The sequence below is a fragment of the Streptomyces sp. AHA2 genome, from assembly GCF_036857595.1.
Taxonomy (GTDB): Bacteria; Actinomycetota; Actinomycetes; order Streptomycetales; family Streptomycetaceae; genus Streptomyces.
The window spans coordinates 1-57,671 of sequence record NZ_JAUQWJ010000017.1 but is presented as its reverse complement, the minus strand read 5'-3'; the positions used below and the strand labels follow the sequence as shown (position 1 = coordinate 57,671).

Annotated in this window: 42 protein-coding genes (1 of these 42 running past the window's edge); 12 read left to right on the top strand and 30 right to left on the bottom strand. The window is 73.9% G+C overall.

Annotated elements, in window-relative coordinates:
- The 6 genes from Q5694_RS27085 to Q5694_RS27060 all read right to left on the bottom strand — a co-directional run.
- Positions 1–8,360: the beginning of a non-ribosomal peptide synthetase gene (locus Q5694_RS27085; protein ID WP_333936001.1), read on the bottom strand. The gene continues 10,294 nt to the left of window position 1, outside the view; only the first 8,360 of its 18,654 coding nucleotides appear in the window; it begins with the start codon at positions 8,358–8,360; its stop codon lies beyond the left edge, outside the window.
- A 270-nt stretch (positions 8,361–8,630) separates the two neighbouring features.
- Positions 8,631–9,986: a serine hydrolase domain-containing protein gene (locus Q5694_RS27080; protein ID WP_333936000.1), complete on the bottom strand. Its 1,356-nt coding sequence runs from the start codon at positions 9,984–9,986 to the stop codon at positions 8,631–8,633.
- A gap of 90 nt (positions 9,987–10,076) precedes the next feature.
- Positions 10,077–11,201, bottom strand: coding sequence for a cytochrome P450 (locus Q5694_RS27075; RefSeq protein WP_333935999.1), 1,125 nt, complete (start codon positions 11,199–11,201; stop codon positions 10,077–10,079).
- A 917-nt stretch (positions 11,202–12,118) separates the two neighbouring features.
- On the bottom strand, positions 12,119–12,478 hold the full coding sequence (locus Q5694_RS27070; protein WP_333935998.1) for a DUF805 domain-containing protein: 360 nt from the start codon (positions 12,476–12,478) through the stop codon (positions 12,119–12,121).
- A 592-nt stretch (positions 12,479–13,070) separates the two neighbouring features.
- Positions 13,071–14,096, bottom strand: a complete 1,026-nt coding sequence (locus tag Q5694_RS27065; protein WP_333936048.1) for a DUF6745 domain-containing protein — start codon at positions 14,094–14,096, stop codon at positions 13,071–13,073.
- Positions 14,097–14,221: 125 nt separating this feature from the next.
- On the bottom strand, positions 14,222–14,548 hold the full coding sequence (locus Q5694_RS27060) for a hypothetical protein (protein ID WP_333935997.1): 327 nt from the start codon (positions 14,546–14,548) through the stop codon (positions 14,222–14,224).
- Positions 14,549–14,716: 168 nt separating this feature from the next.
- Between Q5694_RS27060 and Q5694_RS27055 the strand changes: the two genes are divergently transcribed.
- The 5 genes from Q5694_RS27055 to Q5694_RS27035 all read left to right on the top strand — a co-directional run bounded on the left by Q5694_RS27055 (position 14,717) and on the right by Q5694_RS27035 (position 20,026).
- The gene (locus Q5694_RS27055) at positions 14,717–15,676 is read left to right on the top strand and encodes an STM4015 family protein (protein ID WP_333935996.1); all 960 of its coding nucleotides are present in this window, start codon (positions 14,717–14,719) and stop codon (positions 15,674–15,676) included.
- Positions 15,673–16,884 carry an STM4014 family protein gene (locus tag Q5694_RS27050; RefSeq protein WP_333935995.1) on the top strand — a complete coding sequence of 404 codons (1,212 nt, stop codon included), beginning with the start codon at positions 15,673–15,675 and terminating at the stop codon, positions 16,882–16,884. The genes Q5694_RS27055 and Q5694_RS27050 overlap by 4 nt, the downstream gene beginning before the upstream one ends.
- 65 nt (positions 16,885–16,949) lie before the next feature.
- On the top strand, positions 16,950–17,765 hold the full coding sequence (locus tag Q5694_RS27045) for an STM4013/SEN3800 family hydrolase (protein ID WP_333936047.1): 816 nt from the start codon (positions 16,950–16,952) through the stop codon (positions 17,763–17,765).
- Positions 17,762–19,105 (top strand): STM4012 family radical SAM protein, encoded by a 1,344-nt coding sequence (locus Q5694_RS27040; protein WP_333935994.1) that lies wholly within the window; start codon positions 17,762–17,764, stop codon positions 19,103–19,105. Before Q5694_RS27045 ends, Q5694_RS27040 begins: the two co-directional genes overlap by 4 nt.
- A 9-nt stretch (positions 19,106–19,114) precedes the next feature.
- The gene (locus Q5694_RS27035; protein ID WP_333935993.1) at positions 19,115–20,026 is read left to right on the top strand and encodes an STM4011 family radical SAM protein; all 912 of its coding nucleotides are present in this window, start codon (positions 19,115–19,117) and stop codon (positions 20,024–20,026) included.
- Positions 20,027–20,089: 63 nt separating this feature from the next.
- Here the strand turns inward: Q5694_RS27035 and Q5694_RS27030 are convergent, their stop codons facing one another.
- The gene (locus tag Q5694_RS27030; protein ID WP_333935992.1) at positions 20,090–20,374 is read right to left on the bottom strand and encodes a hypothetical protein; all 285 of its coding nucleotides are present in this window, start codon (positions 20,372–20,374) and stop codon (positions 20,090–20,092) included.
- A gap of 211 nt (positions 20,375–20,585) precedes the next feature.
- Here Q5694_RS27030 and Q5694_RS27025 point away from each other — a divergent pair, with 211 nt between their 5' ends.
- On the top strand, positions 20,586–20,858 hold the full coding sequence (locus Q5694_RS27025) for a hypothetical protein (protein ID WP_333935991.1): 273 nt from the start codon (positions 20,586–20,588) through the stop codon (positions 20,856–20,858).
- Positions 20,859–20,879: 21 nt separating this feature from the next.
- A complete protein-coding gene (locus Q5694_RS27020) occupies positions 20,880–21,116 on the top strand; it encodes a hypothetical protein (protein ID WP_333935990.1) in 237 nt (78 codons plus the stop codon).
- 313 nt (positions 21,117–21,429) lie between these two features.
- On the opposite strand, the gene Q5694_RS27015 is transcribed toward Q5694_RS27020, so the two are convergent.
- The 5 genes from Q5694_RS27015 to Q5694_RS26995 form a co-directional block, all read right to left on the bottom strand.
- Complete coding sequence (locus tag Q5694_RS27015; RefSeq protein ID WP_333936046.1) at positions 21,430–22,416, bottom strand: magnesium and cobalt transport protein CorA; 987 nt, start codon at positions 22,414–22,416, stop codon at positions 21,430–21,432.
- An 85-nt stretch (positions 22,417–22,501) separates the two neighbouring features.
- A complete protein-coding gene (locus Q5694_RS27010) occupies positions 22,502–22,804 on the bottom strand; it encodes a hypothetical protein (protein ID WP_333935988.1) in 303 nt (100 codons plus the stop codon).
- Between the two features lie 105 nt (positions 22,805–22,909).
- The gene (locus Q5694_RS27005) at positions 22,910–23,359 is read right to left on the bottom strand and encodes an ATP-binding protein (RefSeq protein ID WP_333935987.1); all 450 of its coding nucleotides are present in this window, start codon (positions 23,357–23,359) and stop codon (positions 22,910–22,912) included.
- A gap of 131 nt (positions 23,360–23,490) precedes the next feature.
- On the bottom strand, positions 23,491–23,925 hold the full coding sequence (locus Q5694_RS27000) for a response regulator (protein WP_333935986.1): 435 nt from the start codon (positions 23,923–23,925) through the stop codon (positions 23,491–23,493).
- Between the two features lie 3 nt (positions 23,926–23,928).
- Positions 23,929–24,297, bottom strand: a complete 369-nt coding sequence (locus Q5694_RS26995; RefSeq protein WP_333935985.1) for a hypothetical protein — start codon at positions 24,295–24,297, stop codon at positions 23,929–23,931.
- Between the two features lie 119 nt (positions 24,298–24,416).
- Here Q5694_RS26995 and Q5694_RS26990 point away from each other — a divergent pair, with 119 nt between their 5' ends.
- Together Q5694_RS26990 and Q5694_RS26985 are read left to right on the top strand one after the other, a co-directional pair.
- Entirely contained in the window at positions 24,417–26,003 is a 1,587-nt protein-coding gene (locus Q5694_RS26990; RefSeq protein ID WP_333935984.1) for a sensor histidine kinase, read from the top strand.
- The gene (locus Q5694_RS26985) at positions 26,000–27,208 is read left to right on the top strand and encodes a PP2C family protein-serine/threonine phosphatase (RefSeq protein ID WP_333935983.1); all 1,209 of its coding nucleotides are present in this window, start codon (positions 26,000–26,002) and stop codon (positions 27,206–27,208) included. The genes Q5694_RS26990 and Q5694_RS26985 overlap by 4 nt, the downstream gene beginning before the upstream one ends.
- A gap of 126 nt (positions 27,209–27,334) precedes the next feature.
- On the opposite strand, the gene Q5694_RS26980 is transcribed toward Q5694_RS26985, so the two are convergent.
- Positions 27,335–27,748 carry an SRPBCC family protein gene (locus Q5694_RS26980; RefSeq protein ID WP_333935982.1) on the bottom strand — a complete coding sequence of 138 codons (414 nt, stop codon included), beginning with the start codon at positions 27,746–27,748 and terminating at the stop codon, positions 27,335–27,337.
- Positions 27,749–27,834: 86 nt separating this feature from the next.
- Complete coding sequence (locus Q5694_RS26975) at positions 27,835–28,593, bottom strand: DeoR/GlpR family DNA-binding transcription regulator (RefSeq protein ID WP_333935981.1); 759 nt, start codon at positions 28,591–28,593, stop codon at positions 27,835–27,837.
- A gap of 48 nt (positions 28,594–28,641) precedes the next feature.
- On the opposite strand from Q5694_RS26975, the gene Q5694_RS26970 reads away from it, so the two are divergent.
- Positions 28,642–29,025 carry a DUF4406 domain-containing protein gene (locus tag Q5694_RS26970; protein WP_333935980.1) on the top strand — a complete coding sequence of 128 codons (384 nt, stop codon included), beginning with the start codon at positions 28,642–28,644 and terminating at the stop codon, positions 29,023–29,025.
- On the top strand, positions 29,022–29,684 hold the full coding sequence (locus tag Q5694_RS26965) for an NUDIX domain-containing protein (protein WP_333935979.1): 663 nt from the start codon (positions 29,022–29,024) through the stop codon (positions 29,682–29,684). Before Q5694_RS26970 ends, Q5694_RS26965 begins: the two co-directional genes overlap by 4 nt.
- Before the next feature lie 99 nt (positions 29,685–29,783).
- Here Q5694_RS26965 and Q5694_RS26960 read toward each other — a convergent pair whose 3' ends face one another.
- The 3 genes from Q5694_RS26960 to Q5694_RS26950 all read right to left on the bottom strand — a co-directional run bounded on the left by Q5694_RS26960 (position 29,784) and on the right by Q5694_RS26950 (position 32,207).
- Positions 29,784–30,749, bottom strand: coding sequence for a GNAT family N-acetyltransferase (locus tag Q5694_RS26960; RefSeq protein ID WP_333935978.1), 966 nt, complete (start codon positions 30,747–30,749; stop codon positions 29,784–29,786).
- Positions 30,750–30,929: 180 nt separating this feature from the next.
- Positions 30,930–31,262 carry a DUF6616 family protein gene (locus Q5694_RS26955; protein ID WP_333935977.1) on the bottom strand — a complete coding sequence of 111 codons (333 nt, stop codon included), beginning with the start codon at positions 31,260–31,262 and terminating at the stop codon, positions 30,930–30,932.
- A 63-nt stretch (positions 31,263–31,325) separates the two neighbouring features.
- On the bottom strand, positions 31,326–32,207 hold the full coding sequence (locus Q5694_RS26950; protein WP_333935976.1) for an SDR family oxidoreductase: 882 nt from the start codon (positions 32,205–32,207) through the stop codon (positions 31,326–31,328).
- 111 nt (positions 32,208–32,318) lie between these two features.
- On the opposite strand from Q5694_RS26950, the gene Q5694_RS26945 reads away from it, so the two are divergent.
- Complete coding sequence (locus tag Q5694_RS26945; RefSeq protein WP_333935975.1) at positions 32,319–32,993, top strand: TetR/AcrR family transcriptional regulator; 675 nt, start codon at positions 32,319–32,321, stop codon at positions 32,991–32,993.
- A 175-nt stretch (positions 32,994–33,168) separates the two neighbouring features.
- On the opposite strand, the gene Q5694_RS26940 is transcribed toward Q5694_RS26945, so the two are convergent.
- The 13 genes from Q5694_RS26940 to Q5694_RS26880 form a co-directional block, all read right to left on the bottom strand.
- A complete protein-coding gene (locus Q5694_RS26940; RefSeq protein WP_333935974.1) occupies positions 33,169–33,900 on the bottom strand; it encodes a 4'-phosphopantetheinyl transferase family protein in 732 nt (243 codons plus the stop codon).
- A 9-nt stretch (positions 33,901–33,909) separates the two neighbouring features.
- Complete coding sequence (locus tag Q5694_RS26935) at positions 33,910–35,163, bottom strand: MFS transporter (protein ID WP_333935973.1); 1,254 nt, start codon at positions 35,161–35,163, stop codon at positions 33,910–33,912.
- 61 nt (positions 35,164–35,224) lie between these two features.
- Entirely contained in the window at positions 35,225–35,473 is a 249-nt protein-coding gene (locus Q5694_RS26930; protein WP_333935972.1) for a hypothetical protein, read from the bottom strand.
- Between the two features lie 335 nt (positions 35,474–35,808).
- The gene (locus Q5694_RS26925) at positions 35,809–37,101 is read right to left on the bottom strand and encodes a glutamate synthase-related protein (RefSeq protein ID WP_333935971.1); all 1,293 of its coding nucleotides are present in this window, start codon (positions 37,099–37,101) and stop codon (positions 35,809–35,811) included.
- Positions 37,098–39,530 carry an amino acid--tRNA ligase-related protein gene (locus Q5694_RS26920; protein ID WP_333935970.1) on the bottom strand — a complete coding sequence of 811 codons (2,433 nt, stop codon included), beginning with the start codon at positions 39,528–39,530 and terminating at the stop codon, positions 37,098–37,100. The genes Q5694_RS26925 and Q5694_RS26920 overlap by 4 nt, the downstream gene beginning before the upstream one ends.
- Positions 39,527–39,949: a cobalamin B12-binding domain-containing protein gene (locus Q5694_RS26915; RefSeq protein WP_333935969.1), complete on the bottom strand. Its 423-nt coding sequence runs from the start codon at positions 39,947–39,949 to the stop codon at positions 39,527–39,529. Before Q5694_RS26915 ends, Q5694_RS26920 begins: the two co-directional genes overlap by 4 nt.
- A gap of 178 nt (positions 39,950–40,127) precedes the next feature.
- A complete protein-coding gene (locus Q5694_RS26910) occupies positions 40,128–40,334 on the bottom strand; it encodes an MbtH family protein (RefSeq protein WP_333935968.1) in 207 nt (68 codons plus the stop codon).
- Positions 40,331–47,443, bottom strand: a complete 7,113-nt coding sequence (locus Q5694_RS26905; RefSeq protein ID WP_333935967.1) for an amino acid adenylation domain-containing protein — start codon at positions 47,441–47,443, stop codon at positions 40,331–40,333. Before Q5694_RS26905 ends, Q5694_RS26910 begins: the two co-directional genes overlap by 4 nt.
- Positions 47,444–47,768: 325 nt before the next feature.
- Positions 47,769–53,105: a condensation domain-containing protein gene (locus Q5694_RS26900; RefSeq protein ID WP_443040949.1), complete on the bottom strand. Its 5,337-nt coding sequence runs from the start codon at positions 53,103–53,105 to the stop codon at positions 47,769–47,771.
- An 11-nt stretch (positions 53,106–53,116) separates the two neighbouring features.
- Positions 53,117–55,057 (bottom strand): non-ribosomal peptide synthetase, encoded by a 1,941-nt coding sequence (locus Q5694_RS26895; RefSeq protein WP_333935965.1) that lies wholly within the window; start codon positions 55,055–55,057, stop codon positions 53,117–53,119.
- On the bottom strand, positions 55,054–56,100 hold the full coding sequence (locus tag Q5694_RS26890) for a TauD/TfdA family dioxygenase (RefSeq protein WP_333935964.1): 1,047 nt from the start codon (positions 56,098–56,100) through the stop codon (positions 55,054–55,056). The genes Q5694_RS26895 and Q5694_RS26890 overlap by 4 nt, the downstream gene beginning before the upstream one ends.
- 63 nt (positions 56,101–56,163) lie before the next feature.
- On the bottom strand, positions 56,164–56,952 hold the full coding sequence (locus Q5694_RS26885) for a thioesterase II family protein (protein ID WP_333935963.1): 789 nt from the start codon (positions 56,950–56,952) through the stop codon (positions 56,164–56,166).
- An 11-nt stretch (positions 56,953–56,963) separates the two neighbouring features.
- Positions 56,964–57,671, bottom strand: a 708-nt coding sequence (locus Q5694_RS26880) for a phosphopantetheine-binding protein (RefSeq protein WP_333935962.1), incomplete at its 5' end; no start/stop codon positions are given.

The following is a 57,671-nucleotide window of genomic DNA, read 5'->3' as shown; positions in this document are numbered from 1 at the left end:
TCGTGGCCGGCGAACGCCCGGTCCAGGGCGAGCGCGGCGACGTCCCGCTGCCGTACGGCCACGCCCTTGGGTGCACCGGTGGAGCCGGAGGTGAACATGAGGTACTGGACGTTGTCCGGGTGCACGCGCGGCACCGTGGCGGGGTCGGCGGCCGGGCCGTCGGTGTCCGAGTCCGGGCGCAGGACGCGTCCTTCGGGGAGGAGACCGGCGGCCGTGGTGTGCCACTCGGCGTCCGTGAGCAGCAGTGCGGCACCGGCCTCGGCGAGCATGGTGCGCAGCCGTTCCCGGGGGGCGCGGCCGTCGAGCGGGACGTACACGCCGCCGAGGCGGGCGAGGGCGAGCTGGGTGACCACGAGGGCGACCGAGCGGTCCATCAGCACGCCGACGGCGACCTCCGGACGCACCCCGAGCGCGGCCAGCCGGCCGGCCAGGTGCGTCGCCCGGGCGTCGAGGTCGCGGTACGTCAGCCGCTCGGCGCCGGCCAGCAGTGCGACGGCGTCGGGGGTGCGTTCCACCTGCGCGGTGAAGAGGTCGGCAGTGGTCGCGGCGGGGGCACCGGTGGCCGTCTCGTTCCACGTGTGCAGCACCTGCTCGCGGCGGGCGGGCGTCAGCAGGGACAGGCGTGCGGGGGTCTGCCGCGGGGTGGCGGCGAAGCCCTCCAGCAGGACGGTGAGGTACTCGGCCGTCCGCTCGACGGTGGCGGCGTCGAAGAGGTCCGGGTCGTAGCCGAGGCGCAGGGCGAGTTCCGTGCCCGGGTAGGCGACCAGGCTGAGCGGGTAGTTGGTGGTCTCGATCCCGTCCAGACCGGTGAGCCGGAGGCCGTGCGCGGCGGCGAGGCCGTCGTCGACCGGGTAGTTCTCGAACACGACGATGCTGTCGAACAGGGCGGCCCGTTCGGGCAGTTCGGTGTAGGCCGTCATGCGGTGCAGCGGCACGTGGTCGTGGCGCCGGTCCTCGCTCTGCTCCTGCTGGAGCCGGGCCAGCCAGGTGAGCAGCGGTTCGTCGCGCGGCACGGTCACGCGGGTGGGCAGGGTGGCGATGAACAGGCCGGTGATGGCGTCGGCCCCGGGCAGCTCGGGCGGCCGGCCGGAGACGGTGGTGCCGAAGACCACCTCGTCGCGGCCCGCCTGACGACCCAGCAGCATCGCCCAGGCGCCCTGGACGAGGGTGCTCATCGTGAGGCCCGCCGTCCTGGCCACGTCCTGCAGCGCCTTCGTGGCGGCCTCGGACAGGGCGACGCGGACCGCCGCCGTCGACTCGGCGCGGTGGCTCTCGCGGGGCTCGCGGTCGAAGGGCAGCGCTGTGGTCTCGGCCAGGCCGTTCAGGCGGGTCCGCCAGTGCCGTTCGCCCTCGGCCGCGTCGGCGCGTTCCCGCAGCCAGGCGACGTAGTCACGGAACGGGCGGCGCTCGGGCAACGGCGGCACCTGCGTGCCGCCGGACGCGCCCGCGTGGCAGGTGAACACGTCGGAGAGGACCTGGAACAGGCTCCAGCCGTCCAGGATCAGGTGGTCGAAGGACCACACGACACGCACCGCGCGGTCGGAGACCCGGGCCAGCACCAGCCGCTGGAGCGGGGCGCGGGTCAGGTCGACGCCCCGGGCGCGGTCGCTGTCGAGCAGGTCGCGCAGCCGCTCGTCCTGCTCGGCGGCGGTCAGGCCGCGCCAGTCGGGCAGTTCCACCGGCACGGCTGCCCGGCGCTGCACCACGAGCAGCGGCTCGGGCACGTCCTGCCACACCACCCGCGCACGCAGCACCGGGGTGCGGTCCGTGACCTCCTGCCAGGCGTCCGCCAGCACCTGCGGATCGGGCACGCCGTCCAGGACGAACGTCAGCTGCTGGAAGTACACCCCGCGGTCGTCCTGGGAGAGCCGGTGGAAGAGCATGCCGGCCTGAGTGGGCGTGAGGGGGTGGACGTCCTCGACGCCGGCGGGGTCCTCCCCCGTGATGCGGTCGACGTGGCTCTGGTCGAGCCGGGCCAGCGGGAAGTCCGAGGGGGTGCGTCCGGCGGCGCCGGGGCGGGCCGCGTACCGGGCGAGACCGGCCAGCGCGTCGGCGTAGCGTTCCGCGAGGCCGGCGACGGTCTCCGGCCGGTGCAACCGGTCGGAGTAGAACCAGGTGAACTCGAGGCTGTCGCCGTCCAGCCGTCCCACGACCTCCAGGGGGTGCGGCCGCGTCGACGCGGGATCGGCGTCCAGCTCCAGCGGGCGGACGAGCCCTCGGTACAGGCCCTCGGAGGTGTCGGACAGGCCGAACCGGCCGAGGTAGTTGAAGCTGATCTGCGCGCTGGTCGCGGGCAGGGGTGCGCCGCCCCGGCCCGGCAGGGTCAGGGAGCCGTGGCCGATGCCGTGCCGGGGCACGGCGCGCAGGTGTTCCTTGACCTGCTTGAGCACGCTGTCCCAGCCCGCCTCGGACGGCACGGCCAGGGCGACGGGGTGGCGGGTGGTGAACCAGCCGACGGTGCGGCTGGTGTCGACGTCGCCGAACAGGTCCTCGCGGCCGTGTCCTTCGACGTCGACCAGGACGCGTTCGTGCCCGCTCCAGCCGCACAGCACCCGGCCGAGGGCGGCGAGCAGGACGTCGTTGGCCCGGGTGCGGTACGTCTCGGGCAGGGTCCGCAGCAGCAGGTCGGTGTCCTCGGGGCCGATCCGCACCGTCACCGAGCGCTGGGAGGCGTAGGTGTCGGTGCCGTCCCGGTCGGCGGGCAGGGCCGTCCGGGCGCCTTCGGTCTCCCGGATCCAGTACGCCTTCTCCGCGTCGAAGCCTCCGGCGGAGGTGTGCGCGGCCAGGCGTTCGGCCCACTGCCGCAGCGGGGAGGACTTGCCGGGCAGCGCGGCGGCGCCGTCCCGGCCCTCGCGGCGGGCGTCGTAGGCGCGTTCCAGGTCTTCGAGGAGCAGGCGCCAGGAGACGCCGTCCACGACGAGGTGGTGGACGGACAGGTGCAGCACGGGGGGCCGTCCGTGGCCCCGGTCGTGCAGGACGGCCCGCAGCAGCGGACCGTGGGCCAGGTCGTACGGCCCGAGGTGCGGGGTGTCGGTGTCCGGGCCGGTGTGGCGGATGAGGCGGCAGCGCGCGGCCGGGCCGTCGATCAGCCACCGTACGCCCGTGCCGTCGGCGAGGAAGCGGGAGCGCAGCGCGTCGTGGTGGGAGACCACGTCGTCGAGGGCGGCCTGGAGCGCGCTCTCCTGGACGTCGGCGGGCAGTTCCAGCGAGAGCGTCTGGGCGAAGTGCCCGGCCCGTTCGGCGGCGCTGTCGAAGAGCCAGTGCTGGATGGGCGTCAGCGGCGCGGCCCCGGTGGCCTCGACGGGGGCGGACGGGACGGCTCTGCGCCGGCTGCCCGTCTCGTCGGCGCGGCGGGCCAGGGCGGCGAGCGTCTGGTGCTGGTAGACGTCCCGTGAGGTGATCGACAGGCCCGCCTGCCGGGCCTGCGCCACGACCTGGATGCCGAGGATGGAGTCGCCGCCCAGCGCGAAGAAGTTGTCGTCCGCTCCGACCCGCTCCACGTGCAGGACGCCGGCCCAGATGGCGGCGAGCGTGCGTTCGGTGGGGGTGCGGGGCGCGACGTGGCGGGTGGCGTGGGCGGCGGGCGCCGGATCGGGGAGCCGGCCGCGGTCCAGTTTGCCGTTGGGGTTGAGCGGCAGGGCGGGCAGCACCACGACGGCCGAGGGGACCATGTAGTCGGGCAGGGTGCGCCCGAGTTCGCGGCGTACGGTCTCGGGCTCCACCTCGGCGCCGGGAGCGGGGACGACGTAGCCGGCCAGGCGGCGGTGGCCGTCACCGTCGCGGACGGTGGCGGCCGCCTCGGCGACGCCCGCACAAGCGCGCAGGGCCTCCTCCACCTCGCCCAGTTCGATGCGGAAGCCACGCACCTTGACCTGCTGGTCGATGCGGCCGAGGTACTCGAGCCGGCCGTCGGCGCTCCAGCGCACCAGGTCGCCCGTGCGGTACATGCGGTCCCCGGGCGCGCCGAACGGGTCGGCGACGAAGCGGGCGGCGGTCAGGCCGGGGCGGTGCAGGTAACCGCGTGCGAGTCCGCCGCCGCCCAGGTACAGCTCGCCGGTGACGCCCGGCGGCTGGGGGCGCAGCAGGCGGTCCAGTACGTAGGCGCGGGTGCGGGCGACGGGACGGCCGATGGGAGGGGCCTGCTCGGGGACGGTGCCGCCGGCGAACCAGGCGGTGGCGTAGACGGTGGCCTCGGTGGGGCCGTAGATGTTCGCCACCTCGGCCGCGGGCATGGCGTCCTTGATGTCCCGGACGGTCCGGGCGGGCAGGGCCTCGCCGGCCAGGACGACGGTGTCCGCCTGCAGGGTGCCGTCGCCGCCGAGCACCCGGGACAGCGCGGACGGTACGCCGCTGAGCAGCCCGGCCCGGCGCGGGCCGGAGCCGGCGGTGGGGGCGGGGAGGTCGGCGAGGGCGGTGAGGTCGGCGACCACTTCGACGCTGCCGCCGGCCAGCAGGGGGCACAGCAGCTCGAAGACGGACACGTCGAAGTTGAGGGAGGTCGAGGCGATGACGTGGGAGAACCCGCGCGCACCGAACGTGTCTCCGGCCCAGGCGGCCAGCGCGGCCACGCTGCGGTGGGGGACGACCACGCCCTTCGGCCGCCCGGTGGAGCCGGAGGTGTAGATGACGTAGGCGGGGTGGGAAGGGTGGAGCGGTGCCGTCCGGTCGGCGTCGCCCAGATCGGCGGCGTCGGCGTCGGTCGGGGCCGGGGTGTCACCGTCGGTCGGGATGGGGCCGTCGGCGTCGAAGGGCGCGATGTCCTCCAGGAGCAGCGGCGCGCAGTCCCCGGGGAGCGCGTGCGCCGTTTCCCGGGTGGCGAGGACGAGGGCGGGGGCCGCGTCGGCGAGCATGAAGCGGATGCGCTCGGCCGGGTAGGCGGGGTCCACGGGCAGGTACCCGGCGCCCGACTTCAGCACGGCCCACAGCACCGGCAGCAGGTCGGCGGTGCGCGGCAGGCACAGTGCCACCAGGGTCTCCGGTCCGGCGCCCCGCGCCGCGAGCAGCCGGGCGAGACGGTTGGCACGCCGGTTCAGCCCGGCGTAGTCCAGCCGGGTATCGCCGCAGGTCACCGCCGTGCGGTCGGGAGTTCGGGCCACCTGCTCCTCGAAGAGCGCGGGCAGCGTGGCGCCGCCGGCCGGGTCGGCGGCCGACGCGGGCGGGTTCCAGGAGTCGAGGAGCATGCGCCGCTCGTCGTCGGACAGCAGCGGGAGTTCGGCCAGCGTCCGGTGCGGGCCGTCCGCCATGCCTTCGAGCAGATGCCGCAGTTGCCGGGCCATCCGGGCCACGGTCGCCGTCTCGAACAGGTCGGTGTTGTACTCGACCGTCAGCTCCTGGCCGCCGTCGGCGCGCGGTGCGAACTCCAGCACGAGGTCGAAGCGGGCGGCCGGGCGGGGCAGCGGATGGTCCTCGATGCGGACCCCGGCGGCGACCGGCGGCCGGGCGGGCGCCGCCTGCTGGACCACGAGCGCCTGCACCAGCGGGGTGCGGCTGGGGTCTCTGGGCGGGGCCAGTTCCTCGACCACCCGGTCGAAGGGCACGCCGTCGTGGGCGAAGGCGTCCAGCACGGTCGCGCGCATGGTCTGCACGAACCGGTCCACCGTGGCGGTGTCGTCGACCTCGCCGCGCAGTACGACCGTGTTGGCGAAGAAGCCCGTCACATCCTCCAGTTCGCGGCGGTCGCGCCCGTTGGTGACGGTGCCGAACACTACGTCCCGCTGGCCGGAGTAGCGGGCGAACAGCACGGCCGCCGCCGCGGCGAGCACCGTGAAGACGGTGGTGTCCCGGCCCGCGGCCAGCTGCCGCAGCCGGTCCACGAGGTGGCGCGGCAGGTCCTGGCGGTGTGCCGCGCCCGCGGTGGTGCGCACCGCGGGACGCGGCCGGTCGGTGGGCAGGTCGAGTTGCTGGAGACCGGCGAGGTGACGTCTCCAGTAGGCGAGGTCGTCCGCGTGGGCGCCGGCGGTGTGCCGCTCGCGCTCCCACAGGGCGAAGTCGGGGTACTGCACGTCCTGCCGGGGCAGGCCGTCGGGTTCGCCTGCGGCCTCGGCGCGGTAGAGCGCCGCGAGATCCCGGGTGAGGACGCCGACCGACCAGCCGTCGGTGACGATGTGGTGCTGCGCCAGCAGCAGTACGTGGTCCTCGGGTCCCCGGCGGACGAGCAGCGCCCGCGTCAGGGGCCCGGTCGTCAGGTCGTGGGGCCGGCACAGTTCCTCGGTCAGCAGGCGCTCGACGGCCTGGTCCCGCCGGTCCTCGGGAACGTGCCCGGCGTCGGCGGTGCGCAGCGGCAGGTCCGGCTCGGGGGCGACGAGTTGGACACCCTGTCCGTCGACGGTGGCGAAGGTGGTGCGCAGGGAGTCGTGGCGGGCCGCGAGCCGGTACAGGACCCGTTGCAGGGCGGACGTGTCGAGGGGGCCGCACAGCCGCAGGGCCACGCCGGTGTTGTACTCGGTGCCGCCGTCGGCGAGGTCGTCGAGGAACCACAGGCGCCGCTGCGCGCCGGACAGCGGGACGGGCTGCGCCCGCGGGGCGGAGGGGATCGGCTCCGGCGGGGCGGTGGCGGACGGCCCGGCGGTCAGCGGTGCGAGCGCGGCGACGGTCCGCGCGGTGAACACGTCGCGCAGGGAGAGCCGCACGCCGAGGGCCTCCCGGACGCGGGTCAGCGTGCGGGCCGCGAGGATCGAGTCGCCGCCGAGGTCGAAGAAGTCGTCGCTCACGCCGACGGTTCCGACGCCGAGGACGTCGGCCCAGATCGCGGCCAGGGTGCGTTCCTCGTCGGTGCGCGGTTCGACGTGCTGCTCGGCGGCCACGCCACCGGGGGCGGGCAGCGCCCGCAGGTCGATCTTGTGCTGCGGGGTGAGGGGCAGCGCGTCCAGCACGACGACGGCCGAGGGCACCATGTGGGCCGGCAGGGCGGCGGTGAGAGCGGCCCGCAGCCGCGCCGGCTCGGGCCTGCGCGCGGGGTCGGCGGGGGTGACGTAGCCGATGAGGCGGCCGCGGGCGGGTTCCTCGTCGCGGACCACGACGACGGCCTCGCGCACCTCCGGGTCGCGGATCAGTGCTGCTTCGATCTCGCCGGGCTCGATGCGGAAGCCGCGGACCTTGACCTGCCGGTCCACCCGGCCGAGGAACTCCAGCTCGCCGTCGGCGCGTCGGCGTACCCGGTCGCCGGTGCGGTAGAGCCGGGCACCGGGCGGCCCGGAGGGGTGGGGGACGAACCGCGCCGCGGTCAGACCGGGGCGGCCCAGGTAGCCGCGGGCCAGGCCGTCGCCGCCCACGAACAGCTCGCCCTCGCTGCCGGCGGGCACCGGGCGCAGCGCCGCGTCCAGGACGTGGGCCTCGGTGCCGGGCAGCGGGCCGCCGATGGTGGGTGTCCCGGTGCCGGCGGCCAGTGGTCCGGTCCAGGTGGCGACGATGGTGGCCTCGGTCGGCCCGTAGGAGTTGATCATGCGACGGCCGGGTGCCCACCGGTCGACGAGCGTGGCCGGGCACGCCTCGGCGCCGACGATCAGGGTGCGCAGCGAGGGCAGGCCGCCGATGTCCGCCGGGTCGGGCAGCGTGGCGAGGGCGGCCGGCGGTATGAGGGCATGGCTGATGCGGTGTTCGTCCAGGACGGCTGCCAGTTCGTCGCCGAGCCAGGGTCCGTGCGGCGGGACCACCAGCAGGGCGCCGGACAGCACCGAGATGAACAGCTCCAGCACGGAGGCGTCGAAGCTGGGCGAGGAGAACTGCAGCACCCGGTCGCCGGGACCGACGGCGTAGCGTTCGGCGGCCGCGGCGGAGAAACCGGCGATGCCGCGGTGGGTGACGGTGACGCCCTTGGGAGTACCGGTGGAGCCCGAGGTGAAGATGACGTAGGCCGCGTGGTCGGGGAGCGTCCGGCGCGCGGGGAGGACCTCGTGCCGGTACTCCCCGCCGCCGTCGTCTTCGTCGTCCAGCAGTGCACGGACCCCGTCGGGGTCGTCCAGGACGACGGCGGGCGCGGCGTCGGCGAGCATCAGCGCCCGCCGCTCGGCCGGGTAGCCGGGGTCCACGGGGAGGAAGGCGGCACCGGTGAGAGCCACGGCCAGCTCTGCGGCGATCAGTTCCATGGAGCGGGGCAGGACCAGCGCCACCGTCCGCTCCGGCCCGGCGCCGCGCGCGGCGAGGTGGGCGGCGAGCCGCCCGGCCCGCCGGGCGAGCTCTCCGTACGACCAGGTGCGCCGGCCGTCGGTGACCGCCGGGGCGTCCGGGTCGCGCGTCACCCGTCCGGTGAACAGCTCACCGAGCGGCACGTGCCGGGCGACGTCGCCGGCGGGGGCCGGGGGGACGGTGCCGGCCGCCGCGGGGGCGGGCGGGGCGGGGCGCTGGGCGTGCAGGTCCGTCATCGGGGTGCAGTCCTTCGGGCGGGGGCGGCGCGCGGACACGCCACGCCGTTCGGGCGGCCCGTGGGCACACCGGAGCGGAGCGGGGTCCTCGCGTACGGAGCGGGTGCGGGGCGCGGCCGGGCCGTGCCGGCGCCGCGCGGTCGAACGGCGCCGTCCGCAGCTGCGGTGGGACGGAGCGGTTCGGCGCGGTCGGGCGACGCGGGCAGGCGCGCGGTCGGACGCCGCGTGGGCGGCGTCGCGCGGTCGGTCGAAGCCTGCGCGGCGGCGCTGTCAGCCGGTGCCGGTGCGGCGCGCGGTGCGTCCCGAGATCTGCAGGCGGTCGATGATCCCGGTGACGGGGTCGCGGTGGAAACGACCGCCCGGTTCGACCCGGTCCGTGGCCGGGTCCACCAGGTCGCAGGACAGGTCCGGGTAGCACACCAGCGGCAGGGGGCAGTCGCCGTCGACGGACAGGGTCGGCTTGCCGTCCCCGTCGAGTTTGACCGTGTACTCGGTGCCCCCGTTGCGGTACGTTCCGGCGCAGTCCGGGAGCGCCACGGGGAGGCCGTGACGGGCGCCCACGGCCGCGGCGGTGGGCACGCGGATGCCGGCGATCCGGGCGAGTTCCGCGGCGATGTCGCGCCACAGGCCGGTGGCGGCGCCGGCGTTGCCGGTGAAGGCGACGACGACACCGCTGTCGGGGTCCGCCCGCAGGTGGCAGGAGGTGCCCTGGGCGTTGCCGTCATGGCCGTACCACACCCGGTCGTCCTGCCGGAAGAGCGCGAGGCCCAGCCCCCAGCCGTCTGCCAGTGCACCGGGGTCGGCGGCCGGTTCGGGGTGCCGCATCCGGTCGGCGACGGCGGCCGGCAAGGCGGCGGACCTGCCGATCACGGCCCTGCCCAGGGCGACGAGGTCCTCGGCGCTCGCCAGCAGGGCTCCGGCCGGGGCCTCCACCGGGGCGAGGTTCTGGTGGGCCGGGCGTACCAGGCCCGTGGCCGTGTTGAGGGCGTGGCCGCTGGCGACCGGCCGCGCGGGGGCGGTGTCGCCGAGGAAGGCGGGCACGATGCCCAGGGGTTCCAGGACCAGCGCTGTCACCGCTTCCTGCCAGGTCATGCCCGTCACTTCGGACAGGATGCGGCCGGCGGCGACGTAGCCGGCGTTGGAGTACGAGAAGCCGGTGCCCGGTCTGAACAGGGTGTTGCGGGCGGTGCAGACCGCGGAGAGGTACCGGGAAGCGGTGGTGCCGACGGCGCTGTCCGAGTCGGGTCCGGTGGGCAGACCGGCGGTGTGACTCAGCAGGTGACGCACCGTCACGTCGGGTATCCCGGTCGCCAGGTCGGGCAGCACGTCGCCGACGGGGTCGTCCAGGTCCAGGTCTCCGTCGTCGGCGAGGATCAGGACCGCCGCGGCCGTGGCGGCCTTGGTGACGGAACCGAGGGGGACGGCCGTCTCCGCGGTGAACGGGGCGTTCGCCACGGCGTCGGCCGTGCCGGTGTGCACGCTGAGGACACGGGTGCCCGTGTGAACGGCCAACTGGGCCCCGGGCACGCGGTGTAAGCGTGCGAGGGAGTCGAGATGGCTGCGCAGTTCCTGGTGCGAGGGGATCGACGGCCTGTCTAGGGCCGGAGCGGCGGTCGAGTACGGCATGGGGAGGTGACTCCTGGTGAGAGCGGGTGCGGGGAGGGGGACGCGGCCGGCCCGCGGGTGAGCGGTGCGGGACGTGCGCGTCGACGTGCCCTACGGCCTGGTGACGGAGATCGGCAGGTGGCGCACGCCGACGATGACGGCCGGGTTCTGGTACACGACGTCGTCGTACGAGGGCACCGCGATGGAGGAGAAACGTTCCATCATCATCTGCAGGGCGATGCGGGCTTCCAGCCGGGCCAGAGGGGCACCGAAGCAGAAGTGGATGCCGTGACCGAAGGTCAGATGGGGATTGGGGTCCCGGGCCGGGTCGAAGACGTTCGGCGAGGTGAAGCGGGAGGGGTCACGGTTGGCGGCCCCCAGGTGCACCATCAGCAGGGTGTCGGCCGGGATCTCGTGGCCGCCGAGGACCACCGGCCGGGTGGTGCGCCGGCCCAGCTCGGGAAAGGGCGGCAGCCAGCGCAGGACCTCCTCCACGGCGTCCGGCACCCCGTCCGGGTTCTGGCGCAGCGCGGTGAGCGTGCCGGGGTGGCGGTCGAAGGCGACCAGGGCGTTGCCGAGCAGGGCGGTGGTGGTGATGTGGCCGGCCACCAGCAGCAGGGCGACGAACCCCACGATCTCCTGGTCCTCCAGCCGCGTTCCGTCGACCTCGGCGGTGAGGAGTCTGCTGGTCAGATCGTCGCCGGGATGGGCACGGCGGTGCCGGATGTGGTCCAGTACGTAGCCGTTCATCTCGCGCACGGTGGGGGCGATGGCCTCCAGCGCCCGTTCCAGGTCGGCCATGTCGAGGCTGTCGCCGAGCTGGTCGCCGCCGAAGAGGGTCGCGGCCCACTCCTGGAACAGCCGGTGGTCCTCGGCGGGGATACCGAGGAGTTCGGCTATCACGATGATCGGCAACGGGTAGGCGAGGGTGTCGACCAGGTCGAAGCGGTCCCGGTCGGCGACGCCGTCGAACAGCCGCGCGCAGATGGCCTCGATGCGCGGTGCGAGTCCGTGGACCACGCGCGGGGTGAAGGCCTGGCTCACCAGGGTGCGCAGCTTGCGGTGCTCCGGCGGGTCCATGCCGACGAAGTTGCCCTGCGTGAAGGCCGCGAAGTCCTCCTGGGTGGGGGCTATCGGCGTCATGTCGGAGGAGAACGTCGCCGGGTCGGACAGGACCGACGAGACGCCCTGGTGGTCCACGACGTGCCACTGCCGCCGCTCCTCGTCGTACGTCACGGGGCCGGCACCGTGTAAGGACCACCATCGCCCGGGTAACTCGTCAAGTGGCGATTCGGCACCGGTCAGTTGTGTGCTTGTCACCGTTTCTCCTTGGATGAGAGCGCGCGGGCCCGGCGGTGGGCCACCGACGGGTGCGCCGTGGCCGGCCGCGGGCAGCGGCGGCCGTTCGGGTGCGGGCATCGGTGCGGCACCGTGGGGTGCCTGCCGCTCGGCGTCACGTGGCCGGTGCGCGGCTCGGCCGGATCGGCCGGGTCGACCAGGTCGCCCGACTGGAGGCGACCGGCAGATCCGCCGCTCGCGGTGTGCCCGGCCGGGGCGTCAGTGGACCTGAGGACAGAACAGGGGCGGCGGGGCGGCGGTTCCGAGCGGGCCGGACGCCCGCCGAGCAGCGGAAAGGCCCGAACGTGCGCAGCCTGGCAACACGCGCCCAGGGCACCTAGCAGACACCACCACGTCCCCCCAGTTACTTCTCCCACGCAGTGAGCCTGCGCAGAACTCCTCTGTCCCTCGATTCACGTGCCAAGAACGCGCTTCGACACGATCCGTCCGGGCCGAGTGCGCTCACAGTTTTCACGTTGGGTCACAGGATGGCAACCCCCCGAAATCGAAGGGGAGATGGCCGTTCAGCACCCACCAATGAGGGCGTGTATCCCGGCGATTCACACTCAAACCAGGGGCGGGGAGAAAAAGTCGGGCCGCGCCGCGACACCCGGGACCACCCCCACCGACGTGGCGACTCCGCCCACGCGGCCTTCGGCCCCTCGATTCGGCCGAATCAGGGGTTGACGGCACCCCAAACGCCGCTGACGGGAAGCGGCCGGAAGGAATGGTTCTGTCAACTCGCGTCAACGAGGGCGACACAGCGAACCGAGGCCGCCCGGAAGGCGGGCGGCCTCGGTGTGTGCCTGGATGCGTCAGGCGTGGGAACCGGCGAACTTCGGGTTGTGGCCGTACTTGTTGCTGCCGGCCTCGCCCTCGAGGCACAGGAAGACCAGCATGACGATCGCGCCGACGAGCGGAATGAAGCCGATCAGGATCCACCAGCCGCTGCGGTTGGTGTCGTGCAGCCGGCGGACCGTGACGCCCAGGCTCGGCAGCAGGAGGCCGAGGGCCAGCACGAGGCTGAGGATCTGCGTCCCGAAGACCACGCCGTCGATGACCGCGGCCACGATGGCGAAGAGGGCGTAGAAGAGCGCGAACATCCAGTACTCCTTGCGGCGCGCGCGCCCGCTGAACACCGCGTACTTCTTCACGACCTCGATGAACCAGTTCATTGCGTCCCCCCAGGGATCGATTGCGAAAGCCGCACCACTCGGATTCGGCCAGACGCAGACCGTACGGAGGTGACGGGGTCCCGTCAAAGCCGTTTCACGTGCACCGACGCGGCGAGGCGCCCAGGACTCCCCGGACCCGCCGGAGGAGGTGAGAGGCCAGCGTTTCCGGACACATCCCACCAAGATCACCGGTGCCGCGGCGGACGGGTCACCGAACAGCGGCGCGGAGTTCCCTCGCCGACACCCGGCGGCGTCCGAAACGTATGTGATCCGTTGCCTCTTCTACACTCTCCCGAAGCCGAAACGATCTCCGAACGTTGCCTCGTCCCGCATTCTCACTGAGCAATCCTCGGCGGCCACACGCCTCATGACGAGGACGCGGACGAGGACGCGGACGCGGACGCGGTCGAGGTCGCGGTCGCGCAGAAGCTCGTACTCGTGGTGGAGTCCGTGCCGTTCGGTCGTGGGAGGTCGAGTGATCACGGTGGCTCCGGCGACTACTCCTTCTGGCCCGAACCGCCTGCGAGTGAGGCCCGCTGCGCTGTACCCGGAGCGACCGGTCCTCACCGACTCGGGCAGCGCGGGGCTTCCCTCAGGTCTCCCGCAACGGCGCGTAGGTCTCCGCCCCGAGACCGAACGTCCAGGCGACCCCCGCCCTCGCGGTCCTGGTCGCCGGAGGGACGCGGAGCCAGTAGGTGCGTCGGGTGCCGTCCGGTTCCGGGGTCGAGTTGAGCACCTCCACCATCACCACCGGCTCGTCGTCGGGCAGGTCGATCCGCCACAGCGTGCCCGTCTCGTCCCGGTGCACCGGACGGGCGCCGGAGTCCGCGAGGTAGCGGTCGTAGCCGTAGTACTCCAGCATCACGCGCCGCAACTCGGCGTTCTCCTCGTCGCGGATGCGCCCCGGGGTCAGGGAGGGCAGCTCGGCGAGGAAGGCGGCGGGCACCGGCATGCCCCGCCACGCGTGCAGGGCGAAGCCGTCGGGGTAGGCCAGCGCGGGCCCGTCGCCCCGGTCGAGCCGGCCCGCCTCGTCCCGGTGCAGCGCCACGGGGCGTTCCGACAGCACGGCGACACGGGTGAACGGCCACCACCAGCCCGCGCTGCGGCACACCTCGGCCAGCGCGCCGAGCGGGCCGTCGTCGGAGGGGAACGCGGCCAGCCACGGGGCGTCGTGCTGCCCCAGCACCGCGTCCACGAGCAACAGCCGTACCTCGGCGGCCTCCGCACCGGTGCCCCGGCCGACCAGGTCCTCCAGCACGCCGGCCCGGATCCGGTCCACCAGTGCCCGGGTGGACTCCCACAAGCGTGCGCCGGTCGAGGCCCAGTGCGCGGACCAGCCCGCGGCTCCCAACTCGGTGCGCGCCCGCAGCCGTTCCCGCGCCCACGGCACGCTGCGGACCTCCTCGCGCACACTGGGTCCCCGATCGGCGAGCTGCCGTATGAGCGTCACGGCCGCACGCGGGGAGTCCACCCACACCACCGTCTCCGGTTCGGCCAGGCCGGCCAGCCGGTAGGCACGCCGGACACCCGCCTCAGCGGCGGCGCGGTCGGCGGGAACGGTCGCCATGGCCCGGGCGCGCCACACGTCAGGTCCCTCCGCCCCCTCCTGCGGTCTCATCACCGCGTCGGCTCGGGTTCCCGGTCCCGTCCGGCCGGTCGGCTCACCCGGCCCGTTCACGCCCGTCCGGCCGGCCCTCTGCGTCGTCGACATGTGACTCTCCCCCAACTCCTGTCGCTGCACGGTCAGTCGGCGACGATCCGCACGGATCCCGGCACGTACTCCCGTTGTCTGATCACCCGGTACCAGCCCGTGGGCAGCGCGATCGCCGCGTGCTCCTCGTGGACGACCCGGCCGCCCTGCGGCAGGTGCAGCAGCAGCGGACCGTACGGCCCGGGCTCACGCACCAACTCCCCCGGCCCCACGACCGCGTGGGCGTGCCCGGTCACCTCGCCCAGCGCCAGCACCAGCCGCCCGCGCCCGTCCCGTCGCTCCCTGGGCGCGTGCGCCACGTGCTCGGGCACCGCCTCCCGAGGCACGGGCACGATCAGCACGTCTCCCTGCCGGTACATACCTGTCCCCTCACCGCCGGGTGCACCGCGCACCGGCCTCGTGACCACGACCGTAGGGGCCGCCACTGACAGCGCCCCGAAAGCCGCCCCGCCGTGCCCCGCTGTCAGTGGCGGTTGGTAGAACTGCGGCACCACGGATCGCACACCCTTTCCTCCAGGAGCAGCCGCATGACCATCGGTGACCACCTGCACGAGCTGTACCGGCTGCCCGCGCACGCCTTCCCCGGTCCCGGCACCCCGTCCGGCCGGCTGCCCGAGCCGGACTCCGTCGCCTGGCGGATCTCCGCGGACGTGTACGACTCCGACGAGAGCTGGACGGCGGCCTTCACCCGCTTCTGTGAGACCGTCGACACCACCCGGGTGCGCGCCCTGATCGTCGGTGCCTGGGAGGAGGCCTACGACTCGGACCCCTCCGACGTCATCGAGGCCCTGCTCGCCGCCCGCGACCGGCTGCCCGCCCTGCGCGCGCTGTTCCTGGGCGACATGGTGATGGAGGAGTGCGAGATCTCCTGGATCAACCAGACCGATGTCGCGCCGCTGCTGACCGGTTTCCCCGCCCTGGAGGAGCTCGGCGTGCGCGGCGGTTCGGGCCTCGGCTTCACGGCCGTGCAGCACTCCGCGCTGCGCCGCCTCGTCGTGGAGACCGGCGGCCTGCCCGCCGGGGTGGTGCGGGGCATCGGCGCCAGCGACCTGCCCGCGCTGGAGCACCTCGACCTGTGGCTGGGCACGCCCGACTACGGCGGTGACAGCGAGGCCGCCGACCTGGAGCCGATCCTGTCCGGTGCCCGGCTGCCGCGCCTGCGCCATCTGGCCCTGCGCAACAGCGAGATGCAGGACGCGGTCGCCGCGGCCGTCGCCGCCGCCCCCGTCGTGGCCCGCCTGGAGGTCCTGGACCTGTCCATGGGGGTGCTGACGGACGAGGGCGCGGGGGCGTTGCTGAGCGGCCAGCCGTTGACCCACCTGAAGAAGCTCGATCTGCACCACCACTACCTGAGCAAGGCTTTCGTGGAGCGGGTGCGGCAGGTGCTGGAGCCGGCCGGCGTGGAGGTGGACCTCGACCGCGAGGACGCGGAGGAGGAGACCGAGGACGACGGCACGGTCTGGCGCTACGTCTCCGTCGGCGAGTGAGCACGAACGGTACGGCCCGCGCGGCCGGTGTGCGCTTCGCGGTGGTCGGCAACCCAGGCAACCGCCGCGTGACGCTGTTCGCCGACGCGGTGCGCGCGGCGGGTCTGCCCGGCCCGCGTGTGGTGCCGTGGACGGAGGTCCTGCACCGGGGCGGCGCGGACTTCGCGCCCGGCGAGGTCGTCCGCGTCGACTCCCCCGGCGAGCAGCCCGAAGTGGACCGCATGCTGCGGGGCGACCTGGAGCCCACCCGGGTGGAGGGATCGGCGCGCTGGTACGCCGGGTTCACCTCCGGGCTGCGCGGGCTGCGCGGCGGTGTCCGGCTGGACGATCCGGACGAGCTGTCCGTGCTGTTCGACAAGCGCCGCTGCCACGCCGTTCTGAACGCCGCGGGTGTCCCCGTGCCCTTCTCCCCCACCTCCGGACCGGACGGCGCCGCGGTACGCGGCTGGGACGACGTGCGGACGCTGATGCGCACGCACCGGATGTCCCGGCTGTTCGTCAAGCCCGCCCACGGGTCGTCGGCCTCCGGGGTCCTCGCCGTGGAGGCGGGCGGCGGCCGGATCAGGGCGACCACGTCGGTCGAGGTGACCGCGCAGGGCCGGCTGCACAACTCCCTCAGGCTGCGCCGCTACGAGGACGAGCGGGACATCGCGGCCGTCGTCGACGCCCTCGCCCCGGACGGCCTGCACCTCGAACGGTGGGTGCCGAAGGCGTCCCAGCAGGGCCGTGCCACCGACTTCCGGGTGGTCGTGGTGGCCGGCCGGGCCACACACGCCGTGGCGCGCACCAGCCGCTCACCCCTGACCAACCTCCATCTCGGCGGCCGGCGCGGCGACCTCGGCGCCGCCCGTGCGGCCGTCGTGGCGGCGGGCGGCCTCTGGAGGGACGTCCTGGAGGTGTGCGAGCGGGCGGCCGCGTGTTTCCCGCGCACCCTGTGCGTCGGCGTGGACCTGCTGCCGGCCATCGGCTGGCGCCGGATGTTCGTCGGCGAGGTCAACGCCTTCGGCGATCTGCTGCCCGGCCTCACCGGCCTGCCCGGCAGCGGCGCGGAGGGCCTGGACACCTACGGCGCACAGGTCGCGGCGGTCCTGCGCGGCCCCGCCCACCCCGACGTCCGGTGGCCGGGACCGGAGGCGCTCACCTCTCCGCGCGGCCGGCCGGCCGGCGAGCGGCCCGGTGCCCCGCGCGCGCCCGCCGCGCCGGCGTGACACAGCCCGGCCCCGCCGGCCGCCGCACCCGTACAGAACAGGAACACCGCATGACCGAGCCCGACATGAACGACGTCGTCGGCGACCACGACATCCTCCTCGTCACCCTCGACACCCTGCGTCACGACGTGGCCGAGGAGCTGGCGGCCGCCGGCCGCATCCCCCACCTCGCGCGTCATCTGCCGGGCGGCCGCTGGGAGAGGCGCCACGCGCCGGGCAGTTTCACCTACGCCTCGCACCAGGCGATCTTCGCCGGCTTCCTGCCCACCCCGGCCGCGCCCGGACCGCACCCCCGGCTGTTCGCCGCGAGCTTCGCCGGCAGCGAGACCACCGCCGACGGGACCTTCGTCTACGACACGCCCGACCTCGTCAGCGGGCTCGCGAAGGCCGGGTACCACACGGTGTGCATCGGCGGTGTGGGCTTCTTCAACAAGCAGGGCCCGCTCGGTTCGGTGCTGCCGGGCCTGTTCCGGGAATCCCACTGGGAGCCGGAGTTCGGCGTCACCTCGCCCCACTCCTTCGAGAACCAGGTCGAGCGAGCCGAGCAGGTCGTCGCCCGGCTCCCCGCGGACCAGCGGCTGTTCCTCTTCGTCAACGTTTCCGCGCTGCACCAGCCGAACTGGTTCCACCTGCCCGGTGCCACCCGCGAGGCCGGTGACACCCGCGCCACCCACGCCGCCGCCCTGGAGTACGTCGACCGGCACATCGGACGGCTGTTCGCCGCCGCGCGTTCCCGGCGCCGCTGCTTCGCGATCGTCTGCTCCGACCACGGCACCGCCTACGGCGACGACGGCTACACCGGCCACCGCCTCGGCCACGAGTGCGTATGGACCGTGCCGTACGCCCACTTCTTCCTCGACCCCGCCGAGGCCGCGCGATGACCACCGCCCACCCGACCGGCCCCTACCAGCACTACGTCTACGCCTATCCCCACAAGACCGCCTACCGGCCACTGCCCGAACGGCCGTCCCTGGCATCCCTGTGGGCGACGGAGGACAGAAGTGCCCTCTCGCTCTACCTGCACATCCCGTTCTGCGAGGTGCGCTGCGGGTTCTGCAACCTCTTCACCCGCATCGGCGCCCCCGACGGCCTGACCGGCGCGTACCTGGACGCCCTGGAGCGGCAGGCGACGGCCGTGCGCGACGCTCTCGGCGACGGCGACGGCGACGGCACGCGGTTCGCCACGGCCGCATTCGGCGGCGGCACCCCCACCTTCCTCACCGCCCGGGAACTCGAGCGGCTGTGCGACATCGCCGAGGACCGCATGGGCGCCGACCTGCGCGGGGTGCCGCTGTCGGTGGAGGCCTCGCCCGCCACGGCCACCGCCGACCGCCTGGCCGTCCTGGCCGAACGCGGCGCCACCCGGCTGAGCCTGGGCGTGCAGAGCTTCGTCGACTCCGAGGCCCGGGCCGCCGTCCGCCCGCAGCGCCGCGCCGACGTGGAAGCAGCCCTCGGCCGCATCCGCGACGCCGCCGTACCGGTCCTCAACATCGACCTCATCTACGGCATCGACGGCCAGACCGAGCGGACCTGGCTGCGTTCGCTGGACGCCGCTCTCGCGTGGCGCCCGGAGGAGCTGTATCTGTACCCGCTCTACGTCCGCCCCCTGACCGGCCTCGACCGCCACCGCCCGGACCCCGGCCCCGACCCGGCGTGGGACGAGCAGCGACTGCGGCTGTACCGGGCGGGCCGCGACCACCTGCTGGCTCAGGGGTACGTCCAGCAGTCGATGCGGATGTTCCGCCGGGCCGACGCCCCACCGCAGGGCGCCGACGACTACGCCTGCCAGACCGACGGCATGATCGGCCTCGGCTGCGGAGCCCGCTCGTACACCTCCGGCCTGCACTACTCGTTCGACTACGCCGTCGGCATGCACGAGATCCGCGGGATCATCGACGACTACGTCGCCACCACCGACTTCTCACGCGCGGCGGTCGGCTACCGCATCGACACGCACGAGGCACGCCGCCGCCACCTGCTGCAGTCGCTCCTCCAGGCCGACGGCCTGGACACCGCCGACTACCGCGACCGCTTCGGCTCCACACCCGCCGACGACTTCGGCACGGAGCTCGACGCCCTCACGCGACACGGCTGGCTGGCCGACCCCACCGCCACGCGCCTGCGGCTGACGCCCGAGGGCTTGGCTCACTCCGACGCCATCGGTCCGCGCCTGTTCTCCCCGGCCGTGCGCGCCGCCATGGCCGCCTACGAGAGGAAGTGACGTCCGGCCATGGACCTCACCGTCCTCTACCGCGGCCCCCTCGCCTCCTGCGACTACGACTGTCCCTACTGCCCGTTCGCCAAGCGGCGCGACTCCCCGGCCCTGCTCCGCGCCGACCGGGCGGCCCTGCACCGCTTCGCCGCGTGGGCCGCCGCACAGACCGATGACCGCCTCTCCCTGTTGTTCACCCCGTGGGGCGAGGGACTCGTGCGCTCCTGGTACCGGCACACCCTCGCCGAGCTGTCCCACCTGCCGCACGTGAGCCGCGTCGCCATCCAGACCAACCTCAGCTGCCGCACCGACTGGCTCGACACCGCCGACCGCGACACCCTCGCCCTGTGGTGCACCTACCACCCGGGCCAGACGCCCTACGACCGCTTTCTCACCAAGTGCCACGACCTCGCCCGGCGCGGCGTCCGCTACAGCGTGGGCGTGGTGGGCCTGCCCGAGCACCTCCCGGCAGCCCGCCGGCTGCGCGCCGATCTGCCGGACCACGTGTACCTGTGGGTCAACGCGGCCGAGGGACACACCTACGAGGACGCCGAGGCCGAGGACTGGACGGCGCTGGACGCGCTGTTCCCCTACAGCCGCACCCCGCACACCAGCGCCGGACTGCCCTGCCGCACCGGCGAGTCCGTGATCTCGGTCGACGGGGACGGCACCGTGCGCCGCTGCCACTTCGTCCGCGCCGAACTCGGCAACCTGTACGACGGCTCCTACCGGGCCGCGCTGCGCCCCCGCCCCTGCCCGCTGCCGGTCTGCGACTGCCACATCGGCTATGTCCACCTGGAGACCCTGCCGCTGTACGACGTCTTCGCCGGCGGGGTTTTGGAACGCATCCCGGCCGCCGTTCCGCCGGGCCGGAGAACCACCCTCCCCCTCGTGCTCACCCCCACGCCGCGACCGCCGGATCAGGGCTGAGCCCGGGCCTCATCGACCACGGGAGCGCCAGCCCCTGACAACGCCGCTCGGCCGGCGCGGCTCTCAGGCGTTCGGGGTTTCGTCGTCCTCCTCGGGCAGGTAGTAGGTCTGCCTCAGATAGGCGGCCATGTCCTGCAGCGCCTGGACGTATCCGGCTGTATAGCGCGCATCGGCGTCCGTGCGTGCGGCTTCCGCCCTCGCCCACCGGTCCAGGTGCATGGCGATGTGCAGGTGGTTCCTGTAGAGCCGGCCGTCGCGGCCGTCGAGAGCCGCTCGCGCCCGTTGCTCGTCCCAGTCCTCGAGCCCACCGGTGTCGAAGTCCAGCAGTTCCCGGTCGGGAGGCTGCATGGGCGTCCCTCCTCACTTCGTTCCGTGGCCTGGGACTGCGGGTGTCCCGTCTGCGGCGCCGGGAATCCGTCGCGCAGGCGGAGCGAATGTCGGGTCGTCGGGATTTCGAGGGCTTCGCACGAGGTACTCGCGCAGGAACACACATCCCTCGCCGATCACGGCCGGCCCCGGCCACGGGATGCGAGGCTCCGCTGCGACCTGGGGAGAGGCCATGACCAGTCACGACGACCGCGAGTCCTCCCCCGCCGGCGGCATGCGCGCCGGACAGGAGGACCGGGCCGCCCGAAGCGACGCCGGCTGGCCCCGACGCACCGAGGACCCGGCCGGCGTTCCGGAGGAAGGCGCCGACGCCGTGGAGGACGAGGCCGCCGTGCGCAGGGCCGTCGACGATGACGCGAGCACGGAGGTCTTCACCGGACAGGACACCGAGGACCGCGGGGCCCTCGCGCCCGAGTTCCGGGAGCCGTCGCACGGGAACGAGTGAGGACACGAGAAGGAGGACGACATGGCGGTATGCGAGGTATGCGGGAACGACTACGCCCTGTCCTTCGAGGTGCACACGGCCGGTGACGGGGTGCACACCTTCGACAGCATCGAGTGCGCCGCCCACCGGCTGGCCCCCATCTGCGACAACTGCCAGTGCAGGGTCCTCGGGCACGGGCACCAGGTCGACGGGCGCTTCTTCTGCTGCGCCCACTGTGCCCGGGCGCACGGGTACGAGGCCCTCACGGACAGCGCCTAGCGGGATTCGCGCGGCGGCCGGAGGCGAGCCGAAAGGGAAGGCCCCGGCCGTCCGCCGGCCGGGGCTGACCCCACGAGGGGCGTGATCGTGGAGGGCGGTCGCCTACGCGGCGAAAGGCTCTGCGGGGCTTCAGCCGAACGATCGTCCCTGCAGGCGGTGGATGAGGCCCGGGGACACTGTCCCCTCCACGCTCACGTCCTGTTCAACCGCGCCACCCCGGCGAGCATTCCCGGTGCGTCAGGGAATCCCGGTGTGCCCGCCGAGGCGCTCCCGGGGACCGCGGCCGGCTCGCGAAGGCGGCTCCCGGCCTCGGTCACAGCCAGCCGTTGCGGCGGAAGGCCCGGTAGAGCAGTCCCGCCCCCAGGGCCATGACGGTGAGCGCGCAGGGGTAGCCGTAGCGCCAGTCCAGTTCGGGCATGTGGGCGAAGTTCATGCCGTAGAGCCCTGCGATCATGGTGGGGACGGCCAGGATGGCCGCCCATGCGCTGATGCGGCGCATGTCGTCGTTCTGCCAGGTGCCCACTTTGGCGAGATGGGCGTCCAGAACGGAGGCGAGCAGGTCGTCCAGGGCGCGGACCTCCGTGTCGGTGCGGGTGAGGTGGTCGGTCACGTCGCGGAAGTACGGCAGCACCTGCCGCGGCCAGTCGTCCCGCGCGCTGGTGAGGGGTTGCAGGACGGGGACGAGTGGCTGGATGGCGTCGCGGAACTCCACCACTTCCCGTTTCAGGGAGTAGATCCGCTCGGTGAGGTCGTCCCGGGCGGGCGAGAAGACGCACCGCTCCAGCTCGGTCAGATCCGTCCGGACCTGCGCGGCGGCCTCGGCGTAGGCGTCGACGATGACGTCGGCCACGGTGTGCAGGACGGCGACCGGTCCGAGCCGTGCCATGTCCGGTTGCTCGTGGAGACGGCGCGCGGCTTCCACCGTGGGGTCGTTCACGCCGTGCCGTACGGTCAGCGCGAACGACGGACCGAGGAAGATCATCACCTCTCCGGTCTCCACGTCCGCGGTCTCCTCGACGAACCACAGCGTCTTCATCGCGACGGCCAGCACGTCGCCGTAGCGTTCCTGCTTCGGCCGTTGATGCGCCTGCACGGCGTCCTCGATGGCCAGGGGATGCAGGTCGAGGTATTTTCCGAGCCGCTGGAGCTCCTCCTGGCTGGGTCCGTCCACGCGGATCCAGGCGAACTCGTCGGGCTTCAGGGCCGTCAGACGTTCCAGGGTGAGGTCGCACGCGTCCGCCTGCCCGCAGTCGATCTGCTCGCACCGACCGGTTCGCTCCTGATAGATCACGCAGTCCATGTGCGTACGGATGCTTCCGCTGCCGCGATCCATGCCTGGCAGCGCGAGGAAGCGCCGTCATCCCCTTGCCGCCCCGCCTGGCCCGCTACTCCGTGCTGCGGGACAGCAGGGAGTGGTGTGCGGTGGGTGCGGATGCGGGAGGACCCGAGAACTGCAGTGGGTGCAGGCGGTTCCAGTACCGGTGCAGCGTCTGCGCCGGGGAGTCGGCCGGGGGCGTGGTGTGATCGCGGAAGACCTGGTGCAGTTCCTCGACCCGGTCTCCGGCGGGCACCTCAGCGAGGGCGTGCGGCCGGCGTTCGCGGGAGCTCCACCAGCGTGCGCCGAGTGCGGCTCCGGCGGCTGCCGCAGCGGTGATGATCAGGGCCTCGCGAGACGGTACGGCCTGCATGACACTCCCCATTCCCCGGACCAGGCACAGCACTTGCCTATGGGGGTGTCCCGCGCGGGGCGGTTCATGCCCGCGCGGCGTGTCCCGGGGCTGCGGTGGGGGAACTCAGCGCCCGCTCACGTCGTCGGTGAGGGCGATGCGGGCGGTGATGCGTTTGCCCGCCTGGACGCGTTCGGCTTCGAAGCCGTGCGCGACCGCCATGACGATCTCCAAGCCGTGCTGGCCGACGCGCCCGGCGTCCGCCGCCCGTGCCACCGGCAGCACCGGGTCGGAGTCCCACACCGACACCACGATCATGTCGCCGTCGATCCGCAGATCCAGCCGCGCCGGCCCCGGGGCGTACTTCCCGGCGTTGGTGACCAGCTCGCTGACCACCAGCTGCGTGACGTCCGTCGCACGCTGTGAGACGGGCAGGCCGTGGGCGGTCCTCACCTGGACGAGGAAGTCGACGGCGCGGTGGCGTGCGTGTGCGATACGCATGCCGTCACCGACGAGATCGACCGAGACATGAGGGGGCTGCTCGCCGACGCGCGCAGCTATGCCGTCACCCAACATCTGGACCCATTACGTTGCCTCTCGCTCCCCCCTCGCGCCGCCGCGCGTGACCCCGACTTCTTCCGCCGTCCTGCCGTGCCGCCGACTGCTCACGTCGCCGGGACGGCAGCGCCCGCCGCTTCCGGGCGGTTCTACTGCTTCGGCGGTTTCACGGCGATGTCGAGGTAGAAGGCGTCGATGCTGCGGACCGCCGCCTCGAACTCCTCGAGGTTCACCGGCTTGGTGACGTAGGCGTTGGCGTGCTGGTGGTACGCGCCGGTGACGTCGTCCGGCGCGGCGGACGTGGTGAGCACGACCACCGGGATGGTGCGCAGTTCGGCGTCCTCCTTGACCACGGCGAGGAACTCGCGGCCGTTCATGCGCGGCATGTTGAGGTCGAGCACGATGAGGTCGGGGCGCTCGTTCGCGGGGTCGCGCAGGTAGTCCAGGGCCGCGATGCCGTCGGGGACCTGGGTGATGTTGCGGGTGCCGCGCTCGGAGAGTGCGTCCTGGATGAGCATCGCGTCGGCGACGTCGTCCTCGACCAGCAGCACGTCGTAGGGGCGGGTTGCGGCGGCAGCGGCCATGGGTCACAGACTCCGTGGAGTGGGAGGGGTGGTGGAAAGGGGTGGGTTGCCGGTGATGAGCCCGGGCCAGCGTCGCCGGGCCCCCTGGCGGCTCATGCTCACGGCCTGGCCGATCTCGGGATAACCGGCTCCGCTCGCGGCGGCGGCACGGGCCGCTTGGTCCTCGAGCAGACGCACGGCCTCTTTGACTCCGGTGATCACCCGCAGACGGGCGAGCGCACGGCGGCGGGCGTCGTCGCTCACGTCGCCGGATTGAGCCGGTGGCTGGAGGCCGTACTGCGCGAGGCGCCGGGTGATGTCCTCCATCACCGCGCTCACCAGCGCAGCCGTCTCACCGCCGGGCGGAGGGGGCGAGTCGGGCGGAGCAGGCATGGGGCCACCCTAAGGCGTTGATCCATCCCGAGACAACGTGTGTTGTCACGGCCGGTACAGTGGGCCTGCCGTGTCCCAGGCCGCGTACCCGGCCCGCCGAGGGGGAGCAACAAACCGCTATGAACAGCGCAGAGTCCGTGACCGAGGGAGCGTTTTCGGGCTGGACCACTCGGCGATGGCTGCGTGCGGGGGTGGCCTCGACGCTGGCCGTCCTGGCCGTGCTCGGGTCACTGGGCGGCTGGGCGATGTGGCGCACTTCACAGCTCACCGACGAACTCGTCGACCGCCGCTCCCCCGCCCTCATCGAGGCCATGCGGCTGGAGGCGGCCCTGGTCAACCAGGAGACCGGGATCCGGGGGTACGGCTTGTCCGGCCGCTCGGACTTCCTGTCGCCGTATCGGCAGGGCGCGGTCGACGAGCAGGCCTCCCTGCGGCGTCTGCGGCCCCTGATCAAGGACGACGCATCGGCCCGGGAGGACCTGGCCGAGGTCGAGAGGCTGTCCCGCCGCTGGCAGGAGCGCATGGCCCGCCCCGTCTCGTCCGCGTCCCCCGAGAGTGCCGTGCGGCTCGCCACCTCCCGGGCCGAGGAGGGCAAGACCACGTTCGACTCGCTGCGGCGGACCATGACCGCCCAGCAGGCTCGCCTCCAGGCCGAGCGGACGGCGACGAACCGTCAGTTGCGGCAGGCCGAGACCCTGCGGAACTGGATGTTCGCGGTCATCGCTCTGGTGATCCTGCTGGTGGCGGCGCTCATCTTCGAAGGTCTGCGCCGCGGCGTCACGGGTCCGCTCACCCGGCTCAGCGCCTCGGCCCGGGACGTCGCTCGAGGCCGCTTCGACCGCACCCTGAGCGTGACCGGCCCCTCCGACCTGCGTCAGCTGGCCTGCGACGTGGAGTCGATGCGCCGGCGCCTGGTGGAGGAGCTGCAGTTCAGTGAGGATTCCCGCCGCCTGCTCGACGAACAGGCCGAGGACCTGAAGCGGTCCAACACCGAACTGGAGCAGTTCGCCTACGTCGCCTCCCACGACCTGCAGGAACCCCTGCGGAAGGTGTCCAGCTTCACCCAGCTGCTGCAGCGGCGCTACGGCGGCCAGCTGGACGCGAAGGCCGATCAGTACATCGCCTTCGCCGTCGACGGCGCCAACCGGATGCAGAGCCTCATCAACGACCTCCTGGCCTTCTCCCGGGTGGGCCGGGTACTGAACGACCACCAGAGGGTCGACCTGGAGACGGTGATGGCCGGCGTCCTCGACGACCTCGGTGTGGCCATCGAGGAGACCGGCGCCGAGATCACCCACGACTCCCTGCCCACCGTCGTCGGCGACGCCAGCCAGATGGGGATGCTCTGGCAGAACCTGCTCTCGAACGCGATCAAGTTCCGCAGCCCCGGACAGCCGCCGCGGATCCACGTCAGCGCCGCGAACGCCGGCGAGCACTGGGAGTTCGCGGTCAGCGACAACGGCATCGGCATCGCGCCGGAGTTCCGCGAGAAGGTCTTCGTGCTGTTCCAGCGCCTGCACACCAAGGACGCCTACCCGGGCACCGGCATCGGCCTGGCCATGTGCAAGAAGGTCGTGGAGTTCCACGGCGGCGGCATCACGATCGACCCGGAGTACACCTCGGGCACCCGCGTCGTCTTCACCCTCCCCGTGGCCGCGTCCGACGCCGGCGCCGACTCCGACGCGGAGAGAAAGGCGCAGCCGTGAGCACCCCCTCCGCACGGCAGGCCGAACAGTTCCGCATCCTCCTGGTCGAGGACGACGACGGCGACGCCCTCCTCGTGGAGGAACTCCTCTACGACACCGACCTGCCGCACACCCTCGCGCGCTGCCGGACCGCCGCCGACGCCCGTACGGCACTCGCCGCACACCCCGTGGACTGCGTGCTGCTCGACCTCCACCTCCCGGACGCCTCCGGGGTGCAGACGGTCCAGGCGATCCAGTCGGAGGCCGAGGCCGCCATCATCGTCCTGACCGGCCTGGACGAACCCCGTGCCGGAGTCGACGCCCTCGCCGCAGGCGCACAGGACTACCTCGTCAAGGGCAAGGTCGAGCCCGACCTGATGCAGCGTGCCGTCCGCTACGCCGTCCAGCGAAAGCAGGCGGAACGCGCCAACGCGGCCCTCCAGATCGGCCGCCTGCGGGCCGAGGAGAACGCCCGCCTGGAACGCGGCCTGCTGCCCGAGCCGCTTCTGACGTCGACCGCCGTGACCGCCGCGAGCCGCTACTACCCCGGACGGGCGCAGGCACTGCTGGGCGGCGACTTCCTCGACGTCGTCCAGACCGGCGACGGGCAGGTGCACGCCGTCATCGGAGACGTCAGCGGTCACGGCCCCGATGCGGCCGCCCTCGGCGTCTGCCTGCGCATCGCCTGGCGTTCACTGATCCTCGGCGGCCACCGGGACCAGGGCCTGCTCCACCTGCTGGAACAGATCCACATCGCCGAGCGCGCCGACAGCAACCTGTTCACCACGTGCACCCTGATCACCCTGGACGCCGACGCCGCCCGGCTCACCCTGCACCTGGCCGGCCACCACGCGCCCCTCCTGATCACCCCCGACGGCACCACGGAGATCGAGGCCGCCCACGGAATGGCCCTGGGCATCGCCCCCGGTCTCGGCAAATGGCCCGCCACCACCCTGACCCTGCCGGCGCAGGGTGCGCTGATCGCCTACACCGACGGCCTCATCGAGGGTTTCACCGACACCGCCGGTCGCCTCGGCGTCGAGGGCCTGCTGCGCATCATGGACTCCCTGCGGGCGTCCGACCCGGGAGCCCACCTCGACCAGCTCATCGCCCGGACCCGCACACTCAATGCCGACCGGCACACCGACGATCTGGCCATCCTGCGACTGGACTGGAACACCGGAAGCGGCGGGCACACGGCCGACGAGTGGCGGACCGCGCCCTAGGCATCGTCCGGCGCTCCGGGGGCGCGGCCGTCCCGGTCGCCTGATCGTGTCCGCCGGCAGGGGGCTCGCCGCCGCTGTCACACCCCTTGTTGTGCGGTGCGTCCGCGACCTGCCGGCCGGACGGTGTCAGCGATCGGCCGCCTCGGCAGCACTCTTGATGCCGCGCAGGGCTTCCTCGAGGCCGTGATCCACCTGGGCTCCCTCGGTGCTGTCCGTGTGCAGCCGGACGGTCAGGCGTGACGTGGCGGCGTCGTCACCCGGATCGATCTGCAGCCGGCCGTGATAGTCGTGCTCTCCCGGAGCGCCCCACTCGAGTGTCCTCCCGTCCTCGATGACGTGGATCCAGGCCTCGCTGGTGACGTCCTGCTCGGGGGCGTCCGGCGGGTCGATGTGAGCCGTGACGGTGACCTGGTCACCGCCGTGGGGCCGCGCCGAGGTCAGGCGCGGCAGATAGGCGGGCAGGTTCTGCACGTCGGCCAGGTAGGAGAAGAGCCGGTCCGGTGCGACCGTGACCGTGATCGTGTCGTTGTAGTCACCCATGCATGCGGGGTTCCTCCGCACCCGTGGCGTGAAACGGAGCCGGGCTCCCCACCGCCCGCCGGATGCGGCGAACGGAGCATCCTGTCTCAGCCGGCGGCCAGGATCCGCACCCCGAGCTTCCTCAGTTGCTCCACGACCGGGTCCTCGGTGTCCGCGTCGGTGATGAGTCCGCTGACCTTCTCCCAGGGCAGGACGCGGTACGGGGAGGCCGTGCCGATCTTCTCCGACGAGGCCAGGATGCAGGTGTCGGCGGCCCGCGCCGACAGGGCGCGCTTCATCGCGGCTTCCTCGGCGTCCCCGGTGGTCAGGCCCGCCTCGGGGTGGGCGCCGGTGACGCCGAGCAGGCAGAGGTCGGCGGACACGTTCTGGGCGGCCTCGACGGCGGCGGCGCCGCACGTGACCGCCGAATGCTTGAAGACCCGCCCTCCGAGCAGGAACAGCTCCGCACCGGGATGGTCGAGGAGGGCCGCGGCGATCGTCGGGCTGTGGGTGATCACGGTACAGACGAGATCTCTCGGAAGGGCCCGCGCGACGGCGAGGGCCGTGGTGCCTCCGTCGAGGATCAGCGAGCCGTGCGGCCGTACCAGTCCGGCGGCCACCGCTGCGACCTTCCGCTTGCCGTCCGGGGCCACCGTCTGCCGTGCGTCGTAGTCCACCACCGCCGGGGACGCGGGCAGGGCTCCCCCGTACACGCGCTGGCACAGTCCCTCGGCCGCGAGCTCACGCAGATCACGCCGCACGCTGTCCTCGGAGATCCCCAGCTCGGCGGCTACGTCCTTGGCGACGACCTTCCCGGTGCGGGCGAGAAGACCGAGGAGGTGCTCGCGTCGTTCGGCAGCCAGCATGCACATTCCTTCCTGATGTTGCCTGTTTCTGCGTGTAGTCTAGTGGCCATGACCGACAAGCCCATGCTCGTCCTGATCGCGGGCCCGTACCGTTCCGGCACCGACGGCGACCCGCGGGCCATGGCCGCCAACCTGGCGCGCCTGGAAGCCGCCGCCTGGCCCGTCTTCGCGGCCGGCCACCTCCCGGTGATCGGCGAATGGATCGCGCTGCCCGTCCTGCGGTCCGCCGGCGCCGGTCCCACCGATCCACTCGCCGACCAGGTGCTGTATCCGACCGCCGACCGCCTTCTGGCCCATTGCGACGCGGTGCTGCGCCTGCCCGGCGAGTCCACCGGCGCCGACCAGGACGTGGCCACGGCCCGGCGCCGCGGCCTGCCCGTCTACCACGACGTGTCGGAGATCCCTCACCGCACACCGCAGGAGACCTCGTGACGGGCCGCCCGGGCATCGACACGCCCGACCACCGCGGGCGCACCCACCTCGACCGGGCCGGACGCGGCCTCGCCCGCAACCCCGACGTCGTGGTCCGCGACGTCGAACTCACCTCACAGGGCTGGCACGTTCTGCGCCGTACCACCTTCGACTACCGCCGCCGTGACGGGCGGTGGGAGACCCAGCAGCGCGAGACCTACGACCGGGGCAACGGCGCCGTCGTCCTGCCGTACGACCCGGAACGCGGATGCGTCCTGCTCACCCGCCAGTTCCGCTACCCGGCCTACGTCAACGACCACCCCGACGGCATGCTCGTCGAGGCCGCGGCGGGGCTGCTCGACGGGGACGACCCGCACACCGCGATCCGGCGCGAGAGCGCCGAGGAGCTCGGCGTCGTCCTCGGTCCTGTCACCCACGTGCTGGACGCCTACATGAGCCCCGGCTCCGTCACCGAGCGGCTGCACTTCTTCACCGCCCCCTACGGGCCCGCCGACCGCAGCGGCACCGGTGGCGGACTGGAAGAGGACGGCGAGGACATCGAGGTCCTCGAAGTCCCGTTCACCGAGGGACTCGCCATGATCCGGGACGGGCGCATCGTCGACGGCAAGACCATCCTCCTGCTGCACTGGGCGGCCCTGAGCGGGCCCTTCGCCGGCTGAGGGGCAGTGCGTGCGGGACCCCGGCGAGGCGGCTGAAGGAACGCCGTCAGCCTGCGTGGCGTCGGATGTCCCCCGCTCGCCGTCTCCCCGCCGGCACCCTCACGGCGCGGTGCTCGTGCGCAACTGCCAGGTGTCGACGGCCTGGTGGGGCCTCATGCCCATTTTCTCGTACAGGGCGAGCGCTCCGGTCGTGTTCTCGGTGTCCACGCCGAGTCCCACGGTGTCGCGGTTGCGCAGGGCGAACGCGGCGAAGGCGGTGCCCAGCAGGTGGGCGCCGACGCCGTGGCCGCGCGCCCCCTCGATCACGCCCAGTTGCCTCACCCACCCCATCGTCCTGCGGTTGTCGTGAGCGGCCAGTGCGCCCGCGGCGCCGATGCCCTCCACGTGCGCCAGCCACACCAGGGACGGATCGACGTCGCCGGTGGGGGTGGCCAGTCCCTCGCACCACTGCTCGAAGGTCACGGGGTGGTGGCTGAAATGGTGGGTGAAGGCCCTCTCGATGAGCTCGTGGGCGAGCCGCAGGTCTGCTTCGGATGCGCAGGCGCGCACGGACACGCCGGGCCCGGCGGGCGGCGGGGTGGTGCTGCCGGCGGCCACGGGTTTGCTCAGGAGGCTGTACCGGCGTACGGGTCGCCAGTTCCTTTCCCGCAGCAGGACGGGATCCAGGGTGGACCGCTCCCTGAGATACAGGTGACACACCGCCTCGCCCTGGCCGTTGTCGCGGGCGATGGCCGCGGCGCGGGCGCCCACCAGGTCGAGGAGGGCGGCTCCCGCCTGCCGGTGTTCCGGAAGCGAGTAGTGGTCGGCGTCGATGTGCCCGGTCCCGTGGCTGTCGCACACCAGCGCGTAGCCGACCAGCGTCCCGTCGGTGTCGTAGGAGAGCCAGGTGTCGGTCTCCGGCCGGGTGCCCGACAGCGTCATGTCGCGGACGACCTCGCCCACCTCGGTGTCCGGTTCGCCGGTCTCGATCACGTCGATCTTGTTGATCAGTTCGCAGATCTCGGCGGCGTCCTCCGGGGTGGCCGGCCGTATCGTGATGCGGGACTGTGCGGGGCGCTGCTGCATGCCCGTCAGTGTGTTCGGGGGCGGTGGGGGGTGCAACGGCTTTTCAGCCGGCGCTGGTCCGGGGGAGGCTGAGTGCCGAGCCTCAGGACTCCGGGAGCCCCGTCACGTCCCGCCCGGTGCGCACCCCGTGGAGATCCGCGACCCGCGCAGGTGAGCACCGCCCGAGGGTGCGGCACGCGGTCAGGGCAGGGCTGTCATGGCGTGCGCCAGGGCCGCGGGGCCCTCGTCGGCACCGCTGATGCGGACGAGTTCGAAGTAGCCGTCCATCTGCGGGTCGTCCGCGGTGGTGAGCCGACGGGCGTCGTGGCGGGTGGGAGACCGCCAGACGGTGTAGAAGGCCCAGGGGGACTCTTCGAGCAGCGGCTCGGCGCGGCCCATCGCCACGGGTCGGACGCCGACGGCCGTGAGGCTCTCCAGAGTGGCGTCCATGCCGGACAGAAAGGCCGTGCGCTGTTCGGCGGTCAGGTCGCGCCAGGCCTGCCGCGGGCGCCACAGTTCGATGACGTAGTACATCGTGATCTCCGAGGTCGTGTCCGGGGTGGTGCCGGTGTGCGGGTGACCGGTTGACGCGGTGGATCAGCCGAGCACCGCGCTCATCCCCATGGACGCGAGCAGGTGGTCGGTGGGCCTCCGGATGCCGGCATTGATGGCTTCGACGGTCTCGCCGAGGAAGAACCGGTCGACGCTGACGCGGTCGGGTCGCTGTCCGGCCGGCGTCTCCAGCAGGGCGACGACGGCGTCGGCGACCTCACGGGGGTCCGGCGGCTGCGGGGAGGAGAAGGCGGCGGCGACACCCTGCATGAACCCCTGGGTGAGTCCCAGGACTTCGGCGTAGTCCCCGAGCCGGGACGTGTCGGCGCCGACGACCTGCGAGGTGGCGAGGTTGCTGGGGAACGCCCCGGGCTGGACGACCGCGACGTCGATGCCGAGGGTGCGCAGCTCGTAGCGGTAGGCCTGCGCGAGTGCCTCCACGCCGAACTTGGAGGCCGAGTACACGCCCATGCCGGGAGCCGTGATGCGACCGGCTCCGCTGGAGACGAAGACCAGCAGGCCGCTGCGGCGCGCGCGCAGGTGCGGCAGGACCGCTCGGGCGACGCGGTGGGAACCCACCAGGTTCGTGTCGAGCACGTCGAGGAACTGGTCGCTGGTCACGCTCTCGCCGATGCCGGTGACGGCGTAACCGGCGTTGTTGACCACCGCGTCGAGGTGCCCCGTCTGCTCGACGGCGGCATCGACGGCGGACTCCACGGATGCGTCCGAGGTGATGTCCATCGGCACCACCCTGATACGGCCGGGCGCGCCCTGGGCCTCCTTGACCAGCGCCTCTGCGGCGGCGCGGTTGCGTCCCTCGGGATCGCGCATGGTGGCGACCACCGTGTGGCCCTGCTCGGCGAGCACTTCGGCGGTGCGCCGCCCCAGGCCGCTGGACGTGCCGGTGATGAGAACTGTCTGCGGCATGGCCGCCTCCCTTTGATCGTTACCGGTTTTCGGTAAACACATGATTACTCGCGATCCCGAGCCATGTCAACACCTGTATATCGAGTCGATCAACAGGCGTATACTCATGGCATGACCAGCACCGACCAGCCCTCGGAGTCCGCACCCACGTCCCGGCGCCGTCAGCGGGAAGCGACCAGGAGCGCCATCCTCGACGCCGCCCGGCAGGCATGGGCCGAACACGGATACGACGACGTGGGTCTGCGGGACATCGCCGGCCGGGCAGGCGTGACCGCAGCCATGGTCAATCGCTACTTCGGCAGCAAGAAGGAACTGTTCCGGGAGGCTGTGGGAACCCGGGATCCCAGCCCGCCCACCTTGGCCGGCCTGGACCACGCGGACTTCGGGCGGCACCTGGCGGACCTGATCACGAGCGGAGGCCACCGCGCCGCGGCCCCCGACGAGGACGATTACGACCCGATCCTCATCCTGCTGCGCTCGGCGGCCAGCCACGCCGCCCGGCCCGTGCTGCGCGACTACGTCGAGAACACGGTCATCCCGCCGCTCGCCGGATACTTCGGGGACGACGACAGCGCCCGGGAACGCGCCGCCCTGGTGCTGTCGCTGCTGCTCGGCATGACCGCCCTCGGCCGGATGCTCGGGGTCGAGCCACTGGACACGACAGCAGCGCAGGACGGCACCGCACCGGACCGCCGCGGACTGAACGCGGTGCTGGCGGCCATGCTGCAGGCCGCCGCCGACACGACGCCACCGGCTGCCACCCCACCGCCACCCGACCGGCTGTGATCACCGTGACGGCTGCGACTGGCAACTCCGCCTGCACGGCACGTCCGGGACGCCGGGCCGGGGGTGGGCGGCCCACGCGTCGTGCGGGGGGAGAGCCCGACTTCCGCCGAGACGCGCGCGCACCGGTGCCGGGTCGGGGAGCGACCCGGCACCGGTGCGCAGCGCCTCGTGGCGGTCAGGGGGTGCGCAGGGCCACCGCCGCGCAGTGGCCCTGCGGCACCGTGACGTCCGCCAGGGACCAGCCGGGCACGGGGGCCGGTTCGGGGCCGGAGCCGACGTAGTCGGCCGAAGGGTCGGCGGACAAGCCCACGCCGAGCCCTTTCAGGTACGCCTCCTTGCGGGTCCACACCCGGGTGAAGGCCGCCGGCCGCTCCGCGGCGGGGAGCCGGGACAGCTCCGCCGCCTCCCGTGGATGCAGGACGTCGGCGGTCTCCAGGATGGTCGCCGGCGCCACCAGTTCCTCCACGTCCACCCCGACCGGGGCGGTCGCGAACGCCAGGAGACTCAGGCCGGTGCAGTGCGAGAGCGAGAAGTGCAGGGTGTCGCCGGGCAGGACGGGTCTGCCGTGGGGCTCGTCGCAGTGCAGGCACGGCGCCCGTTCGATGACGACCTCGCCCGGCGCGATGCCGAGGTAGAGGCCGAGGAGACGGCGCAGCGCCACGTGTGCGCAGACGTAGGCGTCCCGGTCGGCGGTCCGCACGAACTCGGCCGCTCGCGCGAGCTCCTGGTGGTCCAGGGTCGTCGGCGCCCGCCGCGCGGCGTGTGCGCGGTATTCGCCGGTGTCCACGAGCCAGACCTCCGGGTCCGGGGACGGGCGGGGCGCGCCGTGCGGTCCACCGCCGGGATCGCGGGCGGAGCCGGACAGCCGCCGGGGCAGCAGCAGGCGGGGAACGGTCAGGACGGTCATGGCCCTCCTTCAGGCGGCGGCCGGCACGGGCGTTTCGGCGGCCTTCTGCTCGGGCTCCTGAGCGCGGGCCGGGTGGCGCAGGGCGAGGACGGCAGCCACCGGGGAGACGAAGGCGATCGTGCCGCACAGCAGCCAGGTGGTCTGCACGCCCAGCACGAGCGACAGACTGCTGAAGACGGCGATGGAGATCGGGGCGGTGCCGATGCCGGCGAGCGCGAGCGTGGACATCGCGGCGCCCATCCGCTCCTCGGGGGCCGCCTCCTGGTAGAGGGTGACGATGGCCGGTCCGTTCAGGCCGGACAGCAGGCCGACGGCGGCGGCGACGGCGGTGAGCGACACCACCGACGGCATCAGTGCCATCACCAGGATCCCCGCGGCCAGTCCGGCGCCGGTGACGACCAGGCGGACGTACATCGGGATGCGGTGTGCCAGGACGGCGCCGAGCGCGCTGGACCCCAGGGCGCCCACGCTGAAGGCGGCCAGGACCACGCCCACGGCACCGACGCCCCAGCCCCGCTCGGACACCAGCAGCGGCAGGGCGACCTCCGCCGGCCAGCTGAAGGCCATGTCCAGGGACAGGGAGGCGAGGAACATCCAGCGCAGCCGGGGGTGCCGCGCCAGCAGCCGGAAGCCGTCACCGGAACGCTTCATCAGTGAGGCTCCGGGTTCCGGCTCGGGCCGGCGGAAGCCGTGGGTGACGTGGAGCAGGCAGCCGAGCCAGATCGCGCCCGTCACCGCGCCGGCGGCCAGCGCCAGCCACACCTCCCCCACCGAGACGAGGAACGCGCCGGTGGGGGCGCCGAGGATGGGCGCCACCCGCAGCACCATGGCGTACAGGGAGTTGGCGCGGGCCAGCTGGTCGCCGCGCGCCAGCATGGGCAGCAGGACGCCGGAGGCGGGTCCGGCAAGGCCCAGCAGGACGCCCTCGATCAGGGCGATCGCCACGAGCGGCCACAGGGACTCGGTCGTCGCCGTGATCACCGCGCCCGCCGCCAGCAGCACCACACGGGCCGTGGTCGTGCGCAGGAGCACGAAGCGCGGGCCGAGGGTGTCGGCGACGGCCCCGCCGAAGATGAGCATGAGCGCGCGCGGCACGGTCGCGGCGAGCATCAGCAGGGTGACGGCACCGGTGCCTCCGAGCTGGACGGCCGTCCAGTTCATGGCGATGAGCAGTGCGAAACTGCCGAGCTGGACGGCGGCCTGACCGCCGACGAGGGAGCCGACCCGGCCCCAGGGGACGGGGTGCTGTGCGGTGGTGTCCATGGAGGTACCTGTTCTGTGCGAGGGAGGAGGAGAGGGTGGGTCCGGCGCCCGTGGGGCCGGGTCAGGGGCGGCGGGTGGCCAGGGTGCGGTGTACCGCTCGGTGGGCGGCGTGGGCCGTCTCGGCGTCGCGGGGTGCGCGGCCGTACGTGCGCAGGTCCAGGTGACCCCCGAGGTGGGCGAGTCCGGCTTCGCGCAGGGCGCGGGTGGCGGCCGCGCCGGCGGTCCGGGCGCCGGGACCGGGCCGGACGCTGACACCGGGCGGCGCGTCGGGCGCCGTGAGCCGGAACCGGGCCCGGACGAGCGCTCGCACGGGGCCGGGGCGGGCGGCGCCGTGCGGGCCGGTCCGGCTGAGCCCGGTGTCGTGCGGGCCGGTCCGGCTGAGCCCGGTGTCGTGCGGGCCGGTCCGGCTGAGCCCGGCTCCGTCACGGGACGGCGCCGGGCGCCGGGTGGAGCCGGGATGCCTCCGCGCCCGCCCCTGCCCGGGGCGGGCGCGGTCGGACCCGGGCGCATCGGACCGGCCGCGCGCCACCCGCAAGCGGGCACGCGCCCGTTCACGGCCCTGCCGCATCCCCCGGGCGGCATCCGTGAGACGCCCTGCCCGCGTCCCCCGCGCCGGTTCGGGCGACTCGCCCCGGACGGCGCGGCTCACGGCAGGTCACCGGCCGTCACGGCGGGCGCTCGGCCGGGCTCCGTGATCGATCCCCCGGCGGGGTCCCACAGGTCCTCCGGGGCCAGGTCGGCGATCCGGTACTTGCCCAACGCGCTCACCAGGAGCCGCAGTTCGAGTGCGAGGGCGTCGGCGAGGCGGATCAGGCCCTCCTCCGGGTCCTCGTCCACCGCGAGCAGTGCCGCCCGGCCCAGCCCGACCGCGCCGGCACCCAGGGCGAGGGCGCGCACGGTCCGGCCGCCCTCCCAGATCCTGCCGGTGACCAACAGGTCCCCGACGGGCCGGCCGACGCGCCGCAGGCACTCGGCGAGCGGCAGCCCGACCTGGTCGAGGAAGACCCGCGGGGCCCAGCCGGTACCGCCCTCCGCGCCGTCCACGGTGACGGCGTCGGCGCCGGCCGCCCAGGCCGCCGCGGCGGCGTGCGCGATGTCCCGGCCGGGGTGGAACTTCACCCAGGTGCGCGCGAGGGGGAAGTTGTTCCGCATGAACCGCAGTTGCTGGCGGACGATCTCCTCGGTGAAGGTGCCGGGGGTGGCGCAGCGCAGCCGCCGGCCGGGATCGCCCAGGACGTCCAGCACCGTGAACCGCCCCGCCAGCCGCTCCGCTTCGGCGGCGTCGACCACGGTCATGCCGCCGAGGCCGGGCTTGGCGCCTTGGCCGGTCTTCAGCTCGAAACCGAGCCGGCCGGAGTCGCGCAGAGCCCGGGTACCGGGGTCGCTGTAGAGGAGGTTCCACACCTCGGAGTCGGCGTCCTCGGTGGACTGCTGCACCACCACTCCGCCGGCGCCGTCGGGGACGGTCTCCGCGTAGGCGGCGATGCGTTCCAGCAGTGCCGAGCGCACCCGGCCGGCGTCGCCGCCGCGCCGGTAGCCGTGCACCGGCACCATGTTCTCGCCGATCACCACGGGGATGCCCAGGCGCGCCGCCTGCCGCGTCGCCGCCAGGGCGAGGTCCCCGCTCCCGGCCCGGGTGGAGCCGAACGCCGAGAGGTACAGCGGCAGTCGGGTGGCGAACCCGCCGGTGCGGCCGCTCAGGTCGACGTCCTCGTGGGAGGGTTCCCGGCCGAGGTCGATCAGCTTCTCCAGGCGGCGCGGCATGAACACCGGTGGTGCGATGCGGAGGCGGTCGAGGGCGTCGGGGGACTCGGGGGCCGTGGCCCCGAAGAGGGCGTCGCCGTACTCCTCGGCCGCCGGGAAGACGTCGGCCGTGCCGGTGCGGGCCCGCGCCCGTATCCGGTGTTCCGGGAAGCCGTTCGCGTGCAGGGCGTTCACGGCGCGATCACCCCCGGCAGCTTCGGGTAGGCGCTGACCTGCCACAGGTTGTCGAGCCCGGTCAGGAAGCGGACCAGGCGCTGCAGTCCCATGCCGAAGCCGGCGCTGGGGCGGATGCCCTCGCGGGCCAGCCGGAGGTACCAGGCGTACTTGGCGGGGTTCTCGCCGCTCTCCCGCATCCGCGTCACGATCGTCGCGTAGTCGGACTCGCGCTCGCTGCCGCTGGCCAGCTCTCCGTAGCCGCCGTGGGCGAGCAGGTCGAAGTTGCGCAGCACGCCGGGGCGTTCGGGGTCCTCGCGGTCGTAGAAGCCGCGTGAGCCCTTGGGGTAGTCGTCGACGAAGAAGGGGCGGTCGGCCTCGAGGGACAGCAGCCGCTCGCCGGTCCAGTCGATCTCCGCGTCGGGGCTCTGGGGGTGGCCGGCGGCGACGAGCCGGGCGACGGCCTCGCCGTGGGTGCGGGTGTCGAACTTGCCCGACCGCAGCTCCGCGAAGTCCAGCTCGTCGCGGCCCAGTTCGCGCAGCACGTCGGGGACGGCCGTCCACACGTGCTCGACGACACGGGTGAGCAGTCCGGCGGCGACGTCCTGGGCGTCCTTGCGGGTGCCGTCGGCCAGTTCCACGTCGATCTGGTGGAACTCCACGAGGTGGCGTCCGGTGCCGGCGGTCTCCGGGGGTTCCACCCGCACGTTGGGGGCGACGTAGAACAGGCGCGGGAAGCCCTTGAGGGAGGCCTGCTTGTAGAGGATGGCGCTGGTCATCAGCTTGTAGGGCTGTCCGTAGTAGTCGACGTCGAGTGCCTTGGCGCCCCGGCCGCCGGGGTCGGTGACCGGTCCGACCAGCGGCGGCAGCAGTTCGACGAAGCCCTCGCCGCGCAGGAACTCGCGGGCGGCGTACAGGGCTTCCTGCTGGACGAGCATCGCCGAGCGCAGTCGCGGCGAGGCCAGGTGTTCGCCCAGCGCGGGCGGGGTGGTGGCGTCCATGTCGTCTCCTGGTCGTGGGGTGGGCGGGGTGGCGGGGGTGTGCGCGGGACGGCGGGACGGCGGGGCAGGGGGCGCCGGTGCCGTGTGCGCCGGCGGTGGGCCGGGGCGGTCGTAGCGGTCGGCCAGGGTGTGCAGGGCCCGGAGCAGGCCGGTGGAGTCCATGCGGCCGGGGGCGCCCGCCGCCGCGTACGGCACGGCGGGCATCCGTCCCACGGTGGACCAGCGCAACGTCCCGTCGGGGGCGAGGAAGCTGCGGCTGCGGCCCGCGTTGTCCGGGTGCAGGCAGTAGGGGACGTCGAGCACCCCGCGGGCGAACGCGGCACGCAGCGCACGCCCCGGGTCGTCGGACAGCTCCAGGACGGCCTCCACGAAGGTCCGCGCCTCCCGGTAGATCCCGCCGTCCGACACGCCGGTGTCGTCCCGTCCGGCCAGGGCTGCCGCGGCGGCCGCGGTCTCCAGTGCCCGCACGTTCTCTTCCACCGTCGGGATGCGGTGGGCCTCGGCGGCCGTCTTGACGATCAGGCGCGCGGCACCGGACCGGACGGCGAGGTGGGCCGCGTCCTCCAGGAGCCGGGTGGCGCCGCGCTCGGTACGGGGAAAGACGCCCATGTAGGCGTAGAGGACGACGTGCCGGTCCACGTCGGCGGGGAGGAACTCCTCGGCCAGCCGGCGCAGGGCGCGGACCGCCTCCACGTCCTGTGCCTGGTCGGTCTGCTGGGCGTAGCTGAGCGAGACGCTGCGGATGCCGTGGTGGACGAAGAACAGCCCTTCGAGGAGGCTGAGGGCGACCAGCAGCCCGGGCGGGCAGAGCTGTCCGAGCATGCAGCCGCCGAAGCTCTCCAGGTGCGGGGTGCGGTGGGCGGGGACCAGGGTGGCCAGAAGTTCGCAGGAGCGGGCCCAGTTGTCCACGGACTCCGCGAGCGGTGTGCGTCCGTAGGGCAGGCAGTACGAGACGGGGCCGCCCTCGGTGGCGTCCAGGCCGGCCGCGGTGAGCGCCCGGATGATGGGTTCGGGCCGGGACGAGCCGTGCCGGACCTGGACGGGGAAACCGGGGGCGCGCAGGGAGTCCAGCAGGCCGCGGGTGACCTGCGGGGCGTGCGTGGCGATCGGGTAGCCGTTGAGCGGGGTGCCGTCTACGAGCGCGGCCTCGGCGGCGGCGAGGTCGCCGGTGCGTGTGTAGCTGTCGATGGTGAGGGTGCCGACGGTGGTGGCGACCGCGGAGCGGGTGCGCCGCAGGCCCTCGCCCATCCGCCGCGGGTCGCTGAAGCCCATGCGGGGCTGGACGACGAGACGGCCGGCGGCGGCCGCGGCGGTGACGAACTCCCCGAAGGACGAGGCCCGTTCCGGCCCGGAGCCGGGCACCTCGCCGGTGTGGGCCCCGGTGTGCTCCGGACCGGCGGAAACAGGTGGGGCCTGCTGCGGGGCGGGAAGGGTCGCGGTGGTGTTCACGCGGCGGCCCGCCCGGCGAAGGTCCCGTCCAGCCAGGTGCGCAGGGCGGTGGTGTCGCCGTCGTCGAAGACGGCCGCGCACCCGGCCTGCAGCAGCCTGCCGCGCTGCTCGCGGTCGGCGCGGCCGGCGACGCCGAGCTTGCCGCCGATGACGACGGGCGGGTGCGGGCCGGCGGCGCGCAGGGCCCGCACGGCGCTCAGCCCGTCGCGGTACCCGTGCCCGTTCACGCTGCTGATGACCACCAGGTCGGGCCGTTCGGACGCGCACACCCCGGCCAGCAGCTCGCCGGTGACGCACGGGCCGAGGTTGCGCACCCGGTGCCCGCACTCCTCCAGAAGCAGCTGGAGATACATGAGGTTCCAGGTGTGGGAATCCGATGCCGTGCCGGTCAGCAGGGTGTTCACATTCCGTCGTCGCATGCTCAGAAATATAGGAGTGCGAGGGCGTCCGGAGAGGCAGTTGCGGCGGCAGGACAGCGGGAAGAACAAACCGTTCGACGGACCGGGGAAACGCATCGGGCGACCCACTGCGCAAACGGCCGCGCCCCGTGCGTTCACGGGGCGCGGCAGGATTTCGGTCATGGGATGAGGCAGGGGGTCAGGAATACTGTGCGATCAGGCTGAGCGGGCGGATGTCGGTCCAGTTCGTCTCCACGTACTCCAGGGCGGCGGCCCGCGGGCCGGGCCCCCACACCGCGTCCCAGCCTGCGGGAACGTCCGCGAAGGCGGGCCACAGGGCGTGCTGCCCCTCGGCGTTGACCACGACGTGGAAGGTGCCCTCGGCGTCGTCGAAGGGGTTGGTCATGACAGGCTCCTCAATGTGTCGGAAAGGATGCGGCCGATCAGGGCGAGCGGTTCGGGTTCTCCCAATCTGGTGTGGGGAACCCCGATCAGATGGTTCTCGACGGTGCCGTCGATATAAGGGATCCAGTTCTGGGCGAGCGTGTTTTCCGTTTCTCCTTCTTCGAGAGCTCCGAGGAAAAGCAGATGCGTTCTCACCGGGCGTGGGGCGTACAGGTTCATGATTTCGGCGTGGTTGATGGAGGCGCCGATCACCGAGCGGATCTCGTCGTCGGAGAAGGCGCCGAGCACCGGGTCCTTCAACCGGACCAGGTCGATGAGCGCCTCGACGTCGAAGGGGGCGTCCTCGGGCTCGTCCGAGGCGTCGCCGACGAGCATGTCCCGCTTCTGCGCCGGCGTCATGCGGCGGCGCCGCGGCTCGGTGGGCAGCAGGTGGACGTCCATCATCGCCAGGAGGTCGCACCGCTCGCCCAGTTCGGCGAGCCGCACGGCCAGGGCGTGGGCGACGGTGCCGCCGAAGGACCAGCCGAGGAAGCGGTAGGGGCCGTGCGGCTGGACCTCGCGGATCAGCGGCAGATAGTCGTCGACCATCTCCTCCACCGACCGGGGCGAGTGGCCCAGCTCGGCCAGGGCGCGTGCCTGCACCGCGTACAGCGGCTGGTCGGGCCCCAGGTGGCGGGTGAGGCCGGCGTAGGTCCAGCCGACGCCGGTGCCCGGGTGGATGCAGAACAGCGGAGGTCTGCCGCCCTTGGTCTGCAGGGGCAGCAGGACGCCCATCGGGTCGAAGCCGGTCGGTTCGTCGGCCAGCAGCCCCGCCACGGTCGGCGTGCGGAACAGGTCCCGTACGCCCAGGTCGAGGCCGAGGACCGCCCGCATCCGGCTGATCAGCCGCACACCGAGCAGGGAATGACCGCCCAGGGTGAAGAAGTTGTCGTCGATGCCGACGCCCTCGACGCCGAGCACCTCGGAGAACAGGCCGCACAGCAGTTCCTCGCGCGGGGTCCGCGGTGTCCGGCCGGTGGTGCGGACCGCCGGTGCGGGGGCGGGGAGCGCTGTGCGGTCGGGTTTGCCGTTGACCGTCAGCGGGATCGCGTCGAGCAGCACCGCCGCCGCGGGCACCATGTGCTCGGGCAGTCGGTCCGCCGCCCAGCGCAGCAGGTCCGGGCCGGTCAGCTCGTACCCGGCGCGCGGTACGGCGTAGGCGATCAGGCGCTTGCCGCCGGGACCGTCGTCGACAACCACCACCGCGGCCTGCCCCACCCCCGGGTGGCGGGCCAGGGTGGCCTCGATCTCGCCGGGTTCGATGCGGAAGCCCCGCAGCTTGACCTGGCCGTCGGCCCGGCCGAGGAAGCGCAGTTCGCCGTCGGCCGTCCAGCACACCAGGTCTCCGGTGCGGTACATGCGCCCGCCGTCCGCGCCGAACGGGTCGGCGACGAACCGCTCGGCGGTCAGTGCCGGGCGGCCCACGTAGCCGCGCGCCACCTGGGTGCCGGCGATGTACATCTCCCCCGCCACACCCCTCGGCACCGGTCGCAGCCGCTCGTCCAGGACGTAGACACGGGTGTTGTCGAGTGCCGCCCCCAGGTAGACGCCCCGCAGGTCGCGTTCGGTGACGGGGAAGTGCTGGTGGTGGGAGGCGAACGTGGTCTCGGTCGGGCCGTAGCTGTGCACCAGGACGGTGTCCGGGCAGTGCGCCAGGACCCGCCGCAGCGCCTGAGGGGAGGCGACGTCGCCGCCGGTCCACACCTCGTCCAGCAGCTTCAGGGTGTCCAGGCCCTCGTCGGCCATGATGTGGAACAGGCCCATGGTGAAGTAGGCGGCGGTGACGCGGTGGGTGCGCACGGTGTGGTCGATCTCGGCCAGGTCCGTGCCGTCGCCCGGGCAGAACACCAACTGCCCGCCGCCCAGCAGCGGTACCCACAGCTCATAGGTGGAGGCGTCGAATCCGATGGCCGAGTGCACCAGCATGCGCCGGTGGTGTTCGCGGTTCCAGCAGCGGTCGGTGGCCAGCTCCACCACGTTGCGGTGGGTCACTCCGACGCCCTTGGGCCGGCCCGTGGAGCCGGACGTGAACATCACGTACATCAGCGCGTCCTCGCCGACGGTCACATCCGGGGCCCCGGTGCGGGACGGGTCGAACGCGCCGGGTGCGTCCACCGCCAGCACCCGCAGCCCGGCCGCCGTCTCGGCGGTCACGGACGGCGAGTCCAGATGCGCCTGCTGGGTGAGGAGCACCCGGACGCCCGTGTCCTCGGTCATCGTGCGCACCCGGGCCTCGGGCAGCCGGGGATCCATCGGCACGTAGGCGGCACCGCACTTGAGCACCGCCAGCACGGCCACCGGCAGCAGCGGCGTCCGGTCCATCAGCACGGCGACGGCCGCGTCCCGCCCCACGCCGGCGTCGATCAGGGTGTGGGCCAGTGCGTTGGCGCGGGCGTCCAGCTCGGCGTAGGTGACCTGCTCCTCGCCGTGGGACAGGGCGGTCCGGTCGGGGGTACGCCGGGCCCGGGCGGCGAACCGCTCGTGCACCAGGCCGCATTCGGCGGACGGGGCGGCCGTGTCGTTGTAGGCGGTCAGCAGCCGGAACTCCTCCTCGGCCGACAGCAGGACGAGGTCGGTGATCCGCTGCGCCGGGTCGTGCGCCACCGACCGCAGGATGCGCTCCAGGTGGGTGGCGAGCACGGCGGCCGTCGCCGCGTCGTACAGGTCCGTGGCGTACTCCAGGACGCCGCCCACTCCGGCGGCCCGGCCGTCGGCGGTACGGGTCTCCCGCAGGGAGAGTGTCAGGTCGAACTTGGTGAAGCCCGACTCGGTGGGCAGCGGCACACCGGCCAGGTCGCTGCCCTCCCCCGTGCCCGCTTCGGCGGGCTCCACCTGCACGATCGTCTGCACCAGCGGGTGCCGGTCGGTCGACCGGGGTGGGTTGAGCCGCTCCACCACCAGGTCGAACGGCATCTCCTGGTGGGCGAAGGCCGCCAGGTCGGTGGCGCGAACCCGGTCCAGCAGGTCCTCGAACCGCGGGTCGCCGGAGGTGTCGCAGCGCAGCACGAGGGTGTTGACGAAGAAGCCGACCATCTCGTCGAGGACCTCGTCGTCGCGGCCGGCGACCACGGTCCCCAGGGGCAGGTCACTGCCCGCGCCGTGCCGGGTCAGCAGCGCGGCCAGCGCCGCCTGCACGATCATGAAGAGGGTGGCCCCGTGGTCCAGGGCGAGCCGCTCCAGGCGCGCGTGCACCTCGGCGTCCAGGACGACCGGCACCGCGGCGCCCCGTTTCGACGCCTCGGCCGGGCGGGTCCTGGCCGGGGTGGGTGCGAGCACCTCCGGGGCGCCCGCCAGGGTCTCGCGCCAGAAGGCGAGGTGTTCCTCGGCGGCCGCGTCGTGGAGGGTGCCGCGTTCCCACAGGGTGTAGTCCGTGTACTGCACCGGCAGCGGCTCCCAGGCGGGGGCGCCACCCGCGCGGCGGGCCGCGTAGGCGGTGCCCAGGTCGCGCAGCAGCGGACCGGTGGACCAGCCGTCGGCGGCGATGTGGTGCACGAGCAGCACCAGGATCTGCCCGGCGCCCTCCTCGGTGATGAGGGTGGCGCGCAGCGGCGGGTCGGCCGCCAGGTCGAAGACGTGACCGGCCGCCGTGTCGACGGCCGCGGCCCACTCGCCGGCGGGGCAGCGCACCACGTCGAGCGCCGGACGGGCCGCGGCGCCGGTCAGCACCCGCTGGTACGGCTCGCCGTCCACCGCGGGGTACACCGTGCGCAGGACCTCGTGCCGTCCGGCCACGTCGGCCAGCGCGTCGGCGAGGACGTCCGGGTCGAGCGGCCGGTCCAGCCGCAGGGCGAAGGGAATGGTGTACGAGCGGCTGGGGCCCTCCAGTTGGTCGACGAACCACAGCCGCCGCTGGGCGTACGACAGCGGCACGCGCTCGGGCCTGAGCCGGCCGGGGACGGGCGCAGGGCCGGGACGGTCGAGCGAGGGGTCCTGCCCGGCGAGGCGGGCGGCCAGCTCGCGCGGGGTGGGGGCGAGGAACAGGTCCCTGATCCGGGCCTCCAGGCCCAGGGCGGCGCGGATGCGGTTGACCAGGCGCACGCCGTACATCGAATGCCCGCCGACCGAGAAGAAGTTGTCGTCCGGGCCGACCTCCTCACGGCCGATCACCTCGGCGAACAGGGTGCACAGCACCTTCTCCACCTGCGGCTGACCGGGAGCGGCGCCGGCCCGTGCGGACTCCTGCCGTTCTCGCCGGGCGTGCCGGAGCCGGTCCCTCAGCCCGGTGACGCGGGCCTCCTCCCCGGCGGTGAGCAACTCCCGTGCCGTGACGGGAGCGTGCGGGTCGGCGGCGGCCCGCTCCAGGGCGCGCACGAAGAGGTCGAGCAGCAGGCGGGCGGTGTCCGGTTCGTACAGGTCGGCCGCGTACTGCCACCACACCGTGAGGCCGCCGTCGCCGGGCAGGGCGACGCAGGAGGCGCTGAGGTCGAACTTGGCGGCCTCCAGCCCGGGTTCGGCGAAGCGTCCCGCCAGCGGGCCGCTCGTCGCGGTGCCGGATCCGTCCTCGGTCTCGGCCGTGAGCATCACCTGGAAGAACGGATTGACCGCCAGGGACCGCTCCGGGGCCAGGTGCTCCACCAGCAGGTCGAAGGGAAGGTCCTGGTGGGCGTAGGCGGCGAGGTCCGCGTCCCTGGCTCGCTCCACCAGTTCCGCGTACGGGGCACGGCCGGACACGTCGGTGCGCAGCACCAGGGTGTTGACGAAGAAGCCCACCAGGTCGTCCAGGGCCTCGTCACCGCGGCCGGCGACGGGGGTGCCGACGGGGATGTCCTCCCCCGCGCCCGCGGCCGCCAGGGCGAGGGCGAGCGCGGGCTGCAGCACCATCAGCAGGCTGGCCCCGTGTTCGTCGCCGAGTGCGGTGAGGCGGCGCAGCGCGTCGGCGTCGAGGCGGGCGGTGAGGGTGGCGCCGGATCCGGTGGGCTCGGCGGGGCGGGGGCGGTCCGCGGGCAGGTCGAGCACGGTCGGCATGCCGTCCAGGGCGGCGCGCCAGTGCGCCAGCAGCGGTGCCGGGTCCGCCAGCAGGTCCCGCTGCCACAGGGTGTAGTCCGCGTACTGCACCGGCAGCGGCTCCCAGTCGGGAGCGCCACCGGCGCGGCGGGCCGCGTAGGCGGCGCCGAGGTCGCGCAGCAGCGGGCCGACGGACCAGCCGTCGGTGGCGATGTGGTGGGTCAGCAGGACGAGCGTCGCCTCCGGGTTCCCGTCCACCGAGGTGCCGGTGCGGAACAGCGCGGCACGCAGCGGCAGTTGCGAGGCGAGGTCGAAGGTCGCGGAGGTGAAGCGGGTCACCTCGGCGGCCAGGTCGCCGGCCGCGCAGGTGCGCACGTGGAGCGGGACGGGCGGCTCGTCGAGGACGTGCTGGTAGGGCTCGCCGTCCACGGCCGGGTACACCGTCCGCAGCACCTCGTGGCGTTCCACCAGGTCACCGAGGGCGGCGGTCAGGGCAGCCGGGTCGGGGTCCTCGTCGAGCCGCAGCACGACCGGCAGGTGGTAGGTGGTGGACGGGCCCTCCAGCCCGGCGAGGAACCACAGCCGGCGCTGGGCGTACGACAGGGGCACGCGGTCCTCGGCCGGCAGCGGCTGCCCGGCGAACACGTCGAACGCGGGGTCCGGTGCCGGGACCGGGGCCGGGGCGGACGTGCGGGCGGCGTGGGCGCGCAGCTCCTTGCGGTCGATCTTGCCGGAGGAGGTGCGGGGCAGTGCCGGGAGCGGTGTGAACGTCGTGGGCACGGCGGCCGGGGGCAGCACCTGCCGGGTGTGCTCGCGCAACGCGGACGGGCTCACGCCGCCGTCCGTGACCACGAAGGCGGTCAGGCGCTTGCCACCGCCGGGGGCGTCGGTGGCGACCACGGCGGCCTCGCGCACCCCCGCGTGCCCGGACAGCACGGACTCCACGGAGGCCGGATCCACCCGGTGGCCGTTGATCTTCACCTCGTCGTCGGCGCGTCCGTCGAAACCGAGCTGACCGTCGTCCCGGATGCGCACCAGGTCGCCGGTGCGGTAGGCGCGTTCGGCACCGAGCCGCACGAAGCGGCGTTCGGTCAGCTCGGGCCGGCCCAGGTAACCCAGCGCCAGCTGTCCGCCGAGCAGCCACAGCTCGCCGTCGACCACGGCGGCCCGCATGCCGGGCAGCGGCGTGCCGATCGGCACCGGCCCGCCGGTGTACCGGGACAGGTCGGCGACGGTGGCGACGACGGTCGTCTCGGTGGGTCCGTAGGTGTTCAGCAACCGCACCCGCTCCGGGTCCACGGCCGCGCACCACCGGGCCACCCGGTCCGGCAGCGCCGCCTCGCCCCCGATGACGACGGTCCGCAGTGTGGGGGGCAGGTCGGCGAGCCCGGCGGCCACCGCGTGCGCCAGCTCGTGCCAGTAGGCGGTGGGCAGGTCCAGCACGGTGACGCCGTGCGCGGTGCAGCCGGCCAGCAGCCCGGGGACGTCGAGCATGTCGTCCTCGCGCAGGACGAGGGTGGCGCCCGCGCCCAGGGTGAGGAAGACCTCCTCGACGCTGGCGTCGAAGTGCAGCGGGGCGAACTGGAGGACCACGTCGTCGGCGGTGATGCCGTAGACGTCGGTGGCCGCGGCCGTGAAGGCGGCGAGAGCGTCCTGGCCGACGACCACGCCGTTCGGGGTGCCGGTGGAGCCCGAGGTGTAGATGACGTACGCGGCGTCCGGGTCCACGCCGGGCCCCGGCAGGACGTGCTCACCGTCGACGGTGGTCGGGCCCGTGCCCGTGCAGTCGGCGAGGACGGCCGCGGTGCGGGCGGCCGGGGCCCTGGGGTCCAGCGGCAGGTAGGCCGCGCCGGTGCGCAGGGCGGCGAGGAGCCCCACGACGGCGTCGATGCCGCGCGGCCGGTGCACGGCGACCAGCCGGCCCGGCCCGGCCCCCTGGGCGGCCAGCTCGTCGGCGCGGAACGCCACGGCGAGGGCGAGCTGCCCGTACGTCATCCGGCGTCCGCCCTGCACGAGGGCGATGCGCTCGGCGTCCTGACCGGCGATCCGGTCCAGGACGCGGGACGCCGTGCGGGGCGCCGGGCCGCCGTCCAGGACGGCGGAGGCGGTGGGGACGGTCGAGGGCATCGCGGGGCCTCCAGGCGAGGGATCGGGGTGTGCCGCCGGCTGACGTGCTCTCACGCTAGGCAGCCCACGTCCCCCCGGCGGGCAGTCGGCGGGGCAGCTTGTCCGGCGGCTCGGCGCCCGTTTCCTGCCGCTGCCGCCTCGAACTGCCGCCGCGGCTGCCGCTGCCGGTCGTCCACCGCGGCCGGGCACGACGGAGCCCGGAGCGACCGAGGGTGCTGTCGGTCGCTCCGGGCGGTGGGTCGGTGGCGGTCACGGGCTTGTGCGCCGACGTCGCGCGGGAGCCGGGTGCGGTTCGCCAGGCGCCGGGCGCCGGGACGCCTGTCCCCTACGGCTGACGGACCCGGTCGCCGCTGCGGGTGCGGCGGCGCAGCGGCGGGACCGGTGCGGTTTCGGCGGCGGCGGCCGCAAGGTAGGCGGCCAGCTTCGCCGGGGTGGGGTGGCGGAACACCTCGCGCAGGGTGAGCTCGCGGCCCAGTTCGGTACGGACCCGGTTGACCAGCCGGACCGCGAGCAGCGAGTGGCCGCCCGCCTTGAAGAAGTTGTCGGCCGGGTCGACTTCCCGTCCGCCGAGCACCTCCCCGAACAGCCGCAGCACCCCGGTCAGCAGGGTGTCCCCCGGCCCGTCCACGTCGTCGCGGGCGTCCCGAACGGCCTCCTGCGGGCGGGCGGAGCCATCGGGCGCGATCGTGATCACGGCCGGCACGCTGTACTCCGGCAGCCGCTCCGCCGCCCAGGCCTGCACCTCTCCCTCGGCGAGCCCCCGACCCGTCACCTGTGCTGTGATCCGGTCGTCGGCGATGCGCACCCGGGCCTCGCGCACCGCCGGGTGCCCGGACAGGACCGCCGCCACGTGATGCACGTCGATCCGGTAGCCGTTCACCGAAGGCCGCTCGCCGCGCCGGTCGGCCGGGGCCGGGAGGTCTCCGACGCGTGCGTCCGGGTCCGCCGCGTACAGCTCGAGTGCCCGCGTGAGCAGATCGGTGAGACGGGCCGCCCCGGCGGGCCCGTACAGGTCCGTGGCGTACTCCAGAACGCCCGCCAGGGAGCCGTCCGGTTGTTCCGCCAGCGCGAAGGTGAGGTCCGACTTCGCGCTCCCCGAGGTGTGGGGCAGTTCGGTGCCGGCCAGCGGACCGGCCGACGTGTCGTCCCGCTCCGGACGGGAGTCGACCTGGAGCATCACCTGCACCAGGGGGTGGTGGGCGGTGGAGCGGTGCGGGTTGAGGTGCTCCACCAGCCGGTCGAAGGGCAGGTCCTGGTGGTCGTAGGCCGCCAGGTCGGCGTCGCGCACCCGCTCCAGCAGTGTGCCGAAGCCGGGGTCGCCGGAGGTGTCGGTGCGCAGGACGAGGGTGTTGACGAAGAAGCCGACCAGGCCGGACAGCGCGTCGTCACCGCGTCCGGCCACGCTCGTGCCGAGCGCCAGGTCGGTTCCCGCGCCCAGCCGGGTCAGGCAGGCCGCGAGCGCCGCCTGTACCGCCATGAACAGGGTGGCGCCCCGGGATCTCGCGGTGCGCACCAGGGCCTGGTGCGTGGCGGCGGGGACGGTGAAGCCGGTCAGCGCACCGCGTCCGGACGGCAGTGCCGGCCGCGGCCGGTCGGTCGGCAGGTCGGTCAGCGGCGGCAGGTCCGCCAAAGCGTCCTGCCAAAAGCGCAGTTCGCCGTCGGCGCCGCCGTCCGAGAGGAGTTGCCGCTGCCACAGGGTGTAGTCGGCGTACTGCAGCGGCAGCGCCGGCCGGTCCGGCGCCTGTCCGCGCGCCCGGGCTTCGTACGCGGCCGCCAGGTCGGCGAGCAGCGGGCCGGTGGACCAGCCGTCGGCGGCGATGTGGTGCAGCAGCAGGACGAGGGTCTGCGGGCCGTCGCCCTGCGGATGCAGCAGCCAGGCCCGCAGGGGGATGTCCCGTGCCAGGTCGAAGACGTGCGCGGCGGCGGCGTCGACGGCCGCCGTCAGGTCGGCGGGCCGGCCCAGCTCGAGGTGCGGGCGGGCCCCGTCCAGCACCTTCTGGTACGGCTCCCCGCCTTCGCTGCCGTAGACGGTGCGCAGCACCTCGTGCCGTTCGGCGACGTCCGCGAGCGCGTCGGCCAGCGTCATCGGGTCCAGCGGCCGTTCGAGTCGCCGCACGAGGGCGATGTTGTAGGTGGCGGACGGGCCTTCCATCTGGTCGACGAACCACAGCCGGCGCTGGGCGTACGACAGCGGCAGCCGCGCGGGACGCCGGCCGGCGGGGATCGCCACCGGGCCCGGCCGGGACACGGTGTGGTCCGCTCCGGTCTCGGCCAGCCGCCGGTGCAGGGCGAGAGGGGTCGGCGCGAGGAACAGGTCGCGGATGCCCACGTCGAAGCCGAGCACCGTCCGGATGCGGTTGACCAGCTTGCTGGCGAGCAGCGAATGGCCGCCGGACTTGAAGAAGTTGGCGTCCGCGGTGAACGTGTCCCTGCCCAGCGCCGCGGCGAAGAGCCCGGTGAGGATCTCCACGCGCGGGGCGTGCACGGCGGCTCCGGCGGTGTCCTCGGCGGGCTGCCGTGCGGTCGCCGCCGCCAGTCGTTCCCGTCGGGCCGCCACTGACCGCTCCTCCTCGGTCGTCAGCAGTCGCAGGACCGACAGGCGTGCCGTGGGGTCGGCGGCGACGGCCCGCAGCGCGCGCGTGAACACCTCCAGCAGCAGACGGGCCGTGTCCGCCTCGAACAGGTCCGTGGCGTAGCCCAGGTGGAGGTCCAGGCCGGCGGGGCGGCCGTCCGCCGTGCGGCGCACGGCGCAGTGGAACGACAGGTCGAACTTGGCGGCGCCCAGGTCCGTGCTGGTCGCGGTGGCGGTGAGCGCGCCGAGAGCGGCCTGTTCGGCGGCACTCTCCTGCACGGTGAGCATCACCTGGAAGAACGGGTGCTCACCCAGCGCCCGCCCCGGCTGCGCGAGCCGTTCCACGAGAAGGTCGAACGGCAGGTCCTGGTGGTCGAAGGCGGCCAGGTCGGCGTCGCGGACCCGGTCCACCAGCTCGGCGACGGCCGGGTCCCCGGACAGGTCCGTGCGCAGCACCAGGGAGTTGACGAAGCAGCCGACCAGTTCGTGCAGGTCCTGGTGGGAGCGGCCGGCCACCGGGGTGCCGACGGCCAGGTCCGGGCCCGCGCCGACGGCGCGGAGGGTGGCCGCCAGGGCCGCCCTGACCACCATGAACAGGCTGGCCCTGCGCTCCCGCGCGAGTGCCGTCAGCGCCCGGTGTGCGTCCGCGTCCAAGGCCGCCGACACCGCCGCTCCGCGCCCCGATGGTTCGGCGGGCCGCGGGCGGTCGTACGGGAGGTCCGTCCGGTCGGGCAGACCGGCCAGCGCCTTCTCCCAGAAGGCCAGCAGCCGCTCCCGGGCCGGTCCGGCCAGCAGCCCGCGCTGCCACAGGGCGAAGTCGGCGTACTGCACGGGCAGTGCCGGCCAGGAGGGTGCGCGGCCCGCGAGGCGTGCCGTGTAGGCCTCTCCCAGGTCGCGCACCAGCGGGGCCAGGGACCAGCCGTCCGTGGCGATGTGGTGGACGAGCAGCACGAGGACGGAGGTGCCGTCACCGGGCAGGAACACCCGCGCCCGCAGGGGTCCCTCATCCGCGAGGTCCAGGTGCGAGCGTCCGAAGGCGGCCAGTCGTTCGTCCAGTTCGCCGGGCGGGCACTGCTCCCACTGCGGCAGTCCGTCCGGGACCGGGTCCGCCGGCGCCACCCGCTGGTGGGGCTCGCCGCCCTCGGATCCGTACACCGTGCGCAGCACCTCGTGCCGGGCACGGACGTCGGCCAGCGCGGCGGCGAGCGCCCGCCGGTCGGGCACTCCGTCCAGGCGCAGCACCAGCGGCGCGTTGTAGGCGGCGGAGGCCCCCTCGATACGGCCCAGCAGCCACAGGGCGCGCTGCGCGGCCGACAGCGGCAGCAGGGCGGGCCGCGCCCCGGGCGGTACGGCGGTCAGCTCCGGGCGGTCGTCGGCGCGGCCGGTCCGTGCCGCTTCCGCGAGCCGCCGGTGCAGCGCGGCCGGGGTCGGTGCGAGGAAGAGGTCGCGGATGCCCACCTCGGTGCCGAGCGCGCCGCGGATGCGGTTGACCAGCTTGCCCGCGAGCAGGGAGTGGCCGCCGTTGCGGAAGAAGTTGGCGTCCGCGGGAACCGTCTCCCGGCCGAGCACCTCGGCGAACAGACCGCACAGGATCTCCTCGCGCGGGGTGAGCACGTCGGTCCGCACGGCCGCGGGGGCGGGCTCGGCGGCCGCGGTGCGCCCGGTGTGGGCGCGCCGCCGCCGGAGGTCCTCCCGGTCATCGGCGCTCAGCAACCGGAGCTCGGCGACGGGTCGCAGCGGGTCGGCGGCGAACGCGGCCAGGGCTCGGAGGTAGGTGCCGAGCAGCAGGCGGGCGGTGTCCTCGTCGAACAGGTCCTCGGCGTAGGTCAGGGCCACATCGACGCCGCCCGGGCGGCCGTCCTCGGTGTGGTGCTCGGCGCAGTACCAGGTCAGGTCGAACTTGGCCGCGTCCAGGCCGGTGTCGCTGGTGTGCCCGGTGATGCCACCGGGGAGCCGGACCGGGTCCGGTCCGGCATCGTCGGCCGCCACGGTCAGCATCACCTGGAAGAACGGGTGGTGGCCGAGGGCCCGTTCCGGCGCCAGGTGCTCCACGAGCACGTCGAAGGGCAGGTCCTGGTGTTCGTAGGCGGCCAGGTCGGCGTCGCGGACCCGGTCGACCAGTTCGGACACGGCCGGGTCGCCCGACAGATCGGTGCGCAGGGCGAGGGAGTTGACGAAGAACCCGACCAGGTCGCGCAGGTCCTCCTCGGGGCGGCCGGCGACGGGCGTCCCGATCACGACGTCCTCGCCGGCCCCGGCGGCCGCCAGGGCCGTCGCCAGCGCGGCCCGGGCCACCATGGTCAGCGTGGCGCTCCGGGCGCGGGCCAGGGTCAGCAGCCCGTCGTGGGCGGCCGCGTCCAGCCGGCCGGTGACGGTGGCGCCGCGGCCGGACGGCTCGACGGGGCGGGGCCGGTCGGCGGGCAGGTCGAGGACGGCGGGCGCTCCGTCCAGTGCGCCGCGCCAGTGGGCCAGTTGCTCGGCGGCCAGGCTGTCCGGGTCGGCCGGGTCGCCCAGCAACTCGTGCTGCCACAGGGTGTAGTCGCGGTACTGGACGGGCAGCGGCTCCCAGTCCGGCGCCCGGCCGGCGCACCGGGCGGCGTAGGCCGCCGCCAGGTCGCGCAGCAGGGGGCGCACGGACCACCCGTCGGTGGCGACGTGATGGAGCAGCAGGACGAGCACGGACGTCCCCGTCGAAGGGGCGGCGCCCGTGGACGGGGCGGTGCCCGTGGTCCCGTCACCGGTCCGGAACAGCCGGGCGAGCAGCGGCGGCCGGGCGGTGATGTCGATCGGCTGCCGGACGAACGCGGCCACGGCCGCATCGCGTTCGGCGGGTGTGCGGTCCTCGACGGCCAGGGGGTCGACGGCGGAGGCCGGCCGCACCTGCTGGTACGGCTCGCCGTCGGCGCCGGCCGCCAGGACGGTCCGCAGCACCTCGTGCCGCTCCACGACGTCGGCCAGGGCGGCCCGCAGGGCGTCGGGGTCCGGCACGCCGTCCAGGTGGAGCACGACGGGGGCGTTGTAGGCCGCGGAGGGCCCGTGCAGGCGGCCCAGGAACCACAGCCGGCGCTGGGCGAACGACAGCGGGATCACGGTCATGGTCCTTACGCGTCCTGGCCCGGCGCGGCGGCGACGAGCGTGTCGATGTGGGCGGCGAGGTCGCGCAGCCGGGGGTTGGCGTAGACGGCCTTGACGGGCAGGGCGACGCCGAGTTCGGCGCGGACCCGCGACACCAGCTTGATCGCGAGCAGGGAGTGTCCGCCCAGCTTGAAGAAGTTGTCGTCCGGCCCGATGCGGGAGGCGCCGAGCACGGTGGACCAGACCCCGGCGATCAGCGTCTGGGAGCGGGACAGCGCCGGGTCGGCGGCGCCGGCCGCGCTCCTCTCGGCGGCGGGGGCGGGCAGCGCGGCCCGGTCCAGTTTGCCCTGCGTGGTGGTGGGGAAGCGCTCCACTGCCACGAAGGCCGCCGGGACCATGTAGGCGGGCAGCGTCGCCGCCAGGTGTGCGTGCAGGGCCGAAGCCTCCGCCGGGCCGGCCGCCGGGTCCTGCGGGCGGTGGTAGGCCACCAGGCCGGGGGCGCCGTTGACGTCGTCGCGCAGGACGACCACGGCTTCGGCGACCCGCGCGTGTCCGGTCAACGCGGCTTCGATCTCCGGCAGTTCGATGCGGTGACCGCGCAGCTTGACCTGCCCGTCGGCCCGCCCGAGGTAGACCAGCCGGCCGTCGGGCAGCGGTCGTACGAGATCGCCGGTGCGGTACATGCGGGCCCCGGAGCCGTCCGGGTCGGCGACGTAGCGATCGGCCGTCAGGGCCGGGCGGTGCCGGTAACCGCGGCCCACGCGCGGGCCCGTCAGGTACAGCTCGCCGCTGCCGCCGGCCGGCACCGGGCGCAGCGCCTCGTCCAGGACCCGTCCGCGCAGGCCCGGCAGCACCGTGCCGATGTGCGGTTCGTCAGCGCCGTCGATCCAGCCCGCCGTGGAGTCCACGGTGCATTCGGTGGGTCCGTACAGGTTGACCGCCCGCAGCACACCGGCCGTGGTCTGCTCACCGATCCGCCGCCACAGGGCGGGACCGATCGCCTCGCCGCCGACGAGGAGGGTCAGGGGGCGCGGCCCGCCGTCGGCGGTCAGCAGCTCCAGCAGCGGTTCGGCGTGGGCGGGAGTGACGTCCAGCGCGGTCAGGGCGTGTTCGTCGACGAAGCGGGCCAGCAACGCCGGGTCGGCGCGCGTCTCGTCGTCGACCATGACCACGGTGTCGCCGCGGCACAGCCGGACCCACTGCTGCACCGAGGCGTCGAACGACGGCGAGGCGTTCCAGCCGACCCGGCCGGCCCCGGGGCCCGCGATGCCCTCGGACTCCAGTTCGGCCAGCAGCGCGGAGACCGCGGCCCGGCCGATCTCGACGCCCTTGGGACGGCCGGTGGAGCCGGAGGTGTAGATGACGTACGCGAGGCCGTCGCCGGACACGGGCACAGGCCGGTACGGCGACTCCGTGACGCCGTCGGACGCGGTGAGTTCGCCGACGGTGACGTGCGCGGCCTCCGGTGCCAGGACGTCGGTGCAGTCGTCGGCGGTGACGACCAGGTCGGCGCGGGCGTCCTCCACCAGGTAACGCCGCCGGTCGGCGGGGAGCCGGGGGTCGACCGGCAGGTAGGCTGCGCCCGCGGTCAGGGTGCCGATCAGGGCGGTCACCAGGTCGGCGCCGCGCGGCAGGGCGAGGGCGACGACGCTCTCCGGGCCGATCCCGCGGGCGGCGAGCCGGCCGGCGATCCGCATGGCCTCGGCGCGCAGCCCGGCGAAGGTCAGCTCCCGGTCGGTGGCGACCACGGCGGTGCGGTCGGCGGGCGCCTCCGCCAGGCGGTCCAGCAGGTCGGTGACGGAGGAGGCCGGACGCTCAGCGGTGCCCACGTCCGTGGCGGGGCGCTCGGGGGTGCTCGTGGTGGTGGCGAGGTGCCCGGCGGTGGTCGTAGTCGTGTCGGGGCGTTCGGTGGTGGCCGCGGCGGAGGCGGGGCGCTCGGGCAGGACGGCGGTCATGGCGGCGGTCACTCTCCGGAGAAGACGGTGGTGGCGGGCTCGGTGGTCGGGGCGCAGTCGGCGAGCGCGATCGGTTCGCCCATGGCGACGAGGATCTTGCGGTCGCCCGTGAACGCCTCGCGGCCGTGGGCGCACAGGACGTTGTCGACGAGCATGAGGTCGCCCTCCTGCCAGGTCTCGCGGACCGTCACCCGGTCGTAGACGGCGTTGACGGCGTCGACCTCGTCGTCGGTGAGGCGGCTGCCGTCGCCGAGGTAGGTGTTGAACGGCAGGCCGTCCTCGCCGTACGTCTCGACGAGCACGTCGCGCACGTCCGGGTCGAGGGTGCGGCTGTTCCAGAACGCGAAGTGGTTGAACCAGCTGCGCTCCCCCGTCACCGGGTGGGTGACGATGGCGGAGCGGCGCTGGCGGGTCACCAGCGAGTCGTCGTCCAGCCACTCGAAGCCGACGGTGTTCTCCGCGCAGTAGGCCTCGGCGACGGCCTTGTCCTCGGTGGCGAACGTCTTGTACCAGGGCAGCCCGGCCAGTTCTGAGTAGTTGCGCACCAGCAGCCAGCCCATCCGCTCGAACCGCGCGACCAGGTCCGGCGGGAGCAGCCGCAGCGCCTCGCGCATGTCGCCGACCGTGGTGGCGCCGCCCTCCTGGGGCGCGGTGACGCAGCCGAACAGCAGGACGCCGGGGAAGTCGAGGGTGTAGCTGTTCTCGTTGTGCAGCCGTATGGGCTGGACGGCGGGCAGGTCGGTGGAGGAGAACACGCCCTCGCCGAAGTCGGTGCGCGGGGTGGCCTTCTCCTTGTAGCCGGCCCGCTGCGAGATCAGCGCGTCACGGGCGGCGGCGAAGCTCGCGGCGTCCCGTACGGGCAGGCCGCGCAGCAGGACGGCACCGGAGCGGTGCAGCTCGGCCTGGATCTGCTCGCGATGGGCCGTCAGCCAGGCCACGGCCTCGTCGAGACCGGCGGCAGCCGGGACGTGCACGACGACGGGCTTGCCGGGCTCGCGGACCGGGGTGATCGAGCCCGTGACGGGGACGGCCGGAGCGTCTGCGTGGATGGTCATGAGGAGTCCTTCGAAGATGAGGAAGACAGGGCGGGAAGCGGAGGGGGCCGGTCGCGGGGCCCGTCAGGGGGCCGAGGCGGTGACGCGGCCGCCGACGACGGAGGACAGCACCGAGAAGAACCGCGGCAGCTGGTCCTGGAAGTAGAAGTGGCCGCCCGGCAGGACGTGCCGGGTGAACGCCTGGCCGGTGACCTCCGCCCAGCGGCCGAGGGAGGCGGCCGGGGCGACCGGGTCGGCGTCCCCGCCGATCACCGTCACCGGGCACTCCACGCGGGCCTCGGCCACCGGGCACCGGTAGACGTCGTCGATGGCGAAGTCGGCGCGGATGGACGGGATGACGATCTCCCGCAGTTCCGGGTCGTCGAGGATGGCGTCGTCGGTGCCGCCGCGCTCCTTGATGGCGGCCACCAGCTGGTCGTCGTCCAGCCGCTCGGGGTGGACCACGGCCGGGTTGTCGAGGAAGGGCGCCCGGCACGCGGAGGCGACCAGCGCCCGCGGCGTGCGGCCGGCCGCCTGGAGCAGCCGCACCACCTCGAAGGCGACCAGGGACCCCATGCTGTGCCCCAGCACGACGAGATCGTCGCCGACCCCGGGAGGCAGGCAGGCGGCCACCGGACCGGCCAGGTCGGCGATGTCGCGCGGCAGGTCCTCGGCGAAGCGGGCACCGCGGCCCGGGTACTGGCCGATCAGCAGCCGCACGTCGGCGGGCAGGTGCTCGCGCCAGTCGGCATAGGCGTGCGCGTTGCCGCCGGCGTGCGGCAGGACCAGCAGCGCGGTGCGCTGCGGGCCCTCACCGGGCAGGTCCCAGACCACGTCGTCGGGGGCGGGGGTCGGTGCTGTGTGGTCGGTCATGCGGAACTCCGTTAGTGGTCGTCGGTGCGGCGGCGGAGGGTGGGCCGGACCCGTTGGGGCGCAGCGGCGCCGGCGGCCCGCCGGGACTGGATGTGGTGGGCCAGGGCGGCCGGGGTCGGGTGCCGGAAGACGTCGCGCAGGGTGAGCGATACGCCCAGGGCGGCGCCGATGCGGTGGGTGAGGCGGGCGGCGAGCAGGGAGTGCCCGCCGTGGTCGAAGAAGCTGTCGTCGACCGACAACGCGCCCTTCGCGGGCAGCACCTCGGTGAACAGGTCGAGCACGGTCGTCTCGAGCGGGGTGCGGGGGGCACGCCCACCGCAGCTCGCCTCGGGCGCCCGGACGACGGGCAGCGCACGTTTGTCGATCTTCCCGTTGGGGGTGAGCGGCAGTCGGTCCAACGCGACCACGAACGCCGGGACCATGTGGTCGGGCAGCCGCTCACCCAGCCAGCGGCGGACTTCCTGCGGCTCCGGACCGGGTGCGGCGGTGGGCACCACGTAGGCGGTGAGGTGGTCGGTGGCCAGGAGCACGGCCTGGGCGATGCCGGGGTGCCCGGTGAGCACCGTCTCGATCCCGGTCGGCTCGATCCGGAAACCCCGGATCTTGACCTGCCCGTCACTGCGTCCCGCGTAGTGCAGATTGCCGTCACCGTCCCAGCGGGCCCGGTCACCCGTGCGGTAGAGACGGCTGCCCGCCGGCCCGAACGGATTGGGCAGGAA

Excerpts from the sequence above, each read along its gene's own strand:
- Q5694_RS27080 (WP_333936000.1), bottom strand. The coding sequence starts at position 9,986 with ATGCCGTACTCGACCGCCGCTCCGGCCCTAGACAGGCCGTCGATCCCC.
- Q5694_RS27070 (WP_333935998.1), bottom strand. The coding sequence starts at position 12,478 with ATGAACTGGTTCATCGAGGTCGTGAAGAAGTACGCGGTGTTCAGCGGG.
- Q5694_RS27065 (WP_333936048.1), bottom strand. The coding sequence starts at position 14,096 with ATGAGACCGCAGGAGGGGGCGGAGGGACCTGACGTGTGGCGCGCCCGG.
- Q5694_RS27060 (WP_333935997.1), bottom strand. The coding sequence starts at position 14,548 with ATGTACCGGCAGGGAGACGTGCTGATCGTGCCCGTGCCTCGGGAGGCG.
- Q5694_RS27055 (WP_333935996.1), top strand. The coding sequence starts at position 14,717 with ATGACCATCGGTGACCACCTGCACGAGCTGTACCGGCTGCCCGCGCAC.
- Q5694_RS27045 (WP_333936047.1), top strand. The coding sequence starts at position 16,950 with ATGAACGACGTCGTCGGCGACCACGACATCCTCCTCGTCACCCTCGAC.
- Q5694_RS27040 (WP_333935994.1), top strand. The coding sequence starts at position 17,762 with ATGACCACCGCCCACCCGACCGGCCCCTACCAGCACTACGTCTACGCC.
- Q5694_RS27035 (WP_333935993.1), top strand. The coding sequence starts at position 19,115 with ATGGACCTCACCGTCCTCTACCGCGGCCCCCTCGCCTCCTGCGACTAC.
- Q5694_RS27030 (WP_333935992.1), bottom strand. The coding sequence starts at position 20,374 with ATGCAGCCTCCCGACCGGGAACTGCTGGACTTCGACACCGGTGGGCTC.
- Q5694_RS27025 (WP_333935991.1), top strand. The coding sequence starts at position 20,586 with ATGACCAGTCACGACGACCGCGAGTCCTCCCCCGCCGGCGGCATGCGC.
- Q5694_RS27020 (WP_333935990.1), top strand. The coding sequence starts at position 20,880 with ATGGCGGTATGCGAGGTATGCGGGAACGACTACGCCCTGTCCTTCGAG.
- Q5694_RS27015 (WP_333936046.1), bottom strand. The coding sequence starts at position 22,416 with ATGGACTGCGTGATCTATCAGGAGCGAACCGGTCGGTGCGAGCAGATC.
- Q5694_RS27010 (WP_333935988.1), bottom strand. The coding sequence starts at position 22,804 with ATGCAGGCCGTACCGTCTCGCGAGGCCCTGATCATCACCGCTGCGGCA.
- Q5694_RS27005 (WP_333935987.1), bottom strand. The coding sequence starts at position 23,359 with ATGTTGGGTGACGGCATAGCTGCGCGCGTCGGCGAGCAGCCCCCTCAT.
- Q5694_RS27000 (WP_333935986.1), bottom strand. The coding sequence starts at position 23,925 with ATGGCCGCTGCCGCCGCAACCCGCCCCTACGACGTGCTGCTGGTCGAG.
- Q5694_RS26995 (WP_333935985.1), bottom strand. The coding sequence starts at position 24,297 with ATGCCTGCTCCGCCCGACTCGCCCCCTCCGCCCGGCGGTGAGACGGCT.
- Q5694_RS26990 (WP_333935984.1), top strand. The coding sequence starts at position 24,417 with ATGAACAGCGCAGAGTCCGTGACCGAGGGAGCGTTTTCGGGCTGGACC.
- Q5694_RS26980 (WP_333935982.1), bottom strand. The coding sequence starts at position 27,748 with ATGGGTGACTACAACGACACGATCACGGTCACGGTCGCACCGGACCGG.
- Q5694_RS26975 (WP_333935981.1), bottom strand. The coding sequence starts at position 28,593 with ATGCTGGCTGCCGAACGACGCGAGCACCTCCTCGGTCTTCTCGCCCGC.
- Q5694_RS26970 (WP_333935980.1), top strand. The coding sequence starts at position 28,642 with ATGACCGACAAGCCCATGCTCGTCCTGATCGCGGGCCCGTACCGTTCC.
- Q5694_RS26960 (WP_333935978.1), bottom strand. The coding sequence starts at position 30,749 with ATGCAGCAGCGCCCCGCACAGTCCCGCATCACGATACGGCCGGCCACC.
- Q5694_RS26955 (WP_333935977.1), bottom strand. The coding sequence starts at position 31,262 with ATGTACTACGTCATCGAACTGTGGCGCCCGCGGCAGGCCTGGCGCGAC.
- Q5694_RS26950 (WP_333935976.1), bottom strand. The coding sequence starts at position 32,207 with ATGCCGCAGACAGTTCTCATCACCGGCACGTCCAGCGGCCTGGGGCGG.
- Q5694_RS26945 (WP_333935975.1), top strand. The coding sequence starts at position 32,319 with ATGACCAGCACCGACCAGCCCTCGGAGTCCGCACCCACGTCCCGGCGC.
- Q5694_RS26940 (WP_333935974.1), bottom strand. The coding sequence starts at position 33,900 with ATGACCGTCCTGACCGTTCCCCGCCTGCTGCTGCCCCGGCGGCTGTCC.
- Q5694_RS26935 (WP_333935973.1), bottom strand. The coding sequence starts at position 35,163 with ATGGACACCACCGCACAGCACCCCGTCCCCTGGGGCCGGGTCGGCTCC.
- Q5694_RS26915 (WP_333935969.1), bottom strand. The coding sequence starts at position 39,949 with ATGCGACGACGGAATGTGAACACCCTGCTGACCGGCACGGCATCGGAT.
- Q5694_RS26910 (WP_333935968.1), bottom strand. The coding sequence starts at position 40,334 with ATGACCAACCCCTTCGACGACGCCGAGGGCACCTTCCACGTCGTGGTC.
- Q5694_RS26905 (WP_333935967.1), bottom strand. The coding sequence starts at position 47,443 with ATGCCCTCGACCGTCCCCACCGCCTCCGCCGTCCTGGACGGCGGCCCG.
- Q5694_RS26890 (WP_333935964.1), bottom strand. The coding sequence starts at position 56,100 with ATGACCATCCACGCAGACGCTCCGGCCGTCCCCGTCACGGGCTCGATC.
- Q5694_RS26885 (WP_333935963.1), bottom strand. The coding sequence starts at position 56,952 with ATGACCGACCACACAGCACCGACCCCCGCCCCCGACGACGTGGTCTGG.